At 64.1% G+C, this 54,019-nt stretch carries 63 protein-coding genes and 1 tRNA gene (2 of these 64 running past the window's edge); 32 read left to right on the forward strand and 32 right to left on the reverse strand.

Annotated elements, in window-relative coordinates; genetic code table 11:
- Positions 1-206 carry the end of an NAD(P)/FAD-dependent oxidoreductase gene (locus K3148_RS13450; RefSeq protein WP_221425262.1) on the forward strand. Its footprint begins 709 nt before the window's first position, so only the last 206 of its 915 coding nucleotides appear in the window; its start codon lies beyond the left edge, outside the window; its stop codon occupies positions 204-206.
- Here the strand turns inward: K3148_RS13450 and K3148_RS13455 are convergent.
- The 7 genes from K3148_RS13455 to K3148_RS13485 form a co-directional block, all read right to left on the reverse strand.
- A complete protein-coding gene (locus tag K3148_RS13455; RefSeq protein ID WP_221425263.1) occupies positions 203-1,045 on the reverse strand; it encodes a TIGR04222 domain-containing membrane protein in 843 nt (280 codons plus the stop codon). The genes K3148_RS13450 and K3148_RS13455 overlap by 4 nt on opposite strands.
- Positions 1,045-1,599 carry a glycine-rich domain-containing protein gene (locus K3148_RS13460; protein WP_221425264.1) on the reverse strand — a complete coding sequence of 185 codons (555 nt, stop codon included), beginning with the start codon at positions 1,597-1,599 and terminating at the stop codon, positions 1,045-1,047. Before K3148_RS13460 ends, K3148_RS13455 begins: the two co-directional genes overlap by 1 nt.
- Before the next feature lie 5 nt (positions 1,600-1,604).
- Positions 1,605-2,093 (reverse strand): ribosome maturation factor RimM, encoded by a 489-nt coding sequence (gene rimM, locus K3148_RS13465; RefSeq protein ID WP_221425265.1) that lies wholly within the window; start codon positions 2,091-2,093, stop codon positions 1,605-1,607.
- 8 nt (positions 2,094-2,101) lie between these two features.
- Entirely contained in the window at positions 2,102-2,575 is a 474-nt protein-coding gene (gene rpsP, locus K3148_RS13470) for a 30S ribosomal protein S16 (protein ID WP_221425266.1), read from the reverse strand.
- Between the two features lie 39 nt (positions 2,576-2,614).
- Positions 2,615-4,102 carry a signal recognition particle protein gene (ffh, locus tag K3148_RS13475; protein ID WP_221425267.1) on the reverse strand — a complete coding sequence of 496 codons (1,488 nt, stop codon included), beginning with the start codon at positions 4,100-4,102 and terminating at the stop codon, positions 2,615-2,617.
- A 325-nt stretch (positions 4,103-4,427) separates the two neighbouring features.
- Positions 4,428-4,503: transfer RNA gene (locus tag K3148_RS13480), tRNA-Ala, on the reverse strand.
- Positions 4,504-4,604: 101 nt separating this feature from the next.
- Complete coding sequence (locus tag K3148_RS13485; RefSeq protein ID WP_221425268.1) at positions 4,605-4,946, reverse strand: TIGR02300 family protein; 342 nt, start codon at positions 4,944-4,946, stop codon at positions 4,605-4,607.
- A gap of 165 nt (positions 4,947-5,111) precedes the next feature.
- Between K3148_RS13485 and aroA the strand changes: the two genes are divergently transcribed.
- The 7 genes from aroA to K3148_RS13520 all read left to right on the forward strand — a co-directional run bounded on the left by aroA (position 5,112) and on the right by K3148_RS13520 (position 11,618).
- On the forward strand, positions 5,112-6,422 hold the full coding sequence (gene aroA / locus K3148_RS13490) for a 3-phosphoshikimate 1-carboxyvinyltransferase (protein WP_221425269.1): 1,311 nt from the start codon (positions 5,112-5,114) through the stop codon (positions 6,420-6,422).
- Positions 6,423-6,689 carry a CBU_0592 family membrane protein gene (locus K3148_RS13495; protein WP_221425270.1) on the forward strand — a complete coding sequence of 89 codons (267 nt, stop codon included), beginning with the start codon at positions 6,423-6,425 and terminating at the stop codon, positions 6,687-6,689.
- Positions 6,686-6,883, forward strand: coding sequence for a hypothetical protein (locus K3148_RS13500; RefSeq protein WP_221425271.1), 198 nt, complete (start codon positions 6,686-6,688; stop codon positions 6,881-6,883). Before K3148_RS13495 ends, K3148_RS13500 begins: the two co-directional genes overlap by 4 nt.
- A 10-nt stretch (positions 6,884-6,893) precedes the next feature.
- The gene (locus tag K3148_RS13505) at positions 6,894-7,517 is read left to right on the forward strand and encodes a (d)CMP kinase (RefSeq protein WP_221425272.1); all 624 of its coding nucleotides are present in this window, start codon (positions 6,894-6,896) and stop codon (positions 7,515-7,517) included.
- Positions 7,518-7,888: 371 nt separating this feature from the next.
- Complete coding sequence (gene rpsA, locus K3148_RS13510; protein WP_221425273.1) at positions 7,889-9,592, forward strand: 30S ribosomal protein S1; 1,704 nt, start codon at positions 7,889-7,891, stop codon at positions 9,590-9,592.
- Positions 9,593-9,883: 291 nt separating this feature from the next.
- Positions 9,884-10,639: a hydroxyacylglutathione hydrolase gene (gene gloB / locus K3148_RS13515; protein WP_221425274.1), complete on the forward strand. Its 756-nt coding sequence runs from the start codon at positions 9,884-9,886 to the stop codon at positions 10,637-10,639.
- Between the two features lie 4 nt (positions 10,640-10,643).
- Complete coding sequence (locus K3148_RS13520) at positions 10,644-11,618, forward strand: NADPH:quinone oxidoreductase family protein (protein ID WP_221425275.1); 975 nt, start codon at positions 10,644-10,646, stop codon at positions 11,616-11,618.
- A 59-nt stretch (positions 11,619-11,677) separates the two neighbouring features.
- Here K3148_RS13520 and K3148_RS13525 read toward each other — a convergent pair whose 3' ends face one another.
- The 8 genes from K3148_RS13525 to K3148_RS13560 form a co-directional block, all read right to left on the reverse strand.
- A complete protein-coding gene (locus K3148_RS13525) occupies positions 11,678-12,259 on the reverse strand; it encodes a F0F1 ATP synthase subunit B (protein ID WP_221425276.1) in 582 nt (193 codons plus the stop codon).
- Complete coding sequence (locus tag K3148_RS13530; RefSeq protein ID WP_221425277.1) at positions 12,252-12,746, reverse strand: F0F1 ATP synthase subunit B family protein; 495 nt, start codon at positions 12,744-12,746, stop codon at positions 12,252-12,254. The genes K3148_RS13525 and K3148_RS13530 overlap by 8 nt, the downstream gene beginning before the upstream one ends.
- An 82-nt stretch (positions 12,747-12,828) precedes the next feature.
- Positions 12,829-13,056, reverse strand: coding sequence for a F0F1 ATP synthase subunit C (locus tag K3148_RS13535; RefSeq protein WP_006832363.1), 228 nt, complete (start codon positions 13,054-13,056; stop codon positions 12,829-12,831).
- Positions 13,057-13,092: 36 nt separating this feature from the next.
- Positions 13,093-13,881: a F0F1 ATP synthase subunit A gene (locus tag K3148_RS13540; protein ID WP_006832364.1), complete on the reverse strand. Its 789-nt coding sequence runs from the start codon at positions 13,879-13,881 to the stop codon at positions 13,093-13,095.
- Positions 13,882-13,934: 53 nt separating this feature from the next.
- Positions 13,935-14,255, reverse strand: a complete 321-nt coding sequence (locus K3148_RS13545) for an AtpZ/AtpI family protein (RefSeq protein WP_221425278.1) — start codon at positions 14,253-14,255, stop codon at positions 13,935-13,937.
- A gap of 188 nt (positions 14,256-14,443) precedes the next feature.
- A complete protein-coding gene (locus K3148_RS13550) occupies positions 14,444-14,848 on the reverse strand; it encodes a YdbL family probable chaperone protein (protein WP_247711592.1) in 405 nt (134 codons plus the stop codon).
- Positions 14,848-15,051 carry a YnbE family lipoprotein gene (locus K3148_RS13555; protein WP_221425279.1) on the reverse strand — a complete coding sequence of 68 codons (204 nt, stop codon included), beginning with the start codon at positions 15,049-15,051 and terminating at the stop codon, positions 14,848-14,850. Before K3148_RS13555 ends, K3148_RS13550 begins: the two co-directional genes overlap by 1 nt.
- A 56-nt stretch (positions 15,052-15,107) precedes the next feature.
- The gene (locus K3148_RS13560; RefSeq protein ID WP_221425280.1) at positions 15,108-18,317 is read right to left on the reverse strand and encodes an intermembrane phospholipid transport YdbH family protein; all 3,210 of its coding nucleotides are present in this window, start codon (positions 18,315-18,317) and stop codon (positions 15,108-15,110) included.
- Positions 18,318-18,389: 72 nt separating this feature from the next.
- Between K3148_RS13560 and radC the strand changes: the two genes are divergently transcribed.
- Positions 18,390-19,088 carry a RadC family protein gene (gene radC / locus K3148_RS13565; protein ID WP_221425281.1) on the forward strand — a complete coding sequence of 233 codons (699 nt, stop codon included), beginning with the start codon at positions 18,390-18,392 and terminating at the stop codon, positions 19,086-19,088.
- Positions 19,089-19,095: 7 nt separating this feature from the next.
- Here radC and K3148_RS13570 read toward each other — a convergent pair whose 3' ends face one another.
- Positions 19,096-21,912 (reverse strand): DUF3857 domain-containing protein, encoded by a 2,817-nt coding sequence (locus K3148_RS13570; RefSeq protein ID WP_221425282.1) that lies wholly within the window; start codon positions 21,910-21,912, stop codon positions 19,096-19,098.
- Positions 21,913-22,079: 167 nt separating this feature from the next.
- Between K3148_RS13570 and purB the strand changes: the two genes are divergently transcribed.
- From purB to K3148_RS13590, 4 genes are all read left to right on the forward strand, one after another.
- On the forward strand, positions 22,080-23,390 hold the full coding sequence (gene purB, locus K3148_RS13575) for an adenylosuccinate lyase (RefSeq protein WP_221425283.1): 1,311 nt from the start codon (positions 22,080-22,082) through the stop codon (positions 23,388-23,390).
- Positions 23,391-23,479: 89 nt separating this feature from the next.
- Positions 23,480-23,827 (forward strand): DUF1049 domain-containing protein, encoded by a 348-nt coding sequence (locus tag K3148_RS13580; RefSeq protein WP_221425284.1) that lies wholly within the window; start codon positions 23,480-23,482, stop codon positions 23,825-23,827.
- The gene (gene pyrF / locus K3148_RS13585; RefSeq protein ID WP_221425285.1) at positions 23,824-24,498 is read left to right on the forward strand and encodes an orotidine-5'-phosphate decarboxylase; all 675 of its coding nucleotides are present in this window, start codon (positions 23,824-23,826) and stop codon (positions 24,496-24,498) included. Before K3148_RS13580 ends, pyrF begins: the two co-directional genes overlap by 4 nt.
- A gap of 6 nt (positions 24,499-24,504) precedes the next feature.
- Positions 24,505-25,146 (forward strand): phosphoribosylanthranilate isomerase, encoded by a 642-nt coding sequence (locus K3148_RS13590; RefSeq protein ID WP_221425286.1) that lies wholly within the window; start codon positions 24,505-24,507, stop codon positions 25,144-25,146.
- 78 nt (positions 25,147-25,224) lie between these two features.
- On the opposite strand, the gene K3148_RS13595 is transcribed toward K3148_RS13590, so the two are convergent.
- On the reverse strand, positions 25,225-25,683 hold the full coding sequence (locus K3148_RS13595) for an outer membrane beta-barrel protein (protein WP_221425287.1): 459 nt from the start codon (positions 25,681-25,683) through the stop codon (positions 25,225-25,227).
- 375 nt (positions 25,684-26,058) lie between these two features.
- On the opposite strand from K3148_RS13595, the gene rpsD reads away from it, so the two are divergent.
- Together rpsD and K3148_RS13605 are read left to right on the forward strand one after the other, a co-directional pair.
- Complete coding sequence (gene rpsD, locus K3148_RS13600) at positions 26,059-26,673, forward strand: 30S ribosomal protein S4 (RefSeq protein WP_221425288.1); 615 nt, start codon at positions 26,059-26,061, stop codon at positions 26,671-26,673.
- Between the two features lie 161 nt (positions 26,674-26,834).
- Positions 26,835-26,987 carry a hypothetical protein gene (locus K3148_RS13605; protein WP_221426738.1) on the forward strand — a complete coding sequence of 51 codons (153 nt, stop codon included), beginning with the start codon at positions 26,835-26,837 and terminating at the stop codon, positions 26,985-26,987.
- A gap of 4 nt (positions 26,988-26,991) precedes the next feature.
- Here the strand turns inward: K3148_RS13605 and K3148_RS13610 are convergent, their stop codons facing one another.
- The 12 genes from K3148_RS13610 to K3148_RS13665 all read right to left on the reverse strand — a co-directional run bounded on the left by K3148_RS13610 (position 26,992) and on the right by K3148_RS13665 (position 36,503).
- Entirely contained in the window at positions 26,992-27,717 is a 726-nt protein-coding gene (locus K3148_RS13610) for a M50 family metallopeptidase (protein WP_221425289.1), read from the reverse strand.
- Positions 27,714-28,409, reverse strand: a complete 696-nt coding sequence (locus K3148_RS13615) for an SDR family NAD(P)-dependent oxidoreductase (RefSeq protein ID WP_221425290.1) — start codon at positions 28,407-28,409, stop codon at positions 27,714-27,716. Before K3148_RS13615 ends, K3148_RS13610 begins: the two co-directional genes overlap by 4 nt.
- On the reverse strand, positions 28,409-29,542 hold the full coding sequence (gene tgt, locus K3148_RS13620; RefSeq protein WP_221425291.1) for a tRNA guanosine(34) transglycosylase Tgt: 1,134 nt from the start codon (positions 29,540-29,542) through the stop codon (positions 28,409-28,411). Before tgt ends, K3148_RS13615 begins: the two co-directional genes overlap by 1 nt.
- A 5-nt stretch (positions 29,543-29,547) precedes the next feature.
- Positions 29,548-30,498 carry a DUF481 domain-containing protein gene (locus K3148_RS13625; RefSeq protein WP_221425292.1) on the reverse strand — a complete coding sequence of 317 codons (951 nt, stop codon included), beginning with the start codon at positions 30,496-30,498 and terminating at the stop codon, positions 29,548-29,550.
- 99 nt (positions 30,499-30,597) lie between these two features.
- On the reverse strand, positions 30,598-31,155 hold the full coding sequence (locus K3148_RS13630) for an outer membrane protein (RefSeq protein WP_221425293.1): 558 nt from the start codon (positions 31,153-31,155) through the stop codon (positions 30,598-30,600).
- Positions 31,156-31,270: 115 nt separating this feature from the next.
- Positions 31,271-32,035, reverse strand: a complete 765-nt coding sequence (locus K3148_RS13635) for an ABC transporter permease (RefSeq protein ID WP_221425294.1) — start codon at positions 32,033-32,035, stop codon at positions 31,271-31,273.
- A complete protein-coding gene (locus K3148_RS13640) occupies positions 32,032-32,973 on the reverse strand; it encodes an ABC transporter ATP-binding protein (protein ID WP_221425295.1) in 942 nt (313 codons plus the stop codon). Before K3148_RS13640 ends, K3148_RS13635 begins: the two co-directional genes overlap by 4 nt.
- A gap of 9 nt (positions 32,974-32,982) precedes the next feature.
- On the reverse strand, positions 32,983-34,011 hold the full coding sequence (gene queA / locus K3148_RS13645; RefSeq protein ID WP_221425296.1) for a tRNA preQ1(34) S-adenosylmethionine ribosyltransferase-isomerase QueA: 1,029 nt from the start codon (positions 34,009-34,011) through the stop codon (positions 32,983-32,985).
- 43 nt (positions 34,012-34,054) lie between these two features.
- Entirely contained in the window at positions 34,055-34,741 is a 687-nt protein-coding gene (locus K3148_RS13650; protein WP_221425297.1) for a peptidylprolyl isomerase, read from the reverse strand.
- 84 nt (positions 34,742-34,825) lie between these two features.
- Complete coding sequence (gene coaD, locus K3148_RS13655) at positions 34,826-35,338, reverse strand: pantetheine-phosphate adenylyltransferase (RefSeq protein WP_221425298.1); 513 nt, start codon at positions 35,336-35,338, stop codon at positions 34,826-34,828.
- Positions 35,338-36,237 (reverse strand): polyprenyl synthetase family protein, encoded by a 900-nt coding sequence (locus tag K3148_RS13660; protein WP_247711690.1) that lies wholly within the window; start codon positions 36,235-36,237, stop codon positions 35,338-35,340. Before K3148_RS13660 ends, coaD begins: the two co-directional genes overlap by 1 nt.
- Positions 36,238-36,248: 11 nt before the next feature.
- On the reverse strand, positions 36,249-36,503 hold the full coding sequence (locus K3148_RS13665) for an exodeoxyribonuclease VII small subunit (protein ID WP_221425299.1): 255 nt from the start codon (positions 36,501-36,503) through the stop codon (positions 36,249-36,251).
- A 64-nt stretch (positions 36,504-36,567) separates the two neighbouring features.
- Here K3148_RS13665 and K3148_RS13670 point away from each other — a divergent pair, with 64 nt between their 5' ends.
- The 6 genes from K3148_RS13670 (at position 36,568) to K3148_RS13695 (ending at position 41,465) form a co-directional block, all read left to right on the forward strand.
- On the forward strand, positions 36,568-36,963 hold the full coding sequence (locus tag K3148_RS13670; protein WP_221425300.1) for a DUF2177 family protein: 396 nt from the start codon (positions 36,568-36,570) through the stop codon (positions 36,961-36,963).
- Positions 36,964-36,976: 13 nt separating this feature from the next.
- Positions 36,977-37,657 carry a hypothetical protein gene (locus K3148_RS13675; RefSeq protein WP_221425301.1) on the forward strand — a complete coding sequence of 227 codons (681 nt, stop codon included), beginning with the start codon at positions 36,977-36,979 and terminating at the stop codon, positions 37,655-37,657.
- 49 nt (positions 37,658-37,706) lie between these two features.
- The gene (purL, locus tag K3148_RS13680) at positions 37,707-39,941 is read left to right on the forward strand and encodes a phosphoribosylformylglycinamidine synthase subunit PurL (RefSeq protein WP_221425302.1); all 2,235 of its coding nucleotides are present in this window, start codon (positions 37,707-37,709) and stop codon (positions 39,939-39,941) included.
- Between the two features lie 117 nt (positions 39,942-40,058).
- On the forward strand, positions 40,059-40,385 hold the full coding sequence (locus K3148_RS13685) for a DUF6122 family protein (RefSeq protein WP_221425303.1): 327 nt from the start codon (positions 40,059-40,061) through the stop codon (positions 40,383-40,385).
- A gap of 1 nt (position 40,386) precedes the next feature.
- Positions 40,387-40,797: a DUF3052 family protein gene (locus K3148_RS13690; protein ID WP_221425304.1), complete on the forward strand. Its 411-nt coding sequence runs from the start codon at positions 40,387-40,389 to the stop codon at positions 40,795-40,797.
- Complete coding sequence (locus K3148_RS13695; protein ID WP_221425305.1) at positions 40,794-41,465, forward strand: nitroreductase family protein; 672 nt, start codon at positions 40,794-40,796, stop codon at positions 41,463-41,465. The genes K3148_RS13690 and K3148_RS13695 overlap by 4 nt, the downstream gene beginning before the upstream one ends.
- Before the next feature lie 4 nt (positions 41,466-41,469).
- Here K3148_RS13695 and K3148_RS13700 read toward each other — a convergent pair whose 3' ends face one another.
- Together K3148_RS13700 and serB are read right to left on the reverse strand one after the other, a co-directional pair.
- The gene (locus K3148_RS13700) at positions 41,470-42,303 is read right to left on the reverse strand and encodes a ubiquinone biosynthesis protein COQ4 (protein WP_247711593.1); all 834 of its coding nucleotides are present in this window, start codon (positions 42,301-42,303) and stop codon (positions 41,470-41,472) included.
- Between the two features lie 61 nt (positions 42,304-42,364).
- Positions 42,365-43,249 (reverse strand): phosphoserine phosphatase SerB, encoded by an 885-nt coding sequence (serB, locus tag K3148_RS13705; protein ID WP_221425306.1) that lies wholly within the window; start codon positions 43,247-43,249, stop codon positions 42,365-42,367.
- Between serB and miaA the strand changes: the two genes are divergently transcribed.
- From miaA to leuA, 10 genes are all read left to right on the forward strand, one after another.
- Entirely contained in the window at positions 43,242-44,195 is a 954-nt protein-coding gene (miaA, locus tag K3148_RS13710; protein WP_221425307.1) for a tRNA (adenosine(37)-N6)-dimethylallyltransferase MiaA, read from the forward strand. The two genes, serB and miaA, sit on opposite strands and share 8 nt — an antisense overlap.
- Before the next feature lie 95 nt (positions 44,196-44,290).
- A complete protein-coding gene (gene ilvB, locus K3148_RS13715; protein ID WP_221425308.1) occupies positions 44,291-46,039 on the forward strand; it encodes a biosynthetic-type acetolactate synthase large subunit in 1,749 nt (582 codons plus the stop codon).
- The gene (locus tag K3148_RS13720; protein ID WP_221425309.1) at positions 46,039-46,338 is read left to right on the forward strand and encodes a hypothetical protein; all 300 of its coding nucleotides are present in this window, start codon (positions 46,039-46,041) and stop codon (positions 46,336-46,338) included. Before ilvB ends, K3148_RS13720 begins: the two co-directional genes overlap by 1 nt.
- Positions 46,335-46,850: an acetolactate synthase small subunit gene (gene ilvN / locus K3148_RS13725; protein WP_221425310.1), complete on the forward strand. Its 516-nt coding sequence runs from the start codon at positions 46,335-46,337 to the stop codon at positions 46,848-46,850. The genes K3148_RS13720 and ilvN overlap by 4 nt, the downstream gene beginning before the upstream one ends.
- 26 nt (positions 46,851-46,876) lie before the next feature.
- Positions 46,877-47,911: a ketol-acid reductoisomerase gene (gene ilvC, locus K3148_RS13730; RefSeq protein WP_221425311.1), complete on the forward strand. Its 1,035-nt coding sequence runs from the start codon at positions 46,877-46,879 to the stop codon at positions 47,909-47,911.
- A 62-nt stretch (positions 47,912-47,973) separates the two neighbouring features.
- The gene (locus tag K3148_RS13735) at positions 47,974-48,405 is read left to right on the forward strand and encodes a hypothetical protein (RefSeq protein WP_221425312.1); all 432 of its coding nucleotides are present in this window, start codon (positions 47,974-47,976) and stop codon (positions 48,403-48,405) included.
- Positions 48,406-48,463: 58 nt separating this feature from the next.
- Positions 48,464-49,063 carry a DUF6151 family protein gene (locus tag K3148_RS13740; RefSeq protein WP_221425313.1) on the forward strand — a complete coding sequence of 200 codons (600 nt, stop codon included), beginning with the start codon at positions 48,464-48,466 and terminating at the stop codon, positions 49,061-49,063.
- Between the two features lie 21 nt (positions 49,064-49,084).
- The gene (locus K3148_RS13745; RefSeq protein ID WP_221425314.1) at positions 49,085-49,690 is read left to right on the forward strand and encodes a DUF4329 domain-containing protein; all 606 of its coding nucleotides are present in this window, start codon (positions 49,085-49,087) and stop codon (positions 49,688-49,690) included.
- Positions 49,687-50,835 carry an alpha-hydroxy acid oxidase gene (locus tag K3148_RS13750; RefSeq protein WP_221425315.1) on the forward strand — a complete coding sequence of 383 codons (1,149 nt, stop codon included), beginning with the start codon at positions 49,687-49,689 and terminating at the stop codon, positions 50,833-50,835. Before K3148_RS13745 ends, K3148_RS13750 begins: the two co-directional genes overlap by 4 nt.
- A 178-nt stretch (positions 50,836-51,013) precedes the next feature.
- Positions 51,014-52,693 (forward strand): 2-isopropylmalate synthase, encoded by a 1,680-nt coding sequence (gene leuA, locus K3148_RS13755; protein ID WP_221425316.1) that lies wholly within the window; start codon positions 51,014-51,016, stop codon positions 52,691-52,693.
- 3 nt (positions 52,694-52,696) lie between these two features.
- Here the strand turns inward: leuA and K3148_RS13760 are convergent, their stop codons facing one another.
- Positions 52,697-53,335, reverse strand: coding sequence for a hypothetical protein (locus K3148_RS13760; RefSeq protein ID WP_221425317.1), 639 nt, complete (start codon positions 53,333-53,335; stop codon positions 52,697-52,699).
- A gap of 233 nt (positions 53,336-53,568) precedes the next feature.
- Between K3148_RS13760 and K3148_RS13765 the strand changes: the two genes are divergently transcribed.
- A protein-coding gene (locus tag K3148_RS13765) for a hypothetical protein (RefSeq protein WP_221425318.1) crosses the window boundary here: on the forward strand, positions 53,569-54,019 show its 5' portion. 362 nt of this gene lie beyond the right edge of the window; 451 of the gene's 813 nt are visible here — the first part of the coding sequence; its start codon is at positions 53,569-53,571; its stop codon lies off the right edge, out of view.

Here is a 54,019-nt window from a genome sequence, read left to right on the forward strand (position 1 = left end):
GCCTCGCACGGTCCTGCGGCGCCGAGGTGAGCGAGGACGACTGCGTGCTGGTGGACGATCACCTTGAGACGAGCATCTCCGGCCTCTTTGCCGCGGGGGACGTGGTCCTCGGGCTGGACCAGATCAGCCACGCCATGGGGCAGGCGGGCGTCGCATCGACCGCGATCCGCAACCGCCTCGCCGAGAAAATGCCGCTCAGGCGCTAGCCGCCGCAGCCCCCGCATCCGCCGCCACAACCGCTTCCGCCATCGCTGCCTCCGTCGCTGCCGCCATCGGCGTAATAGCCGCCCGATCCATCGGAGATGGCCGAGCGATGCATGGCGTGAAGCTGCGAATAGGGCGTGCCGACAAGGATGGCGGTACCGAACAGCGCAACGCCATAACCCAGTTCCGGCGGCGTGGGCGCGCTCTGCAGGCGGACATGGGTGACCCGCGCCTCGTCGAGCGCCTCCTGCCCGGCGCGGGTGCGCGGATCGTGCTTGGCGAAGCGCACCACCCCCAGCACGAAGGTCAGCACCATCAGCGCGGTCAGGAAACCCACCGGCTCCCCTTCCGCCACGCCGGCCGAGCGGCGGTAGAAGCCCACGCCCAGCACCACGAGATAAGGCACGGTGGACATGAACCGCATCTGCCAGCGCGATCCCTTGTCCTGCAGCAGGCCCTTGCGCACGAGGTCCTCGTCCACATCGGCAGCGTAGGGCTTGATGGCGTTGTGCGCCTCGGTCAGGCCGAAATCGCCCTGCTTGCGCAGCAGTGCTTGCTCGGCCCGGTCCTCGCCCGCCGAGGGAGTGGCGGCGCGCAGCTTGTTCTTCGCGCCTTCGACCAGCGCATCAACGCCGAGCAGCCGAGCGATCACGCTCTCGGTCATGCGCCCTGCCCCACCTGCGAGATAGGCCAGTTCGTGCCGGTCGGTCACGGGACCGCGCTGGCCGTCGGGCCGCAGGAAGCCGGGGATCCAGAAACCTGCCACTACGGCAGCCGCCAGCAAGGCGGCGTAGAACAGCAGGAACTCCCCGCCCAAATAGGTCGAAAAACTCGTTTCCATCAGCTCAGTTGCCCTCCCAGCCAACTTGCCGCCAGCGCCAGCGCAGCCAGGAGGACGAGCGCGGGCAGCAGGCGACGCGGGATCACGATAGCATCGGACGGCTTCACGCGAAACGCTTTCGGGTCCTCGACAAAACGCTGTCGGGAATCCGGCCAGACATCGGCTGGCGGCGGTGTGCCGAACGCCTCTTCATAGGATTTGAGCGTCGCGGCGTACTGGTCGTAATAGCGGGATCGCTCGGCCTGCCCGCCGGCGGTCGGGCCATGGTGCAACTCGGCCCCGAGGACTTCGGGACAGAAAACCTGCCAATAGTCGCGGCTGTAGGTGAGGTGGAGGTGCCAGGCCTGGTCCACCGCATCGGAGGGCGTGACCTCGTGCCCGGCGGTCTTCGCAAGGTAGCAGAAGCGCTTGTATTCGAGGACAACCCGCTCGGCGAAATCCTCGTTCCAGCGGTTTTCGCGGGCGAGCCGGGCGATGAAGGACAGCACTGCGTCGCGCGGACCGATGTCGTGGGCGGCAAGGCGTTGCCAGAGATCGGATGCGATGGCGCTCATCGCGCTCACCTATCCCAGAAACCCTCCGCAATGGTCAATTCCTGCGCGGTCCAGCAGGGGACGGCCTGCTCGGTCAGGGGGACCATGAATTTCTTGCCGTCGGGCTTTTCGATCTCGACGATCTCGGTCGCGCCGAAATTCTCGACCGCGCAAACATGGCCGACCGCCTCGCCCGTGTCGGTGACGACCGCGAGGCCAAGCAGGTCGGAATAATAGAATTCACCCTCTTCCAGCGTGGGCAAGGCATCACGCGGAACGGTGAGGACGGTGCCGCGCAGTTTCTCGGCGGCGGTGCGGTCCGCGACTTCGGCAAAACGCGCGATGGCGCCGCCCTTGTTGTCGCTGCGGACCTTGGAGAGGGTCAGCGCCCCCTCATTGAAACTCTTGTGCGGTTTGAGGCCTTCCAGCCCTTCCCCGAACAGCTTCAGACGGACTTCGCCCGCCACGCCATGCGCACCGGTGACGGCTGCCAGCGTGACGGGCTTGTCCTGCATGGGCGCGATTACTCGCCCTTGTCTTCGGTAGCTTCTTCGGCAGCAGCCTCTTCGGCCGGTGCTTCTTCAGCAGCAGCTTCTTCAGCCGGAGCTTCGGCAGCAGCCTTGGCTTCTTCTTCAGCAGCCTTGGCAGCTTCAGCGGCTTCGGCTTCCTTGGCGGCCTTTTCTTCGGCGCGTTCCTTGGCGGCTTCGCCCGGCTCACCCTTCTTGGGGTTGTTCTTCGGCGCACGCTCGAGGATGCCGGCGGCGTCGAGGAAGCGGTGGACGCGGTCCGACGGCTTGGCGCCGACCGAGAGCCAGTGACGCGCACGGTCTTCGTCGAGCTTCACGCGCTCGCCCGAATCCTTCGGCAGCATCGGGTTGTAGGTGCCGATCTGCTCCAGGTACTTGCCGTCGCGCGGGCTGCGCGAGTCCGACACGACGATGCGGTAGTAGGGACGCTTCTTCGCGCCACCGCGCGACAGACGAATTGCAACTGCCATTTTACTTCACCTTTCGAATGTAAATATCGATAATTTCGTTTATTTCTTGTTCAACATGTCACGCAGATCGGCGGGCAGCGTGTCGGGATCGACCGAGGGGCCCTTGCCGCCCCCACCGAGACCCGGCAGCCCTGCGCCCGGTCCGCCGAGGCCCGGCATGGCAGCGCCCATGCCACCCTTGCCGAACAGCGCGCCGAGACCCTTGAGCCCGCCCATCTTCTTGATCTGCTTCATGGCCTTGGCCATTTCCTGGTGCATCTTGAGCACCTTGTTCACGTCCTGGACCTGCGTGCCCGAACCAGCCGCCACGCGCTTCTTGCGCTTGGCGTTGAGCAGCTTGGGCAGCTTGCGCTCCTTCGGCGTCATCGAGCCGATGATCGCGTCCATGTGGACGAGGACCTTGTCGTCCATGCCCGACTGCTGCATCGCCTGCTTGGCCTTCTTCATGCCCGGCATCATGCCCGCAAGCGCGCCGAGGCCGCCCATGTTCTGCATCTGGCGAAGCTGCATGCGCAGGTCGTCGAGGTCGAATTCGCCCTTCGCCATCTTCTTGGCAAGCGCTTCCGCCTCTTCTTCCTTGATCGCCGTCGCCGCCTTTTCGACGAGGCTGACGACATCGCCCATGCCGAGGATGCGGCTGGCGACGCGCTTGGGATCGAAGGCTTCGATCGCGTCGAGCTTTTCGCCCGTACCGGCAAACTTGACCGGCTTGCCCGTGACATAGCGCATCGAGAGCGCCGCACCGCCGCGCGCATCCCCGTCCATGCGGGTCAGCACCACGCCGGTCAGCCGCACTTCGCCGGTAAAGCTCTGCGCGACGTTGACCGCGTCCTGGCCCGTCAGGCTGTCGACGACGAGGAGAACCTCGGTCGGTGCCGACACGGTCGAGATGGCCTTCATCTCGGCCATCAGCGCTTCGTCGACGTGGAGGCGGCCTGCCGTATCGAGCAGCAGCACGTCGGCTGCGGCCAGCTTGGCGGCTTCCATTGCGCGCCGCGCGATATCGACCGGCTGCTGGCCGGGCACGATCGGCAGCGTCGCGACATCGACCTGCTCGCCGAGAATCTTGAGCTGTTCCTGCGCTGCCGGACGGTTGACGTCGAGCGAGGCCATCATCGACTTCTTGCCGTGCTTTTCGCGCAGCAGCTTGCCGAGCTTGGCGGTCGTGGTCGTCTTACCCGAGCCCTGCAGGCCGACCATCATAATGACGACCGGGGGCTTGGCGTTGAGGTTCAGATCGCGTGGTTCGGCATCGTCGCCGTCGCCGCCGAGCATTTCGACCAGCTCGTCGTTGACGATCTTGACGACCTGCTGGCCGGGCGTGACCGATTTGAGGACTTCCGAACCGATCGCCTTTTCGGTGACCGCGTCGATGAAGCGGCGCACAACGGGCAGCGCGACATCGGCTTCGAGCAGCGCGATGCGCACTTCGCGCATGGCTTCGCGCACATCGCCTTCGGACAGCGAACCGCGACCCTTGAGCTTGTCAAAGACATTCCCGAGCCGGTCGGACAAATTGTCGAACATCGCTGCTCTACTCCTCTCGAACCATCGCTGGCCCGATAAACGCGAAAAACGCCGGCGGACGAGAACTCGTCGGCCAGCGTGGGGTCAGACCCCTATGAAACCCAAACGTGTGCCCGGGTGTGGTGGAAGCAAGCCGCAGCCGTCGCCACGGCCTGCTACCATCATACCCAAGTAGTGGCCGAGCCATTTCATCGGATTTCGGTTCAGGGTGGAAGCAAAAATGGTGGAGTGCGAGAACCGGAGCGGAGCGGACATCAAGTCCGTGAGCACCGGAAGCGCAGCAATCCGCCATTTGCAGCCCGCCCTGGGCCGAAAGACGATGAAATGGTGGAGCCTAGCGGGATCGAACCGCTGACCTCTACAATGCCATTGTAGCGCTCTCCCAGCTGAGCTAAGGCCCCGAGCCATTTTTCGCTGACGCATCCTGGGAGGTGCGTCACCCTTGCGGGAGGCGCCCAATATAAGGGGTACTCCCGCAATGCAACAGCTATTTTAAGCTAAATCAGCTTTCATCCGCGTCGTCGTCGTCGCCCTTCGACTTCGTCTCGACGCCAAGGTCGTCATCGCCGCCGAGATCGACCTCGTTGTCGGGCGAATCGTCGTCTTCGTCGATGTCGATATCCAGATCGTCATCGTCGTCGCCGGACAGGTCGGAATCGGCTTCGCCCTTCTTGTCCTTCTTCTCTTCCTCGGCGAGAATCGGCTGCTTGGACTTGAGCACGGGCTCGGGCGTCCACTCTTCACCGCATTCGATGCAGGTGACGGGATCTTCCTTGTTCAGATCGTAGAAGCGGGTGCCGCAGTTCGGGCAGGTCCGCTTGGTGCCCCATTCAGGTTTGACCATGTGTAATCCTTGGATACTGGCCCCGCCGCGAGGACGAGACGAAAAATTCTTGGCTAAAGGTGGGCTCCATCGCCCTAAAGTAAAGGGGGAGGAACCTGCAGCGCGCGCGCCTTGCCAGAACCCGTGTGCGCTGTCAAAGCGCCGCGTTCATATGGATACGCTTTCGTGACCTCGCACCGCTTTTCGCCACAGGGCCCGCTGACCGGACGCATCCGCGTGCCGGGCGACAAGTCGATCAGCCACCGCGCGCTGATGTTCGGTGCGCTGGCCGTGGGGCGCAGCCGTATCTCGGGCCTGCTCGAAGGCGAGGACGTGCTCGCCACCGCCGCTGCCCTGCGCGCGATGGGCGCGGTGATTGAAAAGGATGGCGAGGATTGGGTTGTCGACGGCGTGGGCGTCGGCACGCTGCTCCAGCCGGAACAAGCGCTCGACATGGGCAATTCGGGCACGTCGACGCGGCTCCTCATGGGCCTCGTCGCCAGCCACGGCATCACCGCCGCCTTCACCGGCGATGCGAGCCTGTCCAAGCGCCCGATGGGCCGCGTGATCGACCCGCTTTCCACCATGGGTGCCAGCTTCACGCCCTCCCCCGGTGGCACGCTGCCGCTGGTGATGGAAGGGATGCAGCCGGCCGTGCCGATCCGCTATCGCCTGCCTGTCGCGAGCGCGCAGGTGAAAAGCGCAGTGCTGCTCGCCGGTCTCAACACGCCCGGCACGACTACGGTGATCGAGCCCGTTCCCACCCGCGACCACACCGAGCGCATGCTGCGCGGCTTAGGTGTCGAGGTGCAGGTCGAGGAGAAGGACGGCGAGCGCGTGATCTCGCTCACCGGCCCATGCGACCTTGCGCCCTGCGACATCACCGTTCCGGGCGACCCTTCTTCTGCCGCGTTCTTCGCAGTCGCCGCCAGCGTGGTGCCCGGCAGCGACCTCGTAATCGAGAATGTCGGCCTCAACCCCACCCGCAATGGGATCTACCGCGTGCTCAAACAGATGGGCGCGAGCATCGACTATCTCGACGAGCGTGAAGTCGGCGGCGAGCCGGTGGCGGACCTGCACGTGCGCCACGCTCAGCTCAGGGGCATCGAGGTCGATCCCGCCATCGCGCCCAGCATGATCGACGAGTTTCCCGTTCTCTTCGTCGCCGCCTCTCTTGCCGAGGGCACGACCGTCACCAGCGGCCTCGAAGAATTGCGCGTCAAGGAAAGCGATCGCCTCTCCGCCATGGCCGCCGCCTTGCAACTTGCAGGCGGCACGGTAGAGGAGCGCGACGACGGCCTGGTCATCCATGGCAGCGGCGGCAAGCCGCTTGCAGGGGGCGGCCCCGTTACTACCCATCTCGACCACCGCATCGCCATGAGCATGGCGGTTGCGGGCCTGGCCAGCGAGAACGGCGTCAGCGTGGACAGCGCCGAGCCTATCGCGACCAGCTTTCCCAATTTCATCGCCTTGCTCGACAAGGCCGGAGCCCCGTAAATGCCCGGTATTTCCTCCTTCGCCGCCGACATCATCGGCTTTGTCGGCAGCTTTTGTATCGTTGCTGCATTCGCCTATTCGAACATGACGAAGCAGATGAACCTGCTTTTGTTCAACGCGGTCAACTTCATCGGCGCGGCGTTGCTCGCGATCTCGCTGACGGTGAATTACAACCTGCCCACCATGGTCCTCGAGATCGTCTGGATGGGCATCGCCCTTTTCGGCATCTTCAAGGCGCTGCGCACGGATCGGACGACAACCACGTGACCGTGTTTTTCCGCCGGATGCTTACAGGCTTCGCCGCCATCGTAGTGGTCTTCGGCGGAATCGAATTTGCGCGGGCGGATTTCACCTGGTCGAAACTCAGGCACGAGCACATGGACACCATCGCAGGATGGATACTTGGCTTTGGTGTGCTGTTTGGCTGGGCTTATGCCATGCACGCGCGCAAATACGATTGAGGGAAGCAGGATGATCATCGCCGTCGACGGACCGACCGCATCGGGCAAGGGCACGATTGCCAAGGCGCTGGCCGCGCATTTCGGCCTGCCGCATCTTGATACGGGCCTGCTCTATCGCGCGGTGGGGCGACAGGTTTTCCTCGACGGTGGCGATCCGGACGACGGCGGAGACGCGCTGGCGGCAACCAGCTTTCCCGATAGTCTGCTGGATGATCCTCACCTGCGGAACGAGGAAACGGGCGGTTTGGCAAGCCGCGTCTCCGTCCACCCCGCCGTGCGTCAAGCCCTGTTCGATCGTCAGCGCAGCTTTGCAACGCAGCCCGGCGGTGCCGTACTCGACGGGCGCGACATCGGCACGGTGATCGCGCCCGAAGCCGAGGCCAAGCTCTTCATCACCGCCAGCGTCGAGGCGCGGGCCCAGCGTCGTTTCCTCGAAATGCAGGACCGCGGTGTCGAAGTGACGCTGGAAGCCATCCAGGACGATCTGCGCGCCCGCGACGAGCGCGACCGAAACCGCGATGTAGCCCCGCTGGCCCCCGCGGCCGATGCCATGGTGATCGACACCAGCGCGCTCGGCAAGGAAGAGGCGATTGCCGCCGCGATCGACGCGGTCCGGCAGGTCGTTCAGGAATAGCCGCTTTCCTACAGGCGGCGCGCTGTGGCAGCCATGTGGGCATGGACCGCACAACCCTTCCCCAACCGCAGAATTCCGGCACTTGCAGGCAGCTAAGCGGGCTCGTCTCAAATTCTCCCAGGACCGTGCTCCACCCGCTCCATCCTGTAGGGCGCGAAGCGGCATTTCCCTTGCTTTTGCGCCCGTTTCGGCCTAGGCGCGCGCCCGTTCACCAAATCCCCCGGATTCGATGGACCTTCGCGGCGGCATCCGGCCTCGCGGAGAACACGGCCCTCTTGCCCCGTTAGCCACCGCGATAGTGCGGCGGAGACGGGTAAAGACCCCGGAAAACCGGTGGCCGGTAGCAAACGTTAGTTAGGACTACACAACTCATGGCAACTTCAGCCAATCCGAGCCGCGACGATTTCGCGGCAATGCTCGACGAGCAGCTCGGCGGCGCAGATGATGGCGGCTTCGAAGGCCGCGTCGTCAAGGGCACCGTCACCTCCATCGAAAACGGCATGGCCCACATCGATGTCGGCCTGAAGAGCGAAGGCCGCGTCGACCTCAAGGAATTCATGCGCGGCGAAGACGAGCACGGCCTCGAAGTCGGCTCGGAAGTCGAAGTCTTCGTCGACCGCATCGAGAACGCCGACGGCGAAGCCATGCTGTCGCGCGACCGTGCACGCCGCGAAGCCGCCTGGGACAAGCTTGAAAGCGAGTTCGGCGAAGGCAAGCGCGTCGAAGGCCGCATCTTCGGCCGCGTCAAGGGCGGCTTCACCGTCGACCTCGACGGCGCCGTGGCCTTCCTGCCCGGCAGCCAGGTCGACATCCGCCCCGTGCGCGACGTCACCCCGCTGATGGACATGGCCCAGCCCTTCCAGATCCTCAAGATGGACCGCCGCCGCGGTAACATCGTCGTCTCGCGCCGCGCGGTCCTCGAAGAGACCCGTGCAGAACAGCGCAGCGAACTCATCGACAAGCTGGCCGAAGGCCAGGTCATCGACGGCGTGGTCAAGAACATCACCGACTACGGTGCCTTCGTCGACCTCGGCGGAATCGACGGCCTGCTCCATGTCACCGACATGAGCTACAAGCGCGTCAACCATCCCAGCGAAATGATCGAGATCGGCCAGACCGTGACCGTCCAGATCATCCGCATCAACGAAGACACCCAGCGCATCAGCCTCGGCATGAAGCAGCTGGAATCGGATCCGTGGGATGGCGTTTCGGCGAAGTACCCGGTCGGCATGAAGCTGACGGGCACCGTCACCAACATCACCGAATACGGCGCATTCGTCGAAATCGAGCCAGGCATCGAAGGCCTGGTCCACGTTTCGGAAATGAGCTGGACCAAGAAGAACGTCCACCCGGGCAAGATCGTCTCGACCAGCCAAGAAGTCGAAGTCATGGTCCTCGAAGTGGACAGCGAGAAGCGCCGCATTTCGCTCGGCCTCAAGCAGGCCCAGCGCAATCCGTGGGAAGAATTCGCCGAAGCGCACCCCGTTGGCGCCAAGGTCACCGGCGAAGTCAAGAACGCCACCGAATTCGGTCTGTTCATCGGCCTTCCGGGCGACGTCGACGGTATGGTCCACATGTCGGACATCGCATGGGGCATCTCGGGTGAAGACGCCCTCGCCCTGCACCGCAAGGGTGAGGAAGTCGAAGCCGTCGTTCTCGATGTCGACATCGAGAAGGAACGCATCAGCCTCGGCATGAAGCAGCTCGAAAAGGGTGCTCCGACCGAAGCCGGCGCCCAGAGCGACCTGCGCAAGAACCAAGTCGTCACCGTCACCGTGCTCGAAGTCCGCGATGGCGGTCTCGAAGTCCAGGTCGGCGAAGACGGCGCAACCGGCTTCATCAAGCGTTCGGACCTCGGCCGCGACCGCGACGAACAGCGTTCGGATCGCTTCCAGCCGGGTGCCAAGGTCGATGCCATGGTCACCGGTTTCGACCGTTCGAAGAAGCCGACCTTCTCGATCAAGGCGCGTCAGATCGCCGAAGAGAAGGAAGCGGTTGCACAGTTCGGTTCGTCGGATTCGGGTGCCTCGCTCGGCGACATCCTCGGCGAAGCGCTGAAGAAGAAGGAAGACTGATCTTCTGGTAGCCCTCAGACGCCGGGCGCACGCCGTCCGGCGTGCTTGGCTTCGCCGCAGGAGCGGCGGCGAGCGGTCGCTCGCTGACTGCCGTGACCAAGACGCGAGGCGAAGCCGAGTGCAAGGCCGACCGGCCGCCCGCAGCGACGCGACCGCAAGGTCGTGAGAGCGAGGAAAGCCTAAGGCTGCGGACGCAGCCGCCGGCGCGTGAGGCTAAACAAAAGAAAGGCCCGTCGCTCACACGAGCGGCGGGCCTTTCCTACATGGGGCAAGCGGGATAGGCTGTCCTACATGCTAGAGATTCACCAGTTCCCCTGCCTGTCCGACAATTACGGTTTCCTCCTCCACGATCCCGATACCGGCGAGACGGCGGCGATCGATACGCCCGATGGCGCGGAATACCTGCGCCAGGCCGAGGCCAAGGGCTGGACGATCACGCAGGTCTGGAACACGCACTGGCATCCCGATCATGCAGGCGGAAACAAGGCCATCGTCGAGGCTACGGGCGCGAAGGTGGTCGCACCGCATGAGGTCGAGAAGTTGAGCCCGATCGACGAGGTGGTCGGCAATGGCGACACGGTCTCTCTGGGGGACTGGAAGGCGCGCGTGATCGATGTCTCCGGCCACACCAACGGCCACATCGCCTACCATATTGCGGAAGCGGACACGGCTTTCGTCGGGGACAGCGTCTTTGCGCTGGGCTGCGGCCGCATGTTCGAGGGCGAGCCCGAGCAGTTCTGGCACAGCCTCGAGCGCATTCGCCAGCTGCCCGACAACACCTTGCTCTATTGCGCGCATGAATACACCGAGGCGAACGCCAAGTTTGCCCTGCACGCCGACCCGGACAACGCCGAACTGCGCCTTTACGCCGGGAGGATCGAGGAAAAGCGCGCCAAGGGAGAACCTACGGTCCCCACCCTCCTCTCGCGCGAGTTGATCACCAACCCCTTCCTGCGCGCCGATGACGCCGATATCCGGAACCGCTGGGGTGGAACTACGCCGGCCGAGACCTTCGCCGCGCTGCGTGCCGCCAAGGACAATTTCTGAGCGCATGAAGGCTCTCGTCGTCGAAGAGCTGAGCCGCAACCTATCCGGCATGGGCTTGCGCGAGGTCGATGCGCCGCGGCGCAGGACGGGCGAAGTGCTCGTGGAGGTGCGCGCTGCCTCGCTCAACTATCCCGACCTCCTGATGACGCGGGGGGACTACCAGTTCAAACCGGAGCTGCCCTTCGTATCCGGGCTGGAGATGGCGGGCGAAGTGATCGAAGCCGATCCCGGGTGCGGGTTCGAAGTCGGCGACCGGGTCATGGGCGGTGCCAAAACTGGCGCTTTTGCCGGGCAAATCACCCTTCCGACAACGGCCCTGCGCGACATTCCCGAAGGCCTCGATTTCGCCCAGGCGGCGGCGATGGGCGCGGCCTATCACACCGCCTATGTCGGACTGGTCGAACTGGGCGGGTTGGAGGCCGGGCAGACAGTCCTGGTCCATGGCGCGAGCGGCGGCGTGGGTCTTGCGGCCTGCGATCTTGCCAAGGCGCTCGGAGCCAGGGTTATCGCGGCGACGCATTCCGAAGCCAAGCTCGAGGCCCTTCGGCGCGCGGGAGCTGCGCATTCGGTGATTCTCAACGAGGGCCGTTTCCGCGAAGAAGTCTCCGTCCTCACCGATGGCGCCTTGTGCGATCTGGTGTTCGACCCTGTCGGCGGCGACGTGTTCGACGAGAGCACCCGCTGCGTGACCTTCGGCGGCAAGCTTCTAGTCGTCGGTTTCGTAGCGGGTCGTATTCCCGAGATCGCGGTCAACATTCCCCTCATCAAGGGCTTCAGCGTAGTCGGTGTGCGCGCTGGCGAATATGCGCGCCGCTTCCCCGACCGCGGCCAGCGGATTGCGAAGGTCATCGACAGGCTGGCAAGCGAGAAGCGCATCACCCCGCATATCGACCGCATCCTCCCGCTCGACCAATGGCGCGAGGGCTTCGAAGCCATGGATCGCGGAGAAATCGTGGGCAAGGTCGTCTTCGTGCCCTGAAACGCAAAAGGGCGACCCGTTCGGGGCCGCCCTTTCGAAATTAGCGTAGCGCGGGAAGATCAGATCCCGGCGATAACCTTGTCGGCCAGAGCGCGATCGGCTTCGGCGTCGTGCTTTTCGGCAATCAGCTTGCGGCTCGCACCCGTCGCGGCCGAAACGGCGCGGTTGCGCACGTCTTCGACGGCTTCACGTTCGGCAGCGGCGATCTTGTCTTCCGCCATGCGCTTGCGACGCTCGACCATGGCCTTGCTGTCGGCTTCGGCCTTCTCGAGGATCGCGTCGGCTTCGGTCTGCGCGTTGACGAGCATCGCTTCGGCGTCCTTTTCGGCGCTGGCGATCTTGTCGGCGTATTCCTTGCGCAGGGCTTCCGCCTCGGCGCGAAGCTGCTTGGCTTCTTCGAGCTGTTCCTTGATCGCGGCGATCTTGTTGTCGAGGCCGCCGGCGATGGTCTTGTGGACCTTGGCGCCGAAGAACGCGAAAAGGAGCAGGACCAGCATCGCAATCGAGACGATCTGGAAGGGGGCGAGGCCGAAAAGTTCGGGCTCGTTGTGCTTGCCGGCGCCAGCGTCGATTTCGGTCGTCGCTTGCGGCGTTTCGGTCGCGAAGACTTCCGGCAGTTCGCTGGGAGTGGTGTTAGCCATGAGCCATCTGCTCCTTCACGGCCTTGGTGGCGACAGGCTTGGTCACCTTCACACCGGCGAGCGTCTTGACGATGTCTTGCGCAGCTTCGACGGCCACGGCTTCGACTTCGGCAAGCGCAGCGGTGCGCGCTTCGGCGATCCGTGCTTCGGCATCGGCAAGTTTCTTGTCGATACGGGTCTGGGCCGCCTTGAGCTTGGTCTCGCTCTTCTTGGCGCCTTCTTCCTTGGCCTTGGCAACGATCGCCTGCGCCGCGGCGCGGTTCTCGTTTTCCTTCACCCGCCAGGCTTCTTCCTGCTCGTCGGCGGCATCGCGCGCGGCCTTGGCAGCGGCGAGGTCGGCGGCGATCTGGCCGTCACGGCTGGCGACGGTGTCCATCACCTTGGGCACCATGCCCTTGCCGATGACGAAGAAGGTTATGCCGAAAAAGACCAGCAGCCAGAAGACCTGGCTGGACCATGTATCGGCAAGCTGTGCTATCTGGGGCATTGCAGCTCTCGAAAAGCGTGAAGCAGGAAATTGCGGGGCCGGTCAGGCGAACCCGACCGGCTCCAAATCGGATATTCGTCGATTAGGCGACGAAGATCAGGATCATGGCAACAACGAACGCCAGCAGGCCGAGAAGTTCGGCAGCGGCGAAGCCGATGAACAGGCGGCCCTGCTGGCCGTCTGCTGCGCCCGGGTTGCGCAGGGCGCTTTCGAGGAACGAACCGAAGACGTTACCCACGCCGATTGCAGCCATACCGGCGCCGATTGCAGCGAGGCCAGCACCGATGAGCTTTGCAGCTTCCATTTCCATGACAAACTCCTTTGGAAAAACGTGTAAATTGAAGACTTAGTGAAGGTTCTCGGCGTCGTTGATGTACAGCGACGTCAGAAGAGCGAAAACGTAGGCCTGGATGCCGGCGACCAGCAGCTCCAGCGCACAGATGCCGATCATCAGCAAGAAGCTCGGCAAGCCAACCAGGAGGCCGAAACCGGCGCCGGCATTGGTACCGTCGATCACGAAGCTCGACAGCACTTCGAGCAGCACGTGACCGGCCATCATGGCCACGAAGAGACGCAGGCCGAGGCTGAAGGGACGGACCATGAAGGAGATAAATTCGATCGGCGCGATCACGGGCACCATGGGCAGCGGCGTACCGTGCGGCACGAACAGGCTGAAGAAGTGCAGGCCGTGGCGCCAGAAGCCCACGATGAGAACGATCGAGAAGCTGATGATCGCGAGGATGCCGGTCACGGTGAAATGGCTGGTAAAGGTGAACGGGTGGACCCCGATCACGCCCAGCGGCAACAGGCCAAGCAGGTTCGCGAAGAGAATGAACATGAAGAGACTGAAGACGTAAGGCACATACTTTCGCCCGGCCTTGCCGATGTTCGCTTCGAGCATGTTGTCGATGAAGCCGGTGAAACTTTCCACCATCATCTGCCAGCGGCCGGGAACGAGCTCGCGCTTCATCCCGCCGAGCACGAAGAGGAAGAGCACCACGGTGGTGATCAGCATCCACAGCGCGCTGTTGGTGAAGGCGATGTTGTAGCCGGCCAGTTCCCAATTATCCGAGCCGCCAAGCGCCTGGATGGTGAACTGGTACATCGGATCGACTTTGGCCTGTTCGGCTGCCACGTCTGAAATTCCCTAAATCCTGTAACGAAAGCCCCGCAAAGCCCCTTTCGGGGTCACTCGCCGGGCTTCTGATTTGCCGCGCGGATAATATTCCTGAAGGCGACCACTATTCCGAGGAACAGCCCCACCAGCAGACCCCAAGGATTGGTATCGGTGAGATAGCCAATGGCGTAACCGATCACCGAACCTCCCAGAAGCCCCCCGAGCAAGTCAGCCAGAACGCGGTTGCCGCTGCGATAGTTCGCATCGGCCCCGGAACCGGTCTTGCGGTTGCGCTGTTCTTCGCGCTGCTGGGCGGCACTTAACCGCTTTTCCAGCGCGTCGATCCGCGCATCCTCCTCGATGGGTTTCCGTGCGGGTTCGTCGTCGCTCATGCCTTGCTCCTTCATGGGGTTGCGCGGCACGCGCAGGGACTTGCCCGCCAAGGGCGCGGCCCCCTTAGATGGGGGGCATGGACGAGTCAACACGGAGAGCTGCGCATTTGCGCATCACCGGTTGCAAAAAAGCCTCCCTCCGGCGTCGCACCGGCGGGAGGCTCTCGAAAGCTAGCGCGCGCCCTTTCTTACGGGCAGCGCGAATCGCGCATGGGCTTGGCACTGGTGCGCGTCTGCCAGCTGCCGTCGGGCGCCTGGTATTTCTCGCCCGGCGAGGTCGCGAGGATGGCCTGGCACCCCGCCGTCAGCGCGTATTCTTCGAGCGTGGCGTTGTTGGCCTGCGCGCGCTCGGAATAAACCGCGCGGCGTTTGATGTTGATGTCGTTGACGAGACGGCGAAGCTCGGCCGTTTCTTCCCCGACGATGCCGAGGTAGCCGTCCATCTTCTCGCCCACCTGGCCTGCGGCGCGCGCAGCGGCATAGGCCGGATCGCGCTGGGCAAAGGCCGGCGCGGCGATACCGCCGAGAGCCGTCGCGAGTGCGGCGCCCGAAAGGACAGCCTTGGTAAGTCGCTTGGTCATAAGTTCACCCATCAGAAAATATCCGCATTGTTCTCGATCGTGTCGCCCGCATCATCGGCGAGGCGATAAATCACTTCCTGGCGGATGTTGACGTTAAGCTCGATCACGATGGGTTCCGTCGGCGCTTCCACCGTGACGCAACCTGCCAGCGCGAGCGAGGCCATGCCGACCGCCGCCGAAATCTTCAGACCCTTCATGTCCGCCTTCCCCTGCATGGTGCAGGTTCTCGCAGGGCCACGAGGGTCAGTCAATTCACGGGATTTCATAGCGCTTACTCGCTTTCCTGGTCCTGAATGGTGGGTTCATCCGGAATGACGTCTTCCGGATCGATATCGGGTTCGGCCTCTTCGCCGGTGATGGAGCGGCGCAGCCTCGTGCCGTCGTCGTCGAGCAAGCCCAATTCTCGCGGATCGCGAACGGAGGCAGGGTCGTACATCGCCTTGAGGCTGGTGATCAGCTGGTAGAACTGTGCCTTGATGTTGATACGGAACTGCAGCGGCAGGTTGGCGATCTGGCGCGTGATGAAATTGGTCTCGGCCCCCTCGCCCTGCCGCACGCCGTCGAAGCGCACTTGCGTGACGATTTCCCCGGTAAGCGGGCCGTTCATGATGACGCGCATTTGCGAATAGTCGAGGCTGCGCAGCGCATCGAAGGCGAAATTGGCGATGGCCGAGAGGTCTTCGTAGGTCAGTTCGCCGACATAGGAGATATTGCCGCCCGGAGACCGCGAGATAAGGATACCGTCTTCGATCCGGCCATTGCCGTCCACATCGAAGATGATCGGGATCGTACCGTCGAAAATGCCGGTCGCCGAGATATTCTCCAGCTCCATCTGCGCGACGAATTGCGCCGCATCGAGGCCGACGATCTCGAAGATATAGGCCCGCTCCTCGCTCACGCCCAAATTGAGGTCGACCTCGCGCAGGATCAACGTCCCGCCCATGAAAGGCCAGCTGCCGCCGCTCACTGCCAGGAGCTCGCCGTTCTGCAGGCTGAACTCGATTTCGCCGTCGAGCACCTCGATGCCCGGATTAACCGAGGCCACCCGGATCTTCTGGTTCGGCGCGGTGGTCAGGTTGAGGAGGTCGGTGAACTCCACCGTTCCGCTCGCCCCCTTCACCGGCCCGAAGGCGGCGGCAAAATCGAGGTCTTCGGACGAGAACGATCCCGTGCTGGTCACCTCTCCGGATGGCGACCAGTCGATCCGGCCCTCTCCGGTGATTACGCCATCCGCATTAGCGATCACACCCTTCGCCAATTCGCTCAGATCCTCTGGCTGGAGAGCTTCGTCGAAGCGCAGCCCCTCTACATCGAGATTGGCGTAGCCGCCGCCGGTCGACAGGTCGTGGCGGATATCCACCAGCGTCACCACCCGGTCCGTCTGCGGGTTACGGAGCGCCGCCTCGGCGTTGATGATGTTGTCGACGAGCGAAAGCGAGGCATCGCGCGCGACCAGCGGCTTGAAGCGATCATCGGGCGCGCGGTCAATCAGCCGGAACGCCGCGTTGTCGATTGTCAGTCGCCCATCGTCATAGGCCCATTCGCCCGAAGTGTTCACCAGCGTCATCGGCAAAGCCGCGAGCGCGATCTCGGCATCGTCGAACGTGCCGGCGACGGTGTCGCCCAGCTGGGCGTTGAGGTCCGAGATCACGAAGCGGCTCGCCGTATCCACGGGACCCAGCGAGATATCGAGGTTCTGCGCGCGCACGGTGCCGGGATAGGCGAAACCGACCGGGCCGCTGGCAATGCGGATGGGCGTGTCACCCAGAGAACCGGTAAGGTCGAGATTGCTCGCTCCGGCTGCAAATTGCACCCCGTCCGCGCCATAGCGGAGCATGGGCTTGCCGGGCGGCGGGCACAGGGTGAGCCCCGGCCCCGCTAGGTTGAGATCGGCGAAGGCAAGCCTGCGGAAGGCGACCTGGGTGCACTCGCGCCAGAGCACGAGATCGCCGCCCGCTTCCCACCGCCCGCTAACCGGAAGTGACAGCTGGTCCACAGCGCCGCCGGGCAAGGGACCGGTTGCCTCGACCCGACCCGAAAATCCGAGCGCCCCGCTCTGGCCCTGCGCCACGGTCATGCCGGGAATGGCAATCTCGGCCCCACCCGCTGAATAGGGTGCCATGCTGAGGCGGAAGACCGCGTCGCCATCGCCTGCGCGCTCCATGCGGCCTGAAATGCGCGGGATGCCGGGGCCGCCAGTCGCGATATTACCGCCGATCCGCGCCGGCGCGTCCCGGAGGGCCGCGACTTCGAAGCGCGAAAGCGAGAGGATACGCGCGCCGCTGCCACCCGTCATCTGCGCTTGCGGCACGGTCAGCGAATACCCTTGGGGGCCGCTGCGATAGAGGACGCTGGCGTCCAGCGCACTTCCGCGCGTTTCCGCCTGCAGGGCCGCACCAATCCGGCGCGCGATAGGTTCAAGCAGCGTCCCCTCGCCCGAGCTGGAAAGCCCCTCCACCATGGCGATGGTGCTGCGACCGAGCCTCAGGCCATTGCCCTCCACCGCGCTTTCGATCTCGAGGCGCGCAAAATCGTCGCGCGCGCGCATCGTGCCTTCCGCGGTGAGCAGGGCAGCAAGCGCCTGCGGCGTTTCGACACCGCGCGCTGCAAGGGTGTAGCGCGAGGTCATCGCGCTGTCCTTCATCTGAGCGCGGAGCGTCCCGGCGAGCGATTGTGCGGAATTCTCGGCGTAGCGCGCGTTGTCGGTCGCGATACGGGCGGTCAGGCTAGGATCGGCGAATTGGCCATTCGCGGTCGCGTCGAGTACGACCACTACATCTTCGACCGCGAGCTGCATTTCCTCGCAAGCGAGCGCAGCCATCCGCAAGGGGCCTGCAAACTGCGGCTCACCTGCCGAGGTCGATACCGTCCCATAAAGTGTCGTGCCGGCCATTGCGCAACTGTCCAACTGCAATTCCGGCGCGGTGGCAGCAAGAATGCCTTCGAAGCCGCTCGCCAGATTGCCCTCGCCCGCAAGCTTCAGGCCGATAGGTCCGTAATCGGTTTCGATCAGGCCGCGCCCGTCGCGGATGGCGAGCTCAAGGTTCGGCAGCCCCGAACTGGGTTCGCCATCATCTTCGAACAGAAGGCTGTCGAGCGAACCGAAACTCAGCTCGCCATCGATATACCGGCCATAAAGCCGCGGATTGACCAGAGTGATACTGCCCACTTCCGGCAGGCCGAAGCGGTGGCGCAGCCGGACGATAACGCGGTCGGCGGTCAGATCGGGCGCATCGGGGTCGCCGATGACTAGGTCGGAGATGATCTGCGTGCGTCCACCGATTCGCTCGACCGTGTAGGTGGCCGGTAGGTCGTTCGCCTGCAGCTGGTCCTTTATGAAATCATCGGCCAGCGAAACGCGGTTGAACCAGCCGAACGCGATGATAACGACCAGCGCGAGGATGACGAGCGCAGGCACCGCCCAGCGCTTCTTGCGCCAGCGGGGCCGCTCACTCACATACTGGCCTTCTGACCCGTCCATCTGTCCCCGCACTTGCGCGCATCGCGGCATAAAGGCAATGCAAGGCATTGAAACGCCTAGGGGAGGAAAAAGGTGCCGGGGGCGGCCAAAAAAGCATCCAGCCATGCCGGGACCGGCCACCGCGAACGTCTGCGCCAACGCCTGCTGACGGGCGGTGCGGAGGCGCTGGCCGATTACGAATTGCTCGAATTCCTGCTGTTTTCCGCAATCCGGCAGGGTGACACCAAGCCGCTGGCGAAGCGGCTGATCGACCATTTCGGCTCTTTCTCGGCCGTGCTCAACGCTTCACCCGGCGCGCTGACCCAGGTCGGCGGCATGGGCGAAGCAAGCGCGGCCTCGCTCCACGCGGTGTCGCTGGCGGCTCGGCGAATGGCGCGCGGAGCTGTGCGGGAGCAGCCTGTGCTGGGAAGCTGGCAGGCGCTGCTCGACTACCTCGCCATCGACATGGGCGAACTGAAACACGAGCGGGTGCGCGTCCTTTATCTCGACACGCGCAACCGGCTGATCGACGATCACCTGGCTGCCGAAGGTTCGATCGACGAGGCGGCGATCCACCCGCGCGAAGTTATCCGGCGGGCCTTCGACGTGGGCGCAAGCGCGCTCATCCTCGTGCACAACCACCCCAGCGGCGATCCCGAACCGAGCCGCGCCGACATCCAGATCACCGCACGCATTGCCGAGGCCGGGCGGCTGCTCAACATCACCGTCCACGACCACGTGATCGTGGGACGCGGCAGCCATGTCTCGCTCCGCGCCAAGGGTCTGATCTAGAGCGCCTTCAGTCCTTCGGGGCAACGCCGTGCATGGCATAGCGGCGCGCAAGATACGGCTCCATCCTGAGCGCGGTAGCGATATCCTCGCGCCCGCCCGCATCGCCCTGCTCCAGCCGTACGATGCCGCGCAGGTACAGCGAAGCAGAAAGGCCCGGCACGAGTTCCAACGCGCTGTCGAGGTCCTTCAAAGCTGCATCGTAGTCGCCCATACGGTAGCTCACCATAGCGCGGCTATCGAGCATGGGCGCGCTGTCGGTCGCCCGCTCGATTGCCTTGGTGCAGGTCGCCATCGCCGAATCGACGCCGATGTTGAACAGGCCGCGGAACCAGCAATCGGCGTTCAGCACGGACGCGTTGAGCGGCTTGTCGGCCACCTCGTCGCCAAGCAGTTCGAGCGCTGCATCGGTCTTGCCTGCAAGCCCTGCCACGGTGGCATAGGTGCTGGCGTAATTGCCGCTCTCTTCTTCCGATACTGGCACCTGCTCGAGCAGTTCGAGCGCTTCGTCGCGCTTGCCGTCATAGGCGAGCAGTTCGGCGAGGAAGAAGGCGTTGCTGCTGTTCGGGTCGAGCTCATAGGCCCGCCGCGCATCGGCAATGGCTTCGGCATCGCGGCCAAGCGCGCCGAGAACCGATGCGCGCCATGTCAGGACATTGGCGGACGTGTCCTTCTCCACCAGCAGGTCGAGGTCTTCCAGCGCGCCTTCCCAGTCATAAATTTGCGTGCGGAAATTGGCGCGCTGCGCATGAACGGAGTAATCGTCCTCCGCGCTGAATTCGACCGCCGCGTCATAGGCTTCGATGAGGGGCTTCACACGGCGTGCGATTTCCGAAGGATCGCGTTGCCAGCGCCAAGTAACGTCCTCGGGCGCGATGAGTTCGACTTCCATGGCGTTGATCTGGCGCACCGCGCGCTTGTTGGCGCTGATTTCGGCGGGAGCAATCTCACCCAGCGTCTGGATCACGTCGACCGAGGAGACGATGCGGTTGCCGCTCGTATCGGTCCGGCCCGCGATTCGCGTGTTCGCGAAAGATTCGTCGAAAATCGCAGGTCCTGTCTGGGTGAAAGCGCTGGCATCGCCCGGCAGGATCACCACCGCTTCCACACGGTTGCGCGAAGGCCCCGGCGTCTGCACCGGGATGTCCCGCCATTCGGGACGCGCGCGGTCGGGGTTGAAGACGAAGTTCTGGTCGTCGCCCGATTCCATGCGCAAGCGGCCATCGCTCCACGCAAAGGCGCTCGGCATGACGCCGACGAGCTTCATCACGCCAACGGCCGCTTCCTCGTCATAAGTCACGGTGACATCGGACACCGCGGCCCCGGCGCCAGCGGAATTTGCGAACCCGGTAGCGATCTGGCGCAAGGTATCCTCGTCCTGTTCATCCGCCATTGCTCGCAAACGCGCACCCTGCGGTCCGGAGAAAGTCATGCTCATTTCGAACAGCGAGGGAAGGTCGATCCCGGCCGAATAATCGGTCGAAAGCGCCATGATCATGTCGGGCGTTGCCGGCTCGCGCTGGTCCATCGTAACGAGATCGGCGCCCTGTTCGGTGAGCGGCAGGGCATGGAAGAACGCGGGCACATTGCCGATATTGGAAAGACGGGTGGCCGCACTCGTCCCGTCGAGCCAGTAATCGGTGCCATCGATCGTGGCGCGCACGATCATGTGGTCGAAATTGCCCGGAATAGGCAGAAGCTCGGGAATGGCGTCACCGCCGCTCGTCGACACGAGCACCGGCACGGCCTCTATCCCCATCTGGCTGAGCAGCGAGAATAGCAGCACCGACTTGGCCTTGCAGTCGCCGTAACGCTTTTCCCAGGTTTCGGCGGCGGTCTGGGGCATGTAATTGCCGCCATCGAGACCGTTCAGCAGGTAGCTGACGTCGTCCTGCACCGTGCGCACCGCCATGGCCGCACGGGTCAGCGGATCGCTGGTTGCGCCCATGATCCGCCTGGCCTCGGCAGCGACATCGCCGTCATCGGCGATGCGGGCCGCTTCGACGTAATGCGGCGCAAAAACCCGCGAAAGATCCTGCCAGTCGGCGAAAGTGCCCACGCGCAGCATGGCCCCACGGGTAAAGCGCGAGGGGGCATCGCCGGGCATATCCGGCAGCTTGGCGATTGGCAGGGTTACGTCGATCGTGCGGTAACCGTTCTCCAGTTCAGGCGCTTCGACACCGGCCACATCTTCGGCGCGCCAATAGACGTCTGCTCCCTCGGGCCAGCTAACACGGGCGCGCGAGAAGCCGACCTTCCACGGATCGGCGTAGAGCCATTGCGAGGCCTGCATCTCCTCGCCAAGCGCCTGGTCGTCGGTGGTCACCGAATGGGTGACGCGCAGGATATCGCCCACCTTGAGGCCCGGCACGGCCAGCGTCGCGGTCAGTTCCCCGTCGAGCAGGCGCTGCTCCAGCCCCTGTTCGCGGCGGATGACTTCGAACTGGGAGCCGGTGCCGATCAGATCGATGCTCTCGTCCCCACGCAGGATCTCGACCCGGTGAACGGTGAGGTCTCCCTTGTCCGGCATCCACGCGAGAGAGATCGTGCCCTGCTGCATCAGCATATCGGGATTGTCGATCCGGAAGGCGGTGTCGGTATAGCTGGTTACTACGCCGCCCTCGAGCCGGTGCTGCCAGTCGTAAATCAGTGTCGAGGGGCCTTTCTCCACGTCGACCCAAGCCAATTCGGCAGGCTCGATCCAATCCGGCGCATCGGCATAAACGACATCTTCTCCTGCCAGCGCCGGCGAAGAAAACACCAGCGCAATACTTGCGCTTGCGAAAAGGAAGCTGCGGCTCGTGCGGAGATTCATTTTGTCGTTCATGCTGCACATCCTATCGCAATGCGAGCCAAGCGCAATCGAACTGCGACGAATGGGTAAAGCCTGCATAAACCATGCATCGGCGCACGAACCGCTGCCATGCCCTTGCCAGCACGCGCGCGCCTCTCTAGCGGGGCGCGGCATATCCCAGCCATTCACGGAGTCGACCCATGGTCCCCCGCTACGCCCGCCCCGCCATGACCGCCATCTGGGAGCCGGAGGCGAAATACCGCATCTGGTTCGAGATCGAAGCATACGCGACCGAAAAGCTGGGCGAGTTGGGCGTGGTCCCCAAGAGCGCGGCCAAGGCGCTGTGGGACTGGTGGGCGACCGAGCCCAAGATCGACGTCGAAGCCATCGACGCCATCGAGGCTGTGACCAAGCATGACGTGATCGCCTTCCTCACCTGGGTGGCCGAAAATGTCGGCGAGGAAGCGCGCTTCATGCACCAGGGCATGACCAGTTCCGACGTGCTGGACACCACGCTGGCGGTGCAGCTGGCGCGCTCGACCGACCTTCTGCTCGAAGACCTCGACCAGCTGCTCGCCGCGATCAAGCGCCGCGCCGAGGAGCACAAGTACACGCCGACGATCGGCCGCAGCCACGGGATCCACGCCGAGCCGGTCACCTTCGGCCTGAAGCTCGCGCAGGCCTATGCCGAATTCGACCGCTGCAAGACGCGCCTCCTGGCCGCGCGCGAGGAAATCGCGACCTGCGCGATCTCGGGTGCCGTCGGCACCTTCGCCAATATCGATCCGAGCGTCGAGGAATATGTCGCCGAAAAGCTGGGCCTGAAGCCCGAGCCGGTGTCGACGCAGGTCATCCCGCGCGACCGCCACGCGATGTACTTCGCGACCCTCGCGGTGATCGCCGGTTCGATTGAGCGCCTCGCCGTCGAAGTCCGCCACCTTCAGCGCACCGAAGTGCTGGAAGCTGAAGAGTTCTTCTCCAAGGGCCAGAAGGGCTCCTCGGCCATGCCGCACAAGCGCAACCCGATCCTGACCGAGAACCTCACCGGGCAGGCACGCATGATCCGCGCCTATGCCCTCCCCGCGCTTGAGAACGTGGCGCTTTGGCACGAACGCGATATCTCGCATTCCTCGGTCGAACGCTTCATCGGCCCGGATGCGACCATCACGCTCGACTTCGCGCTGGCCCGCCTCACGGGCGTGGTCGACAAGCTGCTGGTTTATCCGGAGCGTATGCAGGCCAATATGGATCGCATGGGCGGCCTCATCCATTCGCAGCGCGTGTTGCTCGCCCTTACACAGAACGGTGTGAGCCGTGAGGACGCCTATCGCCTCGTCCAGCGCAACGCGATGAAGGTGTGGGAATCGGACGGCAGGCTGATGCTGCTCGACCTGCTCAAGCAGGACGAGGAAGTGACCGCGGCTCTGACCGAGGAACAGCTCGAGGAGCGGTTCGACCTCGACTATCACTTCAAGCAGGTCGACGTGATCTTCGACCGCGTCTTCGGCTAAACAAGTGATGCAGCGGCTGGACGCCGGGGTTTCCCGCGCCTAGCATCCTTGCCCAAACAGGATTGGGGAGCCTTGAACCGATGCAAATCGTGCGAACGATACTCTGGGTGCTGCTGCTGGTGGGCGTGATCGCCTTTTCCTTCGGCAATTGGGACCGCCAGATCGATGTCCGCATCTGGCCCGGCATTGTCTGGGACACGCGCGTTCCCGCGCTGGTGATCGTCTCCTTCCTCCTCGGGCTCATACCGATGTGGCTTTATCATCGCGGCGCAATGTGGCGGCAGTCGCGGCGCATCACTGCGCTCGAGACCGCGACGCAGAAGATGGCCGCGCCCAAGCTGGACAATCCTGCGCCCACCCGTCCCGAACCCGCGCCGTCCACCCGGCCTGCCGAGCCTTCCAATCCCGTCGATCCGGAGCCGACGACAAAGCCATGAGCAACCCGATCTACCTCGCTCTCGACGTTCCGCGCCTGCGCGATGCGGTGGCGCTGGCCGAAAAGGTCAAGGCGCATGTCGGCGGCGTGAAGCTGGGGCTGGAATTTTTCAACGCCCACGGCGCGCATGGCGTGCATATGCTCTCGCAGATCGGTCTGCCGATCTTCCTCGACCTGAAGCTGCACGACATCCCGAACACCGTCGCCGGGGCGATGCAGGCAATCCATGTTCTGGAGCCGGCCATCGTGACAATCCACGCATGCGGCGGAATTGCGATGATGGAAGACGCGAAAGCGGCGGCGGGCGAGAAAACCAAGGTCGTGGGCGTCACCATGCTTACCAGTCTGGATGAGCAGGATCTTGGACGGATGGGCTTTCCCGGAACGCCGCACGATTACGTGATGCGCCTCACGGAAGCGGCGCACAAAGCGGGCTTGGACGGGGTCGTCTGCTCCGGACAGGAGATCAAGGCGGTCCATGACCAGTGGAAGGACGGCTTCTTCGTCGTCCCCGGACTGCGCCCCGAAGGCGGGGACATTGGCGACCAGAAACGCGTCGTCACACCCCGCCAGGCGCGCGATGACGGGGCCAGCGTGCTCGTAATCGGCCGCCCGATCAGCCGCGCCGAAGACCCCGAAGCCGCCGCCCGCGCGATCGAGGCGACGCTGTAGGGCGCCTTGAAGACCGCCATAAAAATCTGCGGTATCTCGACCCTCGAGGCGCTCGACGCCGCTATCGAGGCGCGGGCCGATTTCATCGGGCTGGTATTCTTTCCGCCCTCCCCCCGTCATGTCGATGGCCACGCGGCCAGCGCGCTCGCCATGCGGGCGGCTGATCGCATTGGGCGGGTTGGTCTGTTCGTCGATGCCGATGACGCGCTTATTGCCGAGGGCATCAAGGCCGGTCGGCTCGAGGCTCTGCAACTGCATGGCGAGGAAACGCCTGCGAGGGTCGCGCAGGTGAAAGAGCGCTTCCAGCTGCCCGTCTGGAAAGCGGTCTCGGTGGCCACGTCCGAGGATGTCACTCGCGCCGAAAGCTATCGCGACGCCGCCGACCTCATCCTGTTCGATGCCAAGACCCCGAAAGACGCGGCGCTGCCGGGTGGCATGGGCCTCAGCTTCGACTGGTCGCTCCTGGATGGGTGGAAAGGCCGCCCCGGATGGGGTCTGGCCGGAGGGCTGAGAGTGGATAATGTCGCCGAAGCTATCGTCCGCACCGCTGCCCCGCTCGTCGATACGTCATCGGGCGTGGAAAGCGCGCCGGGCGTCAAGGATGCAGGGCTCATCTCGCAGTTTTGCCGCGTTGCGCGCGCAGCCTGACGAAACCGGCCCCAAAAAAAAATGGCGAGGCCGCCGAAGCTGCCCCGCCATCCCTGACTTATCGCTCTGCGAAGGACCTTAGAAGGTCGCGCCGACCGACAGGTAGGCCGCGTCGTAGTCGATGAAGTCGCTGAAGAAGTGACGGTAGTTGCCGCCGACATAGATGCTGTCGCTCAGCTTGTGCTCGTAGCCGGCGCCGAGAACGACCGAGTCGTAGAAGGCGTCGTTTTCGAAGGTGTAACCGAGCGCGCCGTACAGCTTGCCCGCGTCGCCGGTCTTCACGCCGAGACGTGCGGTGGTTCCGAACACCATATCGGCGCCTTCGGCGAGGATCTTGTCGCCCGAAACTTCCACGCCAGCGAAAGCGGTTTCGCCGAGATCGAAGTCATAACCGAGTGCCGCACCGAGGGTGCCTTCGCTGTCGCCTTCGGCCCAGACGATACCGCCACGAGCTTCCGCACGGACTTCGCCCTGGGCGGCGGCGGGGGTGGCGATGGTGGCAACCGCGAGAGCGGCGACTGCTGCGAATTTACGCATTGTATTTCCTTTTTCGTTGTTCTCCCCGCCCCGGTCGGAGCGTGGGGAGCGCGCCTATCGTCGCGCGCCTCTTGTCCTTCAAGCCTCGATTGACGCGCCCGAGATGAGAAGTTGAATATGTGGCTTGCACGCAACATTAATGTGCAGATTTGCATCAATTGTTAAGCTGGGCTGCCCCTGTGTAATACGTGAAACCCAGCGAATCTGGGCTTTCGAGGCTTGACGCGCTGCACAATCCTGCTATTCGCGCGCCTCGCTAATTGGCCCCGCACCCCGGTGAAGCGGTGGCCGCGCCCGGACCCTCAGGTTCAGGTGGTGCGATGCCGGGTTGGATGGCTGCGAATGGCGCAGCTCAGCAAATTGAAGGAAAGACTTATGTCGAAGCGCAAGAGCGCCAAGTACAAACTCGACCGCCGGATGGGTGAAAACATCTGGGGTCGTCCTAATTCCCCGGTCAACAAGCGTTCCTACGGTCCCGGCCAGCACGGCCAGCGCCGCAAGGGCAAGATGAGCGACTTCGGCCTGCAGCTCCGTGCCAAGCAGAAGCTCAAGGGCTACTACGGCGACGTTACCGAGAAGCAGTTCAAGCGCACCTACCAGGAAGCGTCGCGCATGAAGGGCGACACAGGTCAGAACCTGATCGGCCTGCTCGAACAGCGCCTCGACATGGTCGTCTACCGCGCCAAGTTCGCGCCGACCATCTTCGCTGCCCGCCAGCTGGTTAGCCACGGCCACATCTTCCTCAACGGTGTGAAGACCAACATCGCCTCGGCCCGCGTGCGCGTCGGCGACGTCGTGAGCCTCGGCAGCAAGGCCAAGGAAATGGCGCTGGTCATCGAAGCCCAGAGCCTGCCCGAGCGTGAAATTCCCGACTACGTCGCTCCCGACGGCAACGACAAGGTGACCTACACCCGCGTGCCGAAGCTCGACGAAGTGCCCTACCCGGTCACGATGGAACCGAACCTCGTCGTCGAGTTCTACTCGCGCTAAGAGGTCCGGCGACGGAACAGCAAAGGGCGGTCCTGCGGGGCCGCCCTTTTCGTTTGTACGGTCAAAATTAACGCACTTCGGTTCGTCGCATTTTCAACGGCTTGGCGGAACCCGGGCGGGCGCGCCGGCGTTTCGATGATACTATGACACAATATCGTTTCGTGACCCGCGCACGCGCCGGGAAATGGTATGCGAGCCTCGCAGAAGCGCAGCGACAGGCGAACCGGATCGGTGCCGGTTTCACCGATGCGCTGGGTCACTTCATTGCCTATCGCGGGACTGTGCTGGAGATGCGGGACAACTCCGCAAGCTGATCGCCTAGCGGCGGTGCGCGCGTCTCAGGGCGAAGAAGATCATGGCGCAAATGATAGCCGTGATCAGGCCGCCCCAGAACCAGTACGGCAGGAATAGCGCCTCGGCGATGTGCTGCGTGTCCGACGCTTGTGCCCGTCCCTCCATGTAGCCGCCTTGGCTGAACAGATAGCCGAAGTCGCGGTAGATCGAGATGCAGCCCTGCACGCCGAGGAACTGGACGGCGAAGCGGCGGTGCTGCTCGCGGCCATAGAAGGCGAGCGCGAGGCAGAGTGCGCCCATGGCGGGCAGGATGGCCCATCCTGTTATCGATCTCACCCAGATCAGCGTCGAACCGAGCAGCGCAGCGCCGAGCAGGATGAGCGCAGCCTTGGTGGCGCGGTGGGTCCGCGAGGCGAGGATAAGCGCGGTGCCGGCGGCTGTCGGTCCCAAAAGGCCGGCCGCCGCGATGGAGGCCTGCGCGAGGCGCGAGGGCTCTCCCGTGGCAAGGTGCAGCGCGTAGCCGGAGCCGTCGGGGAAGATGACGAGCCGCTCGAAATCATGGCCGAAGCCCATCGCGGCCACGCCGTGGCCCATCTCGTGGAACCAGGTCGCAAGGATGCTGAAAGGATAGAGCAGATAGCCGCCATAGGGCGAATGCCAGAGGATGATCGAGATTACGCCCAGCAGCACCAGCAGGGTGATCTCCTGCTTGCCCGCAGTGCTGGAATAAGAAGGAGGGCGATAGGTCACGGTGCGATCTCCTTCCCGTCCCACGCGAAACAGCGCCCGCTTTGCTTCGGCCCCAGCGAGGCCAGCACTTCGAGCAGGCGCTCGGCGGAGTAGTCGGGTGTGAAGAGTTTCCCCTCAGGCACATTGCGCTGGAAGGGTTCGCTCAGCGCCGTGTCCACCGTGCCGGGGTGGAGCGTCACGCAGAAAGCCTCGGGCCGCTTGCGCGCCAGTTCGACCGAGAAGGTGCGGATCAGCTGGTTCAGAGCCGCCTTGCTCGCGCGGTAGGAATACCACCCGCCGAGCCGGTTGTCCGAGATGCTTCCCACCCGCGCGGAAAAGGCGGCGAAACCAGGGCGGGTCTTTTCGGACAGCAGCGGGAGGAAATGTTTGGCGACAAGCGCGGGACCGGTCGCGTTGATCGCAAAGTTGCGCGCCAGTTCATCGGCGTCCAAATGCCGCCAGTCTTTCTCCGGCCCTTCCCCATCTTGGTGCAGATAGCCGGTTGCGACGAGAACCAGATCGAGCGGCCCCTTGGCCTTCAACCTCTCGGCTCCCTCGGCAATCGTGGCTTCGTCGGTGAGGTCGATATGCGCCTCGCCCGCAAAGCTGCGCGCAAGTCGGAAAACCTTGGTCCCTTGCGCTTCGAGCCGGTCCGCCAGCGCTCCGCCGATCCCGCCCGAGGCGCCGATCACCGCTGCGCGGGCCCATTCCATCAGTCGCGCGATCCGAGGTAGTCGCGCCGGAAATCGGCTGCAAACGCCGCAAAGCGCCCTTCCCCGATGGCATCGCGCATGGCCTGCATCAGCTGCTGGTAGAAGGCGATGTTGTGCTCAGTCATCAGCATGGCGCCGAGGATCTCCTGCGACTTCACGAGATGATGGAGATAGGCGCGGCTGTAGGTCCCGCAAGTATCGCACTTGCACCGTTCGTCGAGCGGCGCCTGGTCCTCTGCAAACCGCGCGTTGCGAAGATTGAGCGGGCCATTCCAGGTGAAGGCCTGCCCGTTGCGTCCCGAGCGGCTGGGCAGCACGCAATCGAACATATCGACGCCGCGCTCGACCGCGCCGACCAGATCGTCGGGCTTGCCCACACCCATCAAATAGCGCGGGCGATCCTCGGGCAGCTGGCCGGGCGCAAAGTCGAGCGTGGCGAACATCGCTTCCTGCCCCTCACCCACCGCAAGGCCGCCGATGGCGTAGCCGTCGAAGCCGATTTCGGTCAGCTTCTCTGCGCTGACCTTGCGCAGTTCCTCGTCGAGCGCGCCCTGCTGGATGCCGAACAGCGCCGAACGTTCCGCATGCACCCCATCCGCATCGAAACCGTCGCGGCTGCGCTTGGCCCAGCGCATCGACATTTCCATGCTGGCGGCAATCTCGTCGCGTGGCCGATCGGCACGCGGACATTCGTCGAAGGCCATCACGATATCGCTGCCGAGCAGGCGCTGGATTTCCATGCTGCGTTCTGGCGTGAGCATATGCTTCGAGCCGTCGATATGGCTGCGGAACTCGACTCCCTTTTCGGTGAGCTTGCGCAGGTCTGACAGGCTCATGACCTGGTAGCCGCCGCTGTCGGTCAGGATCGGGCGCTTCCAGTTCATGAACGGGTGCAGCCCGCCCAGCTTGGCCACCCGCTCCGCGCCGGGGCGCAGCATGAGGTGGTAGGTGTTGCCGAGAATGATGTCGGCGCCGGTCTTGCGCACGGTTTCGGGCTTCATCGCCTTGACCGTGGCCGCCGTGCCTACTGGCATGAAGGCCGGGGTGCGAATATCGCCGCGCAGCATGCGGATGGTGCCGGTACGCGCCTTGCCGTCGCGGGCATGGATATCGAAGGCGAAACGGGTGCTCATGAAACCTAGAAACCGTAGATGATGGTGAAGCGCGTCAGCGTGTCGGTCGACACTGCGCCTTCGGGAGGATTGCTGTCGTAGTCGACGGCATAAGAGAGTCGCGAGCGCAGCTTTTCCGAGATGCGGAAGTCGAGGCCGCTGACGAGGTTGATCGAGGTGTTGCTGCCATCGACCAGTACCTGCACCTCGCCCCCGCCCTCTGCCAGCGCGTTGGCATCTTGCGTGAAGGTGAGGCCCTTGACGATCTCCCAGTCAAAATCGGCGCCGAACAGGCCGGCGATGCGGCTGGCGCTGGTGCCGTCGGTGTAGTCGGTGACGCGCCAGGCGGGGCCTGCCTTGACCGACAGGTTCAGACCCTCACGGTCGAAGACCTTGTAGCCCAGCCCGCCGCTGGCGGCGTAGCGGCGGGTGACGCCTTGCAGCCGGTCCCGCTCGATCTGGGCGAGGCCGTAGACGAACAGATCCTCGCTGAACTGCCAGCGCGGTTCGTAGGCGGCGAGGAGTTGTTCGCGCTTGGTCTGGCCGTCCTGCCGCTGGTAATCGACGCGGCCCAAGAGGCGGTGGCTCCAGCGCAGCCCCTCGCGCTTGGCCTTTACCGACGCGGCGATTCCAAGGCTGTCGGTGTTGCCGGTCGACTGGAACGCGCCGATCTCGCCCTCGCCGGTCCATAACTCGAGCATTCCAGCGGTGCGGATGGTTTCTTCCTTCGCGGCCTTGGCCCCGGCGAGTTTCACAGCCTGGTCGGCCTTCCATTGCGCCTCGATGGCGTCGAGCACGACCGCTTCGCCAGGGTTGGTCGCGCGAGCCAGTTCAAGCACCGTCTCGACCTTCTTTGCATCGCCCGTGGCGATGGCCGCATCGATCATCGCGCGCACGCCTTCGGGCAGCTCGGCAGCGGCCGGGGCAGCGGTGGCGAGGAGGACGGCGGTGAGCAGGGAGCGGCGCAGGATGGACATGGCGCGCCTGCTAGCGTGTGGAAGGCGATATCGCCACCCCGCAAAGCAAAGGGGCGGACTTCTCGCGAAGCCCGCCCCCGAATGCGTTCGAATGCTCGGTCAGAACTTGAAACCGACACCTGCCGTCGCGCGGACGGTGTCGAAGCCGACCGTATCAAGGTTGACGCGCACCAGCGAGCCGCCGAGCGGGAAATCTGCACCGAGGCCGAGGATGTAGTCGCCGTCGCTATCGTCGACGCCATCGAAAAAGCTCTCGTCATCGATGTCGAAGATTTCCGACAGGTCGAAATCGACCTGCTGGTAACCGCCGCGCGCATAAAGCTTGGCACCGCCGGGAAGGCGCGTGCCGAGGCGGCCGGCAATACCGTATTCGTTGTCGATCGCGCCGAAACCGAAGGTGTAGTTTGCCTCGGCGCCGACAAAGGCACCCGGGCCGAGCGGCATGTCGTAACCGGCAAAGACACCGGCGATGGTGCTGCCGCTGTTGAGGTCGATGGCGAAGTCGTCTTCGATATCGCCGACATCGAGATCGTGGACACCGGCCTGCACGCCGACGAAACCTTCACCCGGAAGGACGTCCTGCGCTTGCGCGGCGGTGGGAAGAGCGAAGGCTGCGCCAGCGGTCGTCGCGGCGAGCAGGATTGCTTTCTTGTTCATAAATTCCCTCATTGTCCGGCCCGCTCCTGAATGCGGGCCGAGGGATGCATGCCGCCTTACTGATTTCCGGATTCTGAACGAAAATTGCTTAACCGTGCGGTCATGCTTTTCGCGGTCAGGGGCGCAATCGCCATCCGGTGCGGAAAATATAGGCGATCACGGCGACACAGGCGGCGAGGAAGGCGAGCGTTATGCCGAAGCTGATCCAGATGTTCACGTCGCTGCTTCCGTAGAAGGTCCAGCGCAGGCCGCTGACGAGGTAAACGATCGGGTTGGCCAGCGCGATGGTGTCCCACGGCTCGGGCAGCATATCGATGGAATAGAAAGTGCCGCCGAGGAAGGTCAGCGGCGTCAGGAACAGCATGGGAATGATGCCGAGCTTCTCGAAATTGTCCGCCCAGATGCCGAGGATGAATCCGAACAGGCTGAAGGCCGCGGCCACCAGCATGATGTAGAGCACTGCCAGCAGCGGATGCGCGATGGAATAGTCCACGAACAAGCGCGCAGTGAGCAGGATGATCGCGGCGAGGATCAGGCTCTTGGTCATGGCCGCCCCGACGAAACCGATCAGCGTTTCCGCCACACCGACGGGCGCGCTCAGCAGTTCGTAGATCGTACCGGTGAAACGCGGCATGTAGATGCCGAAACTCGAATTGCTGGTCGTCTCCCCGAGCAGGGTGAGCATCAGCAGGCCCGGAATGATGAAAGCGCCGTAATCCACTCCGCCGAGGTCGGGCATCCGCCCCCCGATGGCCGCGCCGAAGACGATGAAATAGAGCGAGGTGGTCAACACGGGCGCCAGCACCGACTGGAAGGCCGTGCGCAGGAAGCGCATCAGTTCGCGCGTGTAGATGGACCAGGTGGAACGCCAGCCGATCATGCCGCCTGCTCCTCTCCGAGCAGGGAGACGAAGATGTCTTCAAGGCTGCTCTCGCGAATGTCGATGCCTGTGTAGTCGATCCCGCTGGCGATCAGCGCCTTGGTCACATCGGCCACCTCTTCCTTGCCGCGCCCGGTGCCATCCCCGCCGCGATAGCAGAGCGATGTGCCGCCCTCCTCGATCTCGATTGGGTAGCCTGCCAGCGCAGGCGGCAGTTCGGCCATCGGCTGGGCGAGCGCGATATGCGCTTCCGTCCGGCCAAGCCGCGCCATCATGGCGTCCTTCTCGTCGACCATGATGATCTGGCCCTTGCGGATGATGCCGACGCGGTCGGCCATTTCCTCCGCCTCCTCGATGTAGTGGGTGGTGAGGATGACCGTCACGCCGCGGTCACGCATCTGGTCGATGATCGCCCACATACCCTTGCGCAGTTCGACATCGACACCCGCGGTGGGTTCGTCGAGGAAGAGGAGGTCGGGTTCGTGCGCCAGCGCCTTGGCGATCAGCACGCGCCGCTTCATACCGCCCGAAAGCGCCATGATCCGCGTGTCGCGTTTGTCCCAGAGGCTCAGCGAACGCAGGATCTCCTCGATCCGCGCCGGATCGGGCGCGAGGCCGAACAGGCCGCGCGAATAGGCGACCGCGCGCTGGACCGGCTCGAACATGTCGGTGGAGAGTTCCTGCGGCACCAGCCCGATCCGCGCGCGCGCCTTGCGCCAATCGCTGGCCATGTCGTGGCCGAACGCCCGGATCGTGCCGCTTGTCGGCCTGACCAGTCCGCAGACCGCCCCGATCAGCGTCGTCTTGCCCGCGCCATTGGGTCCCAGCAGAGCGAAAATCTCGCCCTTGCGGATCGTCAGGTCGACATTGTCGAGGGCCTTGAGCCCGCCGGGATAGACCTTGGAAAGGCCGTCAAGCTCGAGGATCGGTTCGTTCATTGGGCCGGCCTAAGGCAGGAGCAGCGAGGAGTCACCATAGGAATAGAAACGGTATTCGCTGGCAATCGCATGGGCATAGGCCGCCTGCATCCGCTCGCGACCCATCAGCGCGCTGACCAGCATGAACAGCGTCGACTTGGGCAGATGGAAATTGGTCATCAACCCGTCGATGGCGCGGAAGGAATAGCCGGGCGTAATGAAGATATCGGTATCGCCTGCGAAGGGGCGGATCACCTTGTCCTCACCCGTGGCGCTTTCGAGTAGGCGGAGACTGGTGGTACCCACGGCAATGACGCGGTTTCCGCGTGCGCGCGCCGCATTCAGCCGGTCCGCCGTGTCCTGTTCGATGCGGCCCCATTCGGCGTGCATCTGGTGGTCTTCGGTGTCATCCGCCTTGACCGGCAGGAAGGTGCCCGCCCCGACATGGAGCGTCAGCGTCTCGGTCCCGATCCCGCGCTCGGCAAGCGCGCCCATGAGGCGATCGGTGAAATGCAGGGCCGCGGTTGGGGCGGCGACGGCGCCGTCCTCTTTCGCGAACATGGTCTGATAATCTTCACGGTCCTGCGCATCGGTGGCGCGCTTGCCCGCGATATAGGGCGGCAGCGGCATGGTGCCGGCGCGTTCGAGCAACACCTCGACCGGTTCGTCGCCCTCGAAGAACAAGATGAAACTGCCGTCGGCGAGCCGTTCTTCGGCCAGCGCGGTCACGCCGCCGCCGAAGGTCGCGATTTCACCCACGCGCAGGCGTTTGGCGTTACGGATGAAGGCCTGCCAGCGGCGCAGGTCCACTCGCTTGTGCAGCGTCGCACCGATCTTCGCCTCGCCCCGGCGGCCTTCCAATTGCGCGGGAATGACGCGCGTATCGTTGAAAACCAGCACATCGCCCGGATCGAGCATGGATGGCAGGTCGAGCACGGTGCGGTCGGCAAAGGGCTTTGCCCCGCGCACGACGAGCATACGCGCCGCATCGCGCGGCCGCGCGGGCCGCAGCGCTATACGTTCCTTGGGAAGCTCGAAATCGAAGAGGTCGACGCGCATGGCAGCGCCCCTAGACGCTCCTCAGCGTGAAGAGAACCGGAATTCAGCTCGACGCGTTCAGATCGTCCAGCGTGACCTCTTCTTCCATCAGCGCGGGCGCAGCAGCGGGCATCGGAGCCGGAACCGGCTTGTTGTCCGATGCAAGCGAGGCCTGCAGGATGCGGGTCGGGTTCGCGGGCGGTTCGCCGCGGTTGATGGCATCGACGGCGCCCATGTTCGAAATCACGCGGCCGAAATTGGTATACTTCTTGTCCAGGCTGAAGCGCGGATAGAAGACGATGAAGAACTGGCTGTTCGCGCTGTCTTCGCTGGCGGCGCGCGCCATCGACAGCGTGCCGCGGATATGCGGCATCGGATTGAATTCTTCCTCGAGGTCGGGAAGATGGCTGCCGCCCTGCCCCGTGCCGGTCGGGTCACCGGTCTGCGCCATGAAGCCTTCGATCACGCGGTGGAAGATCACGCCGTCGTAAAAGCCCTGCCGGGTGAGCGTCTTGATGCGCTCGACATGGCTGGGTGCCCATGCCGGCATGAGGCGGATGCCGACGCGCTCGCCATTCGACAGATCGAGGAACAGGACGTTCTCACGATCATCGTTCAGATTGTAATTGATCGGCTCGTATTTGAAGCTCGAGGCGGGTTTCGCCTCGGCCTCGGCGTCCTGCGCCAGGGCAGCAACCGGAGCGATCGCCGTCAGAGCGGCAGCAGCGAGGGCAAGCGAAGACTTCAGCATCTAAATTTCCGTCGAATTGTCCTGTATGTGCCACGCCCTAGCGGCGCGGCGCTGTCCGTTCAATGAATGGTTTGCGAAGCTCGCTCAGTAATCCCCGAGCTGTCCGCGCTCCTTGACGCGGGCGACCACATCCTCGCACACGTCCTTGCTGACGAAGGGCGTGATGTCGCCGCCGAACAGCGCGATTTCCTTCACCAGGCGCGAGGCGATCGGCTGCAGCGAAACATCGGCCATGAGGAACACCGTCTCGATATCATCGTCGAGCTGCTGGTTCATGCCCGCCATCTGGTACTCGTATTCGAAATCCGCCACAGCGCGCAGCCCGCGGATGAGAACGCTGGCGCCCATTTTCTGCGCGAATTTCACCAGCAGCGCGTTGAAACCCACCACCTCGACATTCTCAAGGCCCATCGCCGCGATCTCGCGCTCGACCATGGCAAAGCGCTCCTCGGTCGAAAACATGGGGTTTTTGGACGGATTGGTCGTCACACCGATGATAAGCCGGTCGACGAGCTTGCTGCCGCGCCGGATGATATCCGCATGCCCCAGCGTGATGGGGTCGAACGTGCCGGGGTAAATACCAATGCGTTCAGCCATCAATGATCCCTCTTTACCACGAACCGCGCCAGTTCCACCAGCACGCGTGCGTCCTCGCCATAGCTGGCGAGGTGCTGCCCGGCCTGTTCGACCAGCATTTCCGCCTGCGCGCGGGCGGCGTCGCGGCCCATGAGGGTGACGAAGGTCTGCTTGCCCTGGCCTTCGTCCTTGCGCAGCGCCTTGCCGGCCTTGGTCTCGTCGCCTTCCACGTCGAGCAGATCGTCGGCGATCTGGAATGCGAGGCCGATGTCGCGGGCATAAGCGCGCAAATGGGTGCGGCCTTCGGGAGGCAGCTTGCCCAGGATCGCGCCCATTTCCACACTGGCAGCCAGCAAGGCCCCGGTTTTCAGCTGCTGCAGGCGCGTGACCTGCCGGATGTCGTATTCCTCTTCGTCCGAGACGATGTCCATCATCTGGCCGCCCGCCATGCCTTCATGCCCACTGGCCTTGGCCAGCGTCGCCACCAGTTCGGCGCGCACGAAGGGATCGTTGCTGATGCCGGGCATGGTGAGAATGTCGAAGGCCAGCGCATGGAGGCAATCGCCCGCCAGAACCGCCGTCGCCTCGTCATAGACCTTGTGCAGCGTCGGCTTGCCGTGGCGCAGATCGTCGTCGTCCATGCAGGGAAGATCGTCGTGAATCAGCGAATAGGCGTGGATCGCCTCGACCGCGCAGCCCGCGGCCACGGCGGCATCGCGGTCGACGCCGAACAGCTTCGCCGTCGCGCAGACCAGCAGCGGGCGCACGCGCTTGCCGCCGCCGATCGCGGCATAGCGCATCGCTTCGACCAGCCGCGCGCGGGTATCCTGCGGGACCGGGAGATAGGCGTCGAACGCCGCGTCGACATCCTGCTGGACCTGGTCGAAAGCGTCGGACAGCAGGTCGGGCATCCGTGTCATGACGTTCACGCTCAGCCTTCCGCGTCGAAAGGCACGGTGCCCGAAGGCTTGCCTTCGCCGTCGATGACGATCTTGTCGATCCGCGCCTGCGCCGCGTCGAGCCGCGCCTGGCACGCTTTGCGCAGTTCCTCGCCGCGTTCGTAGAGCGCGATACTCTCGTCCAGCGGCACATCGCCGCTTTCCAGCCGGCGCACGGTGATCTCCAGCGCACGCAGAGCCTCTTCGAAGCTCATCTCGCCGATCGGTTTGTCTTGACCCTCTGCCATGGCGAGGGAGCATTGACGGGGCGCAGCCGCGCGGTCAAGAAGATGCAAAACACGGGGAGCGGATATGACGTGGATTGTCGCCTTTATCGCGGCTGCGCTGGCTTTCGGCGCACTCGATGCGCTGTGGCTCGGCTGGGCTGGTCCGAATTTCTACCGCCCGAAGTTGGGCGATTTGCTTGCCGACAGCTTCCGCATGGTCCCCGCACTGGTCTTCTATGCGGCTTATGTCGCGGCCATCGTGTGGTTCGCGGTGCGGCCCGGCCTTGCCGGAGGGCTGGGAGCCGCCGCGCTCAACGGCGCATTGCTGGGCGCGATCTGCTATGCGACCTACGACCTCACCAACCAGGCCACGCTGAAGCACTGGTCGACCACGGTCACGATTGCCGACATCTGCTGGGGCGCCTTCGCCACCGCTGCCGCCGCGACCATCGCCACCTACGCCGCCAGCAAGCTCGCCTGAGGGGACAACCGCAATGTTCATCGGACACATGGCGCCTGCCTTTGCCGCGCGCGCAATAACCAGCGAAGCGCCCCGTCTCGGCACGCTGTTCCTTGCCGCGCAGCTGGTCGACATCGCCTTTTTCGTTTTCGTGCTCGGCGGGATCGAGCATTTGCGGATGGTGCCGGGCATCACCGCGATGAACCCGCTCGACCTTTACGATTACCCCCTCACCCACAGCCTGCTGGGCACGGCGGCATGGGCCCTGGGCTTCGGCCTGCTTGTCGCCATCGTCCTGCGCAACGCGGTGGCCGCGACTTGGGCCGCGCTCGTCGTCCTGTCGCACTGGGTGCTCGACTGGGTGAGCCATCGCCCCGACCTGACGCTTGCCGGTTCGGGCGAGAAGTTCGGGCTCGGCCTGTGGAATTACCCGCTGGCGGCGATGACGGTGGAACTGGCCCTCTTCGGTCTCGCCTTCTGGTGGTGGCTGCGGCGGACGAAGGGGCCCTCACTGCCGCCGGTCATCCTCGCTGTCGTGATGGTGGCCATGCAGGCTTTCAATTGGTTCGGCCCCGAACCGCAAAGCGCGGACCCGGCCTTCCTGCTGCTCGGGCTGTTTGCCTTCGCCGTGATGATCGGGCTTGCCTATTGGGTCGGATCGACGCGCTGGCACCGCGACGAGGTGGGATTGGGTGTGGCCAGCCGGCCAATCTGACACCCAGCCATATTGCGCCTCAGCCCCGCTCCTTATAAGGGCGCGGTCCATGAGCGAAATCACCCCCGACATCGTCGCCCAGCACGGCCTCTCCGAAGAAGAATACGACCGCGTCCTGCACGCACTCGGTCGCGAGCCCAACCTTGTGGAACTGGGCATCTTTTCGGTCATGTGGAGCGAGCACTGCTCCTACAAGTCCTCGCGACTCCACTTGAAGAAGTTGCCGACCGAAGCGCCCTGGGTGATCTGCGGTCCGGGCGAGAACGCGGGCGTGATCGATATCGGTGACGGACAGGCAGCCATCTTCAAGATGGAGAGCCACAACCATCCGAGCTACATCGAGCCCTACCAGGGCGCGGCGACCGGCGTCGGTGGCATCCTGCGCGATGTCTTCACCATGGGCGCGCGGCCGGTGGCTAATGCCAACGCGCTGCGCTTCGGACGTCCCGAGCATCCGAAGATGAAGCACCTCGTGCAGGGCGTGGTCGCAGGCATCGGGGGCTACGGCAATTGCGTCGGCGTGCCGACCGTGTGCGGCGAGACGAACTTCAATCCCGCCTATGACGGCAACATCCTCGTCAACGCGATGACGGTGGGCGTCGCCGATGCGAATAAGATCTTCTATTCGGCCGCGACCGGCGTGGGCAATCCGATCGTCTATGTCGGTTCGAAGACCGGGCGCGACGGGATCCACGGTGCGACCATGGCAAGCGCCGATTTCGAGGAAGACGCCGACGCCAAGCGCCCCACCGTGCAGGTGGGGGACCCCTTCACCGAGAAGCTGCTCATCGAAGCCTGCCTCGAACTGATGGCCACCGATGCCATCGTCGCGATCCAGGACATGGGCGCGGCGGGCCTGACCTCCTCCAGCGTCGAAATGGCGACCAACGGCAAGGCCGGCATCCGCCTCGACATGGACAAGGTCCCCTGCCGCGAAGAGGGCATGACGCCGTACGAAATGATGCTGAGCGAAAGCCAGGAGCGCATGCTCATGGTGCTGAAGCCAGGCAAGGAAGCGATGGCGGCGGCGATCTTCGAGAAGTGGGAGCTCGATTTCGCGGTCATCGGCGAAGTCACCGACACGCAGCACATGGTGCTCGAATTTGGCGGTGAAGTGGTATGCGACATACCGCTCGGCCCGCTCGCGGCCGATGCGCCCGAATACGACCGCCCTTACCTCTCGAAGGAAGAATACACCGCGTGGGCTGGCATCAAGCCGATGACGGAGCGTCCGGACACGGACGACGTAGGCGGCGATTTGATGAAGCTGCTCGCTTCGCCCAACTTGTCGTCGCGCAAGTGGATCAGCGAACAGTACGACAGCCAGGTTGGCGCGGACACGCTCCAGACCGGCGGCGATGCCGGTGTGGTCCGCGTCCATGGCACGAAGAAGGCGCTGGCGATCAGCACCGACTGCACCCCGCGCTATGTTCATGCCGACCCCTATGAGGGCGGCAAGCAGGCGATTGCCGAAGCCTATCGCAACCTGTGTGCAGTGGGCGCGCGTCCGCTGGCAGTGACCAATTGCCTCAACTTCGCCAACCCGCAGCGTCCCGAGATCATGAGCCAGTTCGTCCACGCGCTCGAAGGCATGGGCCGTGCCTGCCGCGTGCTCGATTTCCCGATCGTGAGCGGCAATGTCAGCCTCTACAACGAGAGCAAGGCGACAGGCGGCGGCAGCGCCATCCTGCCCACCCCCGCCATCGGCGGTGTCGGCCTGATCGACGATTACGACCGCATGATGACCATGCCGTTCAAGGCCGAGGGTGAGGCGATCTACCTCATCCACGCCGAGGAATGGGCCACTGCCGATCCGGAACGTTCGCATCTCGGCAAGTCGCTGTGGCTGTCGGAAATCCATGGCCGCGACGAAGGTCGTACCCCGCCGACCGACCTCACGGTCGAGAAGAACGCGGGCAAGATCATCCTGCAGCTCATCGCCGACGGTCTCGTCAGCGCGGTCCACGATGTCTCCGACGGCGGCCTCGCCATCGCGCTTGCCGAAATGGCCATGGCCGGCGGTATCGGCGCCGATGTCGAGTGGAACGAGGAATATTCCAAGGCTGCATGGTGGTTCGGCGAGGACCAGGGCCGCTACGTCGTGACCGTCCCCGACACGCAGGCGCTCAACGAAGCGCTCGCCAAGGGCACGGAGAACGACGAGACCGCCTCCATCGGCTTCCGCCGCATCGGCAAGACTGGCGGCAACACGCTCTTCGGCAAGTCCGTCGACGAAATGCGCGCGGCACATCGCAGCTTCTTCGACGAGTGGATGGAGTCGTAAGGCGCACGACCAAAAATCCGTTCGGGCTGAGCCTGTCGAAGCCCCGTCCTCTACTTCATCCGGCGGCGCAGAAAAGAAGGGCGGCCCTTCGACAAGCTCAGGGCGAACGGAGGTGAGGTGGCGGTACTTCAGCTAGTTGTGCATTACGGCGGGCACTGGCTGGCGCCCTTCCTGCTTGCACGGCTCATCGCGGCGGAGAACTGGCTGCGCTTCGGCGCAGTCATGGCTGCGGCCAACCTCATCGATCTCGACCATTTGCTGGCCGACCCGATGTTCGACCCGAACCGCTGCAGCATCGGCTTCCATCCGCTGCACGGGGGGATCGCGGCGGCCATCTACCTCGTCCTTCTCGCCGTCCCGCGCTGGTGGGCGCGCGCCTTTGGCTTGGGGGCCTTGTGGCATCTCGCGGTCGACTATGGCGACTGCCTGATGCAAGGATGGTGACATGACCGCAGGCTATTCCGGAACTCCGCTCGCCAAGAAGCTCAACCTACGCGACGGCCAGCGTGTGTGGTTCGACGGGATGCCCGAGAACGTGATCGACGAGATCGACGAATACGCGCTCGAACTGACCTTCGTCGAAGGCCCGGAAGACGCACCCGATGCAGCGCATATATTCGTAACCGAACGCGCTGCTCTGACGGAGAAGCTGGAAGTGCTGCGACAGAGCATCGCGCAGGACGGTCAGGTATGGGTCAGCTGGCCCAAGCAGGCCTCCGGCGTGGCGACCGAAATTGGCGCGCACGAGGTCCGCGAGGCGGGTCTGGCGCTCGGCTTCGTCGATACGAAGAAATGCGCGGTGGACGAGGTCTGGTCGGGTCTCAAATTCGCGATACGCAAGGAACTGCGCTCATGAAGGATCACGAGAGCGTCGCCTATTCGCTCGAACGGTTTGCAGACGATGAGGCTGTCACCCGCGCCCGCGCCATGCGCGACCGGCTGAAACAGCGCCGCACCTGCCGCTATTTTTCCGACGAACCCGTCCCGCGCGAAGTGATCGAAGCGGCGATCGAAGCCGCCGGCACCGCGCCAAATGGCGCCAACCACCAGCCCTGGCACTTCGCCGTCGTCTCCTCGCCCGAGAAGAAGCGCGCGATCCGCGAGGCCGCCGAAGAGGAAGAGCGCAATTTCTACGCCGGCAAGGCGAGCGACGAATGGCTCGACGCCCTCGCCCCGCTCGGCACGGACGAGGACAAGCCCTTTCTCGAGACCGCTCCCTGGCTCATCGTGGTCTTCGCCCAGCGCAAGGGCGGGATCGAGGAGGACGGCAAGACGCAGAATTACTACGTCAACGAGAGCGTCGGCATCGCCTGCGGCATGCTGATCGCGACGCTGCACGAGGCGGGCCTCGCCACGCTGACGCACACGCCCTCACCCATGGGCTTCCTGCGCGATATCTGCGATCGCCCCGAGCATGAGAAGCCGTTGATGGTGGTCGTGGTCGGACACCCCGAAGAGGGCGCCACCGTCCCGGCGCATGCCTTGAAGAAAAAGCCGCTGACTCAGATCGCCAGCTGGCTCTGACCGCCTAAGCCGCTACCGCTTGCGGCTCGGCCGGTTCGGCGAGCAGGTCGTAGGGGTCGATGCCCTCGCGGCGCCAGATGCGGTGGCATTCCTTGTACCAGTGCGGGTCCGGAATGTTGAACTTCGCGCGGGCCTCTTCGAGGTCGGTGGCGAGAAGTTCGCGGATGGACATGCCAACAAGAGCGGGACAGGCCACACCCGTCCTGTGCGCCTGGCGGCAGGCCTTGAAGACCGGCGCTGCGCTCTTCACCGTTTTCTTGATCTGCAGCGCACCCGCATAGCCGATGAGCAAGTGCCCGTGGCTCGGGCTCTGGCCGTGGGTGAAAAGCAGGACGCATTGTTCGCCTAGTCCGTCGCGGCCGTAGCCGGTAAGGACATGCATCAAATCATGCGTGTCGCGCTGGCGGAAACCGAACCATTCGACGAGGTCGCCATACTTCGGATTGCCGAGCTTTTCTGCCTCTTCGACCAAACCGGCAGCCGACAGGCCTTCGCTTTCCATGAAGTCGCAATAGGCGTGCGCCACGCTGCCCTTGGGCAGTTTGCGCAGGGCCGCATGGTCATCGAGGATGGGCGGGAGATAGGGTTCGTCGACACGCAGCTTTTCGCCATGCTCGCTCAGCGTCAGCGCCCGTACGCGGGGCATGAAGCTTTTGCTCGGCAGCGATTCGAAAATCTTGAAGACGTGGCTGGTTTCTTCCTTGTCCTTCAGCAGGTCGCGGAAATGGCCATAGGCCTTGGGCAGCGAATACTTAGGCTCGGGGCGACGCGGGTCGCGCAGGATCGTGCCGTCGCTGGCGCATTCGATATCGGAAACGGGGTTCATCTGCTGGCTCATGGGCGTGCCTCTACTGACAAAAGTGTCAATATCAGCTTTCGGTTCCGAAACAAAACCGAAGTTAGCCCATCACCCATTCAGTCTCCGGAATGCCGAGCAGTTTCAGCACGCCTGTCAGGTCCTCGCTTACGATCCGCCCGTTGGCCGCATCGCGCGCCTTGGGCTTGGCGCGATAGGCGATGCCGTAATCTGCCGCTTCGATCATCGGGATGTCGTTGGCGCCATCTCCGGTGGCGAGCACACGCGCGCCCTCGCCCAGTTTGCCGCGCTCTTCTTCGAGCGTGGCGAGTTTGGTCGAGGCATCGCTGACCGGCCCGGCCAGCGCGCCCGTCAGTTGGCCGTTGGCCACCGCGAGCCGGTTGCCGACCACGCGTTCGAAACCGAGTTGATCGGCCACGCGATCGGCGAAATGGTGGAAGCCGCCGGTGACGAGGACCGTGCGACAGCCCTTCGACTTCAAAGTCTGCACCAGCGTGCGCGCGCCCGACACCGGGGCGATACGCTCGGCAAGGCAATTGTCGATCGCGCGTTCGCCCAGCCCTTCGAGCAGGCCCACGCGCTCGCGCAGCGCGCTTTCGAACTCGAGCTCGCCGCGCATGGCGCGCTCCGTGATCTCGGCGACCTTGTCCTTGATGCCCGCGAAATCGGCCAGTTCGTCGATGCATTCCTGTCCGATCATCGTCGAATCCATGTCCGACACGAAGAGGTGGGGGATTTCGATCGCGTGATCGGCCACCAGCAGGTCGCTCTCGCCGAAATGCTCGGTCAGGATAGCCGCGACCTGTTTCGCGTCGCCCTGCGGCAGGGAGACTTCGAGCACATCGCTGCAGAAATCGAGCATGGCGGCCGCGGCCACCGGCATACCGGCCTTGCCGAGCGCCTCGCTCGCTGCGTCGAGGCGGGTTTCCACACCCGAAGCCTCTGCTATCAGCCGTGCGATGAGCATCAATACGTCCCCTGAATTGCCACCTGTCGCGCTCATTGCAGGGCCGACCGCCAGCGGCAAGAGCGATCTCGCCGTGCGTCTGGGGCAGCGGCTTGAGGCTCAAGGGAAGAAGGCCGTGGTGCTCAACGCCGACAGTGCGCAGGTCTACGCCGATCTGCGCGTCCTTTCGGCCCGCCCGAGCCAAGAGGACATGGGCGGGATAGAGCACCGCCTGTTCGGCGCCTGGGACGGGGCGACGCCTTGCTCAGCAGCCGACTGGGCCGCGGCGGCGAAACGCGAGATCGCGAGCCTGCATGCAGAAGGCGCGGTACCGATTCTGTGCGGCGGGACGGGCCTCTACATGCGCACGCTGCTTGAAGGCATCGCCCCGGTGCCCGAGATCGATCCCGCTATCCGCGAGCAGGTGCGTGCCTTGTCGCAAGGAGAAGCGCGCGCGGCACTGGAAGCGGAGGACCCGGAGGCCGCCTCCCGCCTTGCGCCCGCCGACGCTTCGCGCACGACGCGGGCGCTGGAAGTCGTGCGCTCGACCGGACGCTCCTTGAAGGAATGGCAGGCGCAAAAGACGGGCGGGATCGGGTCCCAGATCGACCTTCACCCTCTGCTCCTCCTGCCCGCACGTGAGTGGCTTTACGAGCGGTGCGACCGGCGCTTCGTCCTGATGCTCGACGGCGGGGCCATCGGTGAGGTCGAGGCGCTGCTGGCGCGCCAGCTCGATCCCTCGCTTCCGGTCATGCGGGCCATCGGTGTGCCCGAGATCGCAGCCCTCCTCCAAGGCGATCTATCGCGGGATGAATGTATCGTCGCTGGCCAGCGCGCGACACGCCAGTACGCCAAGCGGCAATATACTTGGTTCAGGCACCAGCCGCCGGGATCGTGGCCGCGCGATGATAAGAAAACTATCGATGAATACGACATTCTTGTATCATTGTTGCGCAAAACAAGTTGACAGAACGCTGTTCGTTTCCCATACCGAAGCTCCAGTCGGCCCGGCGCTACGACCCCAGCGCCGGGCCGATTTGTGCCTAGGAATGGAGGAAACCCGTGTCGGAAGAGCGCAGCGGAGCTGCCATATTGATCGAATGCCTCAAGCGACAGGGAGTCGAATTCGTGTTCGGCTATCCCGGTGGTGCGGTGCTGCCGATCTATGACGAACTCTTTGCCGACGACGACATCCGTCATATCCTCGTCCGCCATGAAGCGGGCGCGGCGCATGCGGCGGAAGGCTATGCCCGCTCTACCGGCAAGCCCGGCGTGGTGCTCGTCACTTCCGGCCCCGGGGCCACCAATGCGGTAACCGGAATTGCCGATGCCTATATGGATTCGATCCCCATGGTGGTGATCACCGGCCAGGTGCCGACCGCCCTGATCGGGACCGACGCGTTCCAGGAAGCGGATACGGTCGGCCTCACCCGCCACTGCACCAAGCACAATTACCTCGTGAAAGACCCCGAGCGACTGCGCGCCACTATCGAGGAAGCCTTCCGCATCGCTACCACGGGACGGCCCGGCCCGGTCGTCGTGGACATCCCCAAGGACGTGCAGATCGCGCTCGCCAGCTGGAGCGAGCAGGACGAAGCCCCCCTGCCCTCGCACCGCTATCAGCCGCGCATGGTGGGCGCGGCGGACGAGATTGCCGAGGCGGTTGAGGTGCTCGCCGCTGCGGAACGTCCCGTGTTCTACACCGGTGGCGGCGTGATCAATGCAGGCCCTCGCGCCTCCGAACTCTTGCGCAAGCTCCAGCACGCAACCGGCGCGCCGGTGACCAGCACGCTGATGGGTCTCGGGGCGTTTCCGGCCGATCATCCTGACTGGCTCGGCATGCTGGGCATGCACGGCACCTACGAAGCCAACATGGCAATGAACCGCGCCGACCTGATCGTGGCCGTGGGCGCGCGCTTCGACGACCGTGTGACGGGCAGGCTCGACGCCTTCGCGCCCGAGGCCAAGAAAATCCACATCGACATCGACCGCGCGCAGATAAACAAGATTGTCCCCGTCGACCTCGGTATAGTGGGCGACTGCGGTCATGTGCTCGACCAGCTTCTCGAAGGCTGGGGCAGCCGCAAGGGCCGTGATCTTTCCGAATGGAAGGCGCGCATCCTCGGCTGGAAGGCGCGCGACTGTCTCGCCTATCCCGAGAAGTCCGAGCAGATCATGCCGCAGAAGAGCATTGAACGCCTCTTCGCGCTGACCAAGGACCGCGATCCCATCATCACCACCGAAGTCGGCCAGCACCAGATGTGGGCGGCGCAGTATTTCGGCTTCATGGGCCCGAACAAGTGGCTCACCAGCGGCGGTCTCGGTACGATGGGCTACGGCCTGCCCGCAGCCATCGGCGCGCAGCTGGGTAATCCGGGCAGCCTCGTCATCGACATTGCGGGCGAGGCGAGCATCCAGATGAACATCCAAGAGCTTGGCACGGCGAGCCAGTTCCGCCTGCCGGTGAAGGTGTTCATCCTCAACAACGAATATATGGGCATGGTCCGCCAGTGGCAGGAACTTACCTATGAAAGCCGCTATTCGAACAGCTATTCGGACAGCCTCCCCGACTTCGTGAAGCTGGCCGAGGCATACGGCTGGAAAGGCATCCGCATCGAGGACGAAAGCCAGCTCGATGCAGGCATCGAGGCGATGCTCGCGCATGACGGGCCGGTCATCGTTGATTGCCAGGTGGCCAAGGAAGCGAACTGCTTCCCGATGATCCCCAGCGGCGCGGCGCATACCGACATGCTGCTCTACGGCGACCAGGTCGGCGGCACGATGGACGACGAAGCGAAGGCACTCGTATAATGGTTATTTCCAAGGAACTCCCCGCGGCGCTCGCCGCCAAGGCGCAGCGCCGCAACTGGTACACGCGCGAGAATGCGGAGCTGCTGCTCGATTGGATTGAAGAAACCGGCCAGCGCTTCCTCGGCGTCGATGTGGCGCAGGAGCAGAAAGACGGCAGTTGGTTGCTCATCGACGAGGGGCTGGACCTCTCGCGCCAGACCGAGAATTTCGAAGCCGTGCGCCGCGGCCGCCAGTTCATTGGCGAGTATGACGGCGCTGGCCGCATGTTCGCGCCCGTGTGGCAGGACCGCGGTGCATGAAAATCGCCGAGCAATCCTCCGAGCGGCACGTGCTCAATGTCATCGTCGACAACGAGGCGGGTATCCTTGCGAAGATATCCGGCCTTTTCACCGCGCGCGGCTACAATATCGATAGCCTGACCGTGGCGGACATTTCCGAGGACCACGCGATCAGCCGCATCACCGTGGTGACGCGCGGACCCGAGCCGGTCATCGACCAGATCCGCGCCCAGCTCGAACGGCTGGTGCCTGTGCATCGGGTCATCGACCTCACCGAAAGCGGCGCGCATGTCGAGCGCGAGCTGGCGCTGGTGAAGGTGGCCGGAAAAGGGGACGCGCGCGTCGAGGCGCTGCGCATTGCCGAATTGTTCCGCGCCAATGTCGTCGACACCACCACCGAAAGCTTCGTGTTCGAGCTCACCGGCTCGCCCGACAAGGTGGATAGTTTCATCGCCCTGATGCGCGAACTCGGCCTCGTCGAGGTCGGTCGCTCGGGGATCGTAGGAATGATGCGCGGCCCTTCTGCCGAGTAGGGGCGCAAACTAGAACGAGGAATCCAATGCAAGTCTATTACGATGCCGATTGCGACCAGCAGCTGATCAAGGACAAGAAAGTCGCGATCGTCGGCTATGGCAGCCAGGGCCACGCACACGCCCAGAACCTGCGCGACAGCGGGGTCGGCGAGGTCGTCATCGCGCTGCGCGAAGGTTCGGCCACGGCGAAGAAAGCCGAAGGCGCTGGCTTCACCGTGAAGACAGTGTCCGAGGCCGCCGAATGGGCGGACGTGCTGATGATCCTCGCACCCGACGAGCATCAGGCGGCGATCTACGCCAATGAAGTCGCGGGCAAGATGCGCCCCGGCACTGCGCTCGCCTTCGCCCACGGTCTCAACATCCACTTCGGCCTGATCGACCCGCCCGCCGATGTCGATGTCATCATGATTGCGCCCAAGGGTCCGGGTCACACCGTTCGCGGCGAATATATTAAGGGCGGCGGCGTGCCCTGCCTCATCGCGGTCCATCAGGAGTCGAACCAGTCGGGCGGCAACGGCTTCGCCAAGCAGCTCGCGCTTTCCTACGCCAGCGCCGTCGGAGGCGGCCGTTCGGGCATCATCGAAACCGATTTCAAGGAAGAGTGCGAAACCGACCTCTTCGGCGAACAGGCGGTGCTGTGCGGCGGTATCACCCACCTCATCCAGGCCGGGTTCGAAACGCTGGTCGAAGCCGGATACGCGCCCGAAATGGCCTATTTCGAATGCCTCCACGAAACCAAGCTGATCGTCGACCTGCTCTACGAAGGCGGCATCGCCAACATGCGCTATTCGATCTCGAACACCGCGGAATACGGTGACATCAAGACCGGTCCGCGCATCATCACCGAAGAGACCAAGGCGGAAATGGGCCGCGTGCTCAAGGACATCCAGTCGGGCCGCTTCGTGAAGGACTTCGTGCTCGACAACCAGGCGGGCCAGCCCGAACTCAAGGCCAGCCGCAAGGCCGCCGCCGCGCATCCGATCGAAAAGACCGGCGCGCAGCTCCGCGCGATGATGCCGTGGATCGGTGCCAACAAGCTGGTCGACAAGGACAAGAATTAAACTGCCGTTCAGCCAAGGGGATGAAAGCTCGAAGTATTGAACGCGACAGGGGAGGGACTTCGATGACTTTCATTCTCGCGGCCAGGACCGCATTTCTATCGGGCAGCGCCCTGATCCTTTGCGCCTGCACCGAAACCACGCCGCCCGACGACGCGCAGCCGATGCCGGGCGAAACGCCGGTCGCCGACAGCACTGCGGAAGAGCCGAAGGTTAGTTGGCAGGCTCCCGACAGCTGCCCCCCTTGGGCATCCGACGATCGCCCGGAAGGCAGCAATTGCCATGGCATCCTGCCGGAAACTTGCGGAGCGGATCGCGCCGCGGCCTATGTCGGCAGGCTCGGCACCCCGGCCGTGCGCGCGGAACTGGAGGAGGTTGCGGTGCGCGAATTGCGTTGGCTCCCGCCCGAGACCGCTTATACCGAAGATCTTTCAAACGGGCGCCTCAACATCATCCTCGATGAAAATAACGTCATCACGAAGGTGGACTGTTACTAACGAACGAGTAAAGAACACGCGCTTTTGTTAGCGTATTAGGGCTGAGGGGAGACAGCGGGTGTCGGAAACATTGAAACTGTCCTGCGCTTGCGGAGAGGTGAAGGCCAGCGTTGAAAAGGCGACGAAGGACGAAGGTGACTTCGTTTACTGCCATTGCGAGGATTGCCAATCCGTACCCAAGTACCTCGGCAAAGAGAATCGCATTCTCGAGGCCAATGGGGGTACGGCCCTGTACCAGTCGCGCTGCGCCCGCCTTTCCTTCCAGCACGGCAAGGACAAGCTCGCCGGTCTTCACATGACCGACAAGCCGACGCTGCGCTGGTACGCCAGCTGCTGCAACACGCCGATGTTCAACACATACGCCAACGGCAAGCTGCCCTACACCACCGTGCTGTTGGCCAACGCCGATGCGGAAGGACGCGCGGCTCTGGGCGAGCCGATGGGGCATCTCCACCTCGCCGATGCGCCGGGAGATACGACCGGCCTTCAGCCGCTGTCGATGAATGCGCTCCTGCGCAGCTTCTTCAAGCGGCTGGTGAAAGACATCTTTTCCGGTGACCGTCGGCGCAATCCGTTGTTCGATCCCAAGACGCTGGAGCCGATCAGCGAACCGCACCGTCTGACGGAAACCGAACGGCAGGCCTTGCAAAGCGCGTAGGCAGCCGCTTTCACTCATTCCATGAGAATTTCCGCCGCGCACCCTGCCGTCTATGCCCTGTGCGCGGTGGCTTTTGCTGCCATCGTCTACGCGCAGCTGACCCGCGAGCGCGCGCCGGCCCGCGAACGGGTGGTGAGCACCAGCGCCCTTACCGATTACGCCCGCGCAACGCTCGCCGAAATCCAGCCGCGCTCGATTGCCAACAACCAGGAATATTGCGGCGTCATTTTCGAAGACGAGGAGGGCAATCTCCAGACCTCGAAAATCTATGCCGGCGAACGGGCGGCCTGCGCGCTCGATTGGGGTGTACCGCTGGGCTATCACGTGGTGGCGAGCTTCCATTCGCATGGCGGCTTCGACACGCAATACGCCTCGGAAATTCCCTCCAGCCTCGATCTTGCGACCGATATCGACGCGCGGATCGATGGCTTCGTCGGCACGCCGGGCGGGCGCATCTGGCACAACCGCTGGCAGGATGAGGCGACCGAACTGGCCTGCGGCGAGGCCTGCCTGCCGGTCGACCCGCGCTACGAGGCCTTCAAGCGCAGCAGCGGCCAGCGCTTCAACATCGCCCGGCGCTATTCGATGGACGAGCTCAACAGCCTGTTCGGGGTCGAAGGCGCGTGAGGCTCTCCGATTGCCATAACATCGACGATTTCCGCCGCCTCGCGAAGAAGCAGCTGCCCTGGCCGGTGTTCGACTATATCGACGGCGCGGCGGACGACGAGCTGACCAAGGCGCGCAACACCTCCGCCTTCGAAGAGGTCGACCTCGTCCCCGACGTGCTCGCCGGGGTGGAGCGGATCGACACCAGTTGCACCATCATGGGCTGCCGCAGCGAACTGCCGCTCATGCTCAGCCCCACCGCGCTCCAGCGGGCTTTCCACCGCGATGGCGAGCGGGCGGTGGCGAAGGCGGCGGAAAACTTCGGCGTGTGGTTTGGCATATCCAGCCTCGCCACCCATTCGATCGAGGAAATCGCCGCCCTCACCAGCGCGCCCAAGCTGTTCCAGCTCTATGTCCATAAGGACAAGGGGCTCAACGCCAGCATGATCGAGCGTTGCAAGGCCGCCGATTTCGATGCGCTGGCGCTGACTGTGGACACCATCGTATCCGGCAAGCGCGAACGCTGCCTGCGCTCGGGCTTCACCACCCCGCCCCGTTTTTCCGCATCCTCGCTGTGGAGCTACGCCACGCGGCCGCGTTGGACGCTGGATTATGTCTTCGGGCCGAAGTTCCGCCTGCCCAATCTCGACGGCTATGTCAGCGAGGGCAGCGGCAAGGCGGTCAGCATCCAGGAATACTTCAACACCATGCTCGACACCGGCATGGATTGGGACACCGCCGCGCGCATCCGTCAGGACTGGGGCGGGACCCTCGCATTGAAGGGCGTGATGAGCGTTGCCGATGCGCGCCGCGCGGTGGAGATCGGTGCCGACGCGATCTGGATTTCCAACCATGGCGGCCGCCAACTCGACGGCAGCCGCGCGCCTTTCGACCAGCTCAAGGAGATCGTCGATGCGGTCGGCGGCGAAATCGAGATCATCCTCGACGGCGGTGTGCGGCGCGGCACGCATGTCATGAAAAGCCTCGCCATGGGGGCGACGGCGGCCTCGGGCGGACGGCTATACCTCTACGCGCTCGCCGCGGCGGGACAGGAGGGCGTCGAGCGCGCCCTCACCATCCTCAAGGAGGAGATCGAGCGCGCGATGCGGCTCATGGGCGTCACTTCGGTGCAACAATTGAACCGCGAACGGCTGCGCTTTCGATAAATTCGCAAAGCAGAGCTTGAAAACGCGGCAAGATTGCGCAATGCAGCATGGCATGACCCGTCTCGGACTAATCCTGCGACTTACCCGCCCTTGGGCGTGATATTGGCGTGCCAGCTAGGTGCGCCGCGCACCCAAGGGACCCGCCACCAGCCGCAGTAACCGACACGAGTACCTCCCGATGCCCATGCTCAGCGACCCGAGCGTCAAATATTCGCCCTTCCCGCAGGTCCCCCTGACCGACCGGCAATGGCCCACGCGCACCATCACCGCCCCGCCCCGCTGGCTCAGCACCGACCTGCGCGACGGCAACCAGGCGATCGTCGACCCGATGGACGCGCACAAGAAGAACCGCTTCTTCGACCTGCTGGTGGAAGTCGGCGTGAAGGAAATCGAGGTCGGCTTCCCCAGCGCGGGCGCGACCGAGTTCGATTTCATCTCGGGCCTCGTGAAATCCGGCCGCATCCCCGACGACGTGATCGTGCAGGTCCTGACGCAGAGCCGCGAGGATCTGATCCGCACCAGCTTCGCCAGCCTCACCGGCGCGCGCGCGGCCATCGTCCATCTCTACAACGCCGTCAGCCCCGCCTGGCGCGAGGTGGTTTTCGGCATGACGAAGGACCAGGTGCGCGACATCGCGGTGCACGGCGCCAAGGTCATGCGCGACGAAGCGGGCAAGCAGCCCGGCACCGACTGGCACTTTCAGTACAGCCCGGAAACCTTCTCGACCGCCGAACTCGATTTCAGCCTCGAGGTTTGCGAGGCGGTGATGGAGGTCCTCGCCCCCACGCCCGAACACCCGATCATCCTCAACCTGCCCGCCACGGTGGAGGCGGCCACACCCAATATCTACGCCGACCAGGTCGAGTATTTCATCCGCAACCTGCCCAAGCGCGAGAGCGCGGTGATCAGCCTCCACACCCACAACGATCGCGGCACGGGCGTGGCGGCAGCAGAGCTGGCGCTGATGGCGGGCGCGGACCGCGTCGAGGGCTGCCTGTTCGGCAATGGCGAGCGCACCGGCAATTGCTGCCTCGTGACCATGGCCTTGAATATGTACACGCAGGGCGTCGACCCGAAGCTCGACTTCTCCGACATCGACCGCGTCATCGAGACGGTCGAGTATTGCAACGAACTGCCCGTCCACCAGCGCCACCCCTATGGCGGCGAGCTGGTCTACACGGCGTTCTCCGGCAGTCACCAGGATGCCATCAAAAAGGGCTTTGCCGCCAACGAACTGCAGAACGATCCCCATTGGCGCGTCCCCTACCTGCCCATCGACCCCGCCGATCTCGGCCGCAGCTACGAGGCGGTGATCCGCGTCAATTCGCAATCCGGCAAGGGGGGTTTCGCCTGGGTGCTCGAGCAGGACCAGGGCCTCAAGCTGCCCAAGAAAATGCAGGCCGATTTCTCTCCCCATGTTCAGCGAATGGCGGACGAACTTGGCCGCGAATTGGGCGCGCCCGACATATGGGAGGCGTTCAAGTCCGCCTACCACGTCCAAACCGAGAAGAAGCACTTCCAGCTCGTCGATTACGAAGAGCGCCGCGCGACGGACGGCACGCGCCTATTAAGCGGCACGATCGCGGTGCAGGGCCAGGAACAGAGCGTTTCAGGCCGCGGCAACGGCCTGATCTCCAGCGTCCTTTCGACGATTGAGGAAAGCTTCGGCCTTGCGCTGGAAATCGTCGATTACACCGAACACGCGCTGACCACGGGCCGCGATTCCCGCGCGGCCGCCTATCTCGAGTGCCGCACGCCGGACGGGCGCACCATCTGGGGCGTCGGCATCGACGAAGACGTCGCCACAGCCAGCGTCCGCGCCGTGCTAAGCGCGGCCAATTCGGCGGTTAGCGGCTGAACCTCAGCGACAAGGGACGAACTGGACCGGTTCGGGTTCGGACCATTTGAGGCTACCGTCGGTTTTCACCTGGATGTGACCGCCCTTCGATTTGCGCTGCTCGACCACCACGCACAGGCTGTCGCGATGGAGATAATACATCTCCCACTGCCATTCGGGCAGCGGAATGTCGGTGTTGCCGCCGACATCGAAGGGATCGATTTCCACCGAATAGCGGTCGAAGCCAAAGCTGCGGCGCGACGGCGTGCTGAAATATTCGACCGGATAAGCCGCCTGCTCCCACTTCGCGTCGGAAAAGTCGAAATGGACATGCTCGACCGCGCGCCACAGCATCATGTTGCTCCAGGCGCCGATAAACAGCGGAAAGCCGATCAGCATGCCGAGCGTGATGCGAATGCCCCGCATGCCGGGCTTGGTCAGCCAGAGATAGCCGCCGATCAGCAGCCCCAGGGCCGCGCCGGTTACGCTGGCATAGAAGCTGGCACCATCGGGCAGCGGGGTGATCATGCTGGTCCCGGCCGCCAGCGCGTCGAGCGTCAGGACCCCCAGCAGGATCGACACGCCGATGACCGCAAGGCGCATCTTGCGCGACAGGCTTTCACCGACTTCTTCGTACTCGTCGTAATCTTCGTCGGCTTCCACATGCGCCGTCCAGCGTCGCGCTGGCGCAGGATTTGCGAAACCCCCCAGCGAACCTCGGCCCGTATCCAACTCTGCGCCCTTGCGTCCGAATGTCATGACGAATCCCCCTAAACCGCAGATCCGATACCAAACAGGCGTTTACGATTTCTGACCTCTCGAAAGGCAATTCCCTTTTCTGGACTGGCGCCAAAGAAGCTTTGTCAATTCGTTGCTTTTGCGTTAACCGTGATCATATGGGCGATACTGGGGGACCCGCGCACGCTTACGTGGTGAAGGCAGAGGAACTGCCTGCGCTGTACTATCTGGACGACGCGCATCCGCGGCCCGACAGTCTCGAATGGATAAACCGCGGGACCGACCAGAAGCTGCGGCGCACCACGGTGGAAATGCTGCTGCGCACGCTCTTCGCCAAGGTGCAGACACCCAGTGTCCAGAAGCTCCATGATTCCGCCGGACTGCGCGCCAGCTTCAAGAGCGAGCGCGAGCGGGAGCGTTTCTCGAAAGCCTTCCTCCGCGCACGCGATGAAATGGCGCGCGACAGGCAGCACCTCGTCACCGCGATCTTCGACCAGCCCGAAGCCGCTACGCGCGCCGTGACGCTGCTGACGGTCGAAGGGGTGAGCGAGGACTCAATTTCAATGCTGTGGCGAGCAAGCGAATATCTCGAAGAAAAATACCAGCGCC

The organism is Qipengyuania aurantiaca (assembly GCF_019711375.1).
Classification (GTDB): domain Bacteria; phylum Pseudomonadota; class Alphaproteobacteria; order Sphingomonadales; family Sphingomonadaceae; genus Qipengyuania; species Qipengyuania aurantiaca.

What these genes read in the sequence shown, in the direction of transcription:
- K3148_RS13665 (WP_221425299.1), bottom strand. Translation starts at nt 36,503, where the DNA reads ATGGCAGAGGGTCAAGACAAACCGATCGGCGAGATGAGCTTCGAAGAG.
- K3148_RS13615 (WP_221425290.1), bottom strand. Translation starts at nt 28,409, where the DNA reads ATGGAATGGGCCCGCGCAGCGGTGATCGGCGCCTCGGGCGGGATCGGC.
- K3148_RS13675 (WP_221425301.1), top strand. Translation starts at nt 36,977, where the DNA reads ATGTTCATCGGACACATGGCGCCTGCCTTTGCCGCGCGCGCAATAACC.
- K3148_RS13700 (WP_247711593.1), bottom strand. Translation starts at nt 42,303, where the DNA reads ATGAGCCAGCAGATGAACCCCGTTTCCGATATCGAATGCGCCAGCGAC.
- K3148_RS13545 (WP_221425278.1), bottom strand. Translation starts at nt 14,255, where the DNA reads ATGAGCGACGACGAACCCGCACGGAAACCCATCGAGGAGGATGCGCGG.
- tgt (WP_221425291.1), bottom strand. Translation starts at nt 29,542, where the DNA reads ATGAGCACCCGTTTCGCCTTCGATATCCATGCCCGCGACGGCAAGGCG.
- K3148_RS13640 (WP_221425295.1), bottom strand. Translation starts at nt 32,973, where the DNA reads ATGAACGAACCGATCCTCGAGCTTGACGGCCTTTCCAAGGTCTATCCC.
- rimM (WP_221425265.1), bottom strand. Translation starts at nt 2,093, where the DNA reads ATGCAGGACAAGCCCGTCACGCTGGCAGCCGTCACCGGTGCGCATGGC.
- K3148_RS13595 (WP_221425287.1), bottom strand. Translation starts at nt 25,683, where the DNA reads ATGCGTAAATTCGCAGCAGTCGCCGCTCTCGCGGTTGCCACCATCGCC.
- K3148_RS13635 (WP_221425294.1), bottom strand. Translation starts at nt 32,035, where the DNA reads ATGATCGGCTGGCGTTCCACCTGGTCCATCTACACGCGCGAACTGATG.
- K3148_RS13535 (WP_006832363.1), bottom strand. Translation starts at nt 13,056, where the DNA reads ATGGAAATGGAAGCTGCAAAGCTCATCGGTGCTGGCCTCGCTGCAATC.
- K3148_RS13735 (WP_221425312.1), top strand. Translation starts at nt 47,974, where the DNA reads ATGACTTTCATTCTCGCGGCCAGGACCGCATTTCTATCGGGCAGCGCC.
- queA (WP_221425296.1), bottom strand. Translation starts at nt 34,011, where the DNA reads ATGCGCGTCGACCTCTTCGATTTCGAGCTTCCCAAGGAACGTATAGCG.
- rpsD (WP_221425288.1), top strand. Translation starts at nt 26,059, where the DNA reads ATGTCGAAGCGCAAGAGCGCCAAGTACAAACTCGACCGCCGGATGGGT.
- serB (WP_221425306.1), bottom strand. Translation starts at nt 43,249, where the DNA reads ATGCTCATCGCACGGCTGATAGCAGAGGCTTCGGGTGTGGAAACCCGC.
- K3148_RS13720 (WP_221425309.1), top strand. Translation starts at nt 46,039, where the DNA reads ATGGTTATTTCCAAGGAACTCCCCGCGGCGCTCGCCGCCAAGGCGCAG.
- K3148_RS13630 (WP_221425293.1), bottom strand. Translation starts at nt 31,155, where the DNA reads ATGAACAAGAAAGCAATCCTGCTCGCCGCGACGACCGCTGGCGCAGCC.
- K3148_RS13495 (WP_221425270.1), top strand. Translation starts at nt 6,423, where the DNA reads ATGCCCGGTATTTCCTCCTTCGCCGCCGACATCATCGGCTTTGTCGGC.
- K3148_RS13550 (WP_247711592.1), bottom strand. Translation starts at nt 14,848, where the DNA reads ATGGGTGAACTTATGACCAAGCGACTTACCAAGGCTGTCCTTTCGGGC.
- K3148_RS13530 (WP_221425277.1), bottom strand. Translation starts at nt 12,746, where the DNA reads ATGCCCCAGATAGCACAGCTTGCCGATACATGGTCCAGCCAGGTCTTC.
- K3148_RS13560 (WP_221425280.1), bottom strand. Translation starts at nt 18,317, where the DNA reads ATGGACGGGTCAGAAGGCCAGTATGTGAGTGAGCGGCCCCGCTGGCGC.
- K3148_RS13505 (WP_221425272.1), top strand. Translation starts at nt 6,894, where the DNA reads ATGATCATCGCCGTCGACGGACCGACCGCATCGGGCAAGGGCACGATT.
- rpsP (WP_221425266.1), bottom strand. Translation starts at nt 2,575, where the DNA reads ATGGCAGTTGCAATTCGTCTGTCGCGCGGTGGCGCGAAGAAGCGTCCC.
- miaA (WP_221425307.1), top strand. Translation starts at nt 43,242, where the DNA reads ATGAGCATCAATACGTCCCCTGAATTGCCACCTGTCGCGCTCATTGCA.
- leuA (WP_221425316.1), top strand. Translation starts at nt 51,014, where the DNA reads ATGCCCATGCTCAGCGACCCGAGCGTCAAATATTCGCCCTTCCCGCAG.
- purL (WP_221425302.1), top strand. Translation starts at nt 37,707, where the DNA reads ATGAGCGAAATCACCCCCGACATCGTCGCCCAGCACGGCCTCTCCGAA.
- K3148_RS13525 (WP_221425276.1), bottom strand. Translation starts at nt 12,259, where the DNA reads ATGGCTAACACCACTCCCAGCGAACTGCCGGAAGTCTTCGCGACCGAA.
- ilvC (WP_221425311.1), top strand. Translation starts at nt 46,877, where the DNA reads ATGCAAGTCTATTACGATGCCGATTGCGACCAGCAGCTGATCAAGGAC.
- rpsA (WP_221425273.1), top strand. Translation starts at nt 7,889, where the DNA reads ATGGCAACTTCAGCCAATCCGAGCCGCGACGATTTCGCGGCAATGCTC.
- coaD (WP_221425298.1), bottom strand. Translation starts at nt 35,338, where the DNA reads ATGGCTGAACGCATTGGTATTTACCCCGGCACGTTCGACCCCATCACG.
- K3148_RS13555 (WP_221425279.1), bottom strand. Translation starts at nt 15,051, where the DNA reads ATGCAGGGGAAGGCGGACATGAAGGGTCTGAAGATTTCGGCGGCGGTC.
- K3148_RS13460 (WP_221425264.1), bottom strand. Translation starts at nt 1,599, where the DNA reads ATGAGCGCCATCGCATCCGATCTCTGGCAACGCCTTGCCGCCCACGAC.
- ffh (WP_221425267.1), bottom strand. Translation starts at nt 4,102, where the DNA reads ATGTTCGACAATTTGTCCGACCGGCTCGGGAATGTCTTTGACAAGCTC.
- K3148_RS13695 (WP_221425305.1), top strand. Translation starts at nt 40,794, where the DNA reads ATGAAGGATCACGAGAGCGTCGCCTATTCGCTCGAACGGTTTGCAGAC.
- ilvN (WP_221425310.1), top strand. Translation starts at nt 46,335, where the DNA reads ATGAAAATCGCCGAGCAATCCTCCGAGCGGCACGTGCTCAATGTCATC.
- gloB (WP_221425274.1), top strand. Translation starts at nt 9,884, where the DNA reads ATGCTAGAGATTCACCAGTTCCCCTGCCTGTCCGACAATTACGGTTTC.
- K3148_RS13745 (WP_221425314.1), top strand. Translation starts at nt 49,085, where the DNA reads ATGAGAATTTCCGCCGCGCACCCTGCCGTCTATGCCCTGTGCGCGGTG.
- K3148_RS13455 (WP_221425263.1), bottom strand. Translation starts at nt 1,045, where the DNA reads ATGGAAACGAGTTTTTCGACCTATTTGGGCGGGGAGTTCCTGCTGTTC.
- K3148_RS13660 (WP_247711690.1), bottom strand. Translation starts at nt 36,237, where the DNA reads ATGACACGGATGCCCGACCTGCTGTCCGACGCTTTCGACCAGGTCCAG.
- K3148_RS13570 (WP_221425282.1), bottom strand. Translation starts at nt 21,912, where the DNA reads ATGAACGACAAAATGAATCTCCGCACGAGCCGCAGCTTCCTTTTCGCA.
- K3148_RS13520 (WP_221425275.1), top strand. Translation starts at nt 10,644, where the DNA reads ATGAAGGCTCTCGTCGTCGAAGAGCTGAGCCGCAACCTATCCGGCATG.
- K3148_RS13690 (WP_221425304.1), top strand. Translation starts at nt 40,387, where the DNA reads ATGACCGCAGGCTATTCCGGAACTCCGCTCGCCAAGAAGCTCAACCTA.
- K3148_RS13670 (WP_221425300.1), top strand. Translation starts at nt 36,568, where the DNA reads ATGACGTGGATTGTCGCCTTTATCGCGGCTGCGCTGGCTTTCGGCGCA.
- K3148_RS13650 (WP_221425297.1), bottom strand. Translation starts at nt 34,741, where the DNA reads ATGCTGAAGTCTTCGCTTGCCCTCGCTGCTGCCGCTCTGACGGCGATC.
- purB (WP_221425283.1), top strand. Translation starts at nt 22,080, where the DNA reads ATGGTCCCCCGCTACGCCCGCCCCGCCATGACCGCCATCTGGGAGCCG.
- K3148_RS13485 (WP_221425268.1), bottom strand. Translation starts at nt 4,946, where the DNA reads ATGGTCAAACCTGAATGGGGCACCAAGCGGACCTGCCCGAACTGCGGC.
- K3148_RS13625 (WP_221425292.1), bottom strand. Translation starts at nt 30,498, where the DNA reads ATGTCCATCCTGCGCCGCTCCCTGCTCACCGCCGTCCTCCTCGCCACC.
- pyrF (WP_221425285.1), top strand. Translation starts at nt 23,824, where the DNA reads ATGAGCAACCCGATCTACCTCGCTCTCGACGTTCCGCGCCTGCGCGAT.